Annotated in this window: 37 protein-coding genes; 14 read left to right on the top strand and 23 right to left on the bottom strand. The window is 65.0% G+C overall.

From position 1 onward, the window contains the following. Positions 1–36: 36 nt before the first annotated feature. The 8 genes from IC50_RS05280 to IC50_RS05315 form a co-directional block, all read right to left on the bottom strand. On the bottom strand, positions 37–504 hold the full coding sequence (locus tag IC50_RS05280) for a MarR family winged helix-turn-helix transcriptional regulator (protein WP_035701351.1): 468 nt from the start codon (positions 502–504) through the stop codon (positions 37–39). A gap of 14 nt (positions 505–518) precedes the next feature. Then, the gene (locus tag IC50_RS05285; protein ID WP_035701355.1) at positions 519–1,223 is read right to left on the bottom strand and encodes an ABC transporter ATP-binding protein; all 705 of its coding nucleotides are present in this window, start codon (positions 1,221–1,223) and stop codon (positions 519–521) included. Then, positions 1,220–2,011, bottom strand: coding sequence for an ABC transporter ATP-binding protein (locus tag IC50_RS05290; protein ID WP_035701357.1), 792 nt, complete (start codon positions 2,009–2,011; stop codon positions 1,220–1,222). Before IC50_RS05290 ends, IC50_RS05285 begins: the two co-directional genes overlap by 4 nt. Next, entirely contained in the window at positions 2,008–3,897 is a 1,890-nt protein-coding gene (locus IC50_RS05295; protein WP_035701359.1) for an ABC transporter permease, read from the bottom strand. The genes IC50_RS05290 and IC50_RS05295 overlap by 4 nt, the downstream gene beginning before the upstream one ends. A gap of 149 nt (positions 3,898–4,046) precedes the next feature. After that, complete coding sequence (locus tag IC50_RS05300) at positions 4,047–5,249, bottom strand: ABC transporter substrate-binding protein (protein WP_035701360.1); 1,203 nt, start codon at positions 5,247–5,249, stop codon at positions 4,047–4,049. A gap of 76 nt (positions 5,250–5,325) precedes the next feature. Continuing rightward, positions 5,326–5,910 (bottom strand): amino acid synthesis family protein, encoded by a 585-nt coding sequence (locus IC50_RS05305; RefSeq protein WP_035701362.1) that lies wholly within the window; start codon positions 5,908–5,910, stop codon positions 5,326–5,328. 26 nt (positions 5,911–5,936) lie between these two features. Next, positions 5,937–6,833, bottom strand: coding sequence for a UPF0280 family protein (locus tag IC50_RS05310; protein ID WP_035701363.1), 897 nt, complete (start codon positions 6,831–6,833; stop codon positions 5,937–5,939). After that, a complete protein-coding gene (locus IC50_RS05315; RefSeq protein WP_035701366.1) occupies positions 6,830–8,287 on the bottom strand; it encodes a hypothetical protein in 1,458 nt (485 codons plus the stop codon). The genes IC50_RS05310 and IC50_RS05315 overlap by 4 nt, the downstream gene beginning before the upstream one ends. Positions 8,288–8,526: 239 nt before the next feature. On the opposite strand from IC50_RS05315, the gene IC50_RS05320 reads away from it, so the two are divergent. Beyond that, positions 8,527–9,009, top strand: a complete 483-nt coding sequence (locus tag IC50_RS05320; RefSeq protein WP_035701369.1) for a (2Fe-2S)-binding protein — start codon at positions 8,527–8,529, stop codon at positions 9,007–9,009. Continuing rightward, positions 9,009–12,539 (top strand): molybdopterin cofactor-binding domain-containing protein, encoded by a 3,531-nt coding sequence (locus tag IC50_RS05325; protein ID WP_035701370.1) that lies wholly within the window; start codon positions 9,009–9,011, stop codon positions 12,537–12,539. Before IC50_RS05320 ends, IC50_RS05325 begins: the two co-directional genes overlap by 1 nt. Before the next feature lies 1 nt (position 12,540). Here IC50_RS05325 and IC50_RS05330 read toward each other — a convergent pair whose 3' ends face one another. Further along, a complete protein-coding gene (locus IC50_RS05330) occupies positions 12,541–13,509 on the bottom strand; it encodes a catechol 2,3-dioxygenase (RefSeq protein WP_035701373.1) in 969 nt (322 codons plus the stop codon). 426 nt (positions 13,510–13,935) lie between these two features. Between IC50_RS05330 and IC50_RS05335 the strand changes: the two genes are divergently transcribed. From IC50_RS05335 to IC50_RS05345, 3 genes are all read left to right on the top strand, one after another. After that, the gene (locus tag IC50_RS05335) at positions 13,936–15,675 is read left to right on the top strand and encodes an ATP-binding protein (RefSeq protein ID WP_035701417.1); all 1,740 of its coding nucleotides are present in this window, start codon (positions 13,936–13,938) and stop codon (positions 15,673–15,675) included. A gap of 225 nt (positions 15,676–15,900) precedes the next feature. Beyond that, the gene (locus IC50_RS05340; RefSeq protein WP_035701376.1) at positions 15,901–16,479 is read left to right on the top strand and encodes a peroxidase-related enzyme; all 579 of its coding nucleotides are present in this window, start codon (positions 15,901–15,903) and stop codon (positions 16,477–16,479) included. A gap of 10 nt (positions 16,480–16,489) precedes the next feature. Continuing rightward, complete coding sequence (locus IC50_RS05345) at positions 16,490–16,987, top strand: MgtC/SapB family protein (protein WP_035701378.1); 498 nt, start codon at positions 16,490–16,492, stop codon at positions 16,985–16,987. 72 nt (positions 16,988–17,059) lie between these two features. On the opposite strand, the gene IC50_RS42365 is transcribed toward IC50_RS05345, so the two are convergent. The 3 genes from IC50_RS42365 to IC50_RS05350 form a co-directional block, all read right to left on the bottom strand. Then, a complete protein-coding gene (locus tag IC50_RS42365) occupies positions 17,060–17,227 on the bottom strand; it encodes a hypothetical protein (protein WP_193374090.1) in 168 nt (55 codons plus the stop codon). Positions 17,228–17,377: 150 nt separating this feature from the next. Then, positions 17,378–17,521 (bottom strand): hypothetical protein, encoded by a 144-nt coding sequence (locus tag IC50_RS42370; RefSeq protein ID WP_193374091.1) that lies wholly within the window; start codon positions 17,519–17,521, stop codon positions 17,378–17,380. Positions 17,522–17,659: 138 nt separating this feature from the next. Beyond that, complete coding sequence (locus tag IC50_RS05350; RefSeq protein ID WP_035701380.1) at positions 17,660–18,283, bottom strand: ParB-like protein; 624 nt, start codon at positions 18,281–18,283, stop codon at positions 17,660–17,662. 321 nt (positions 18,284–18,604) lie between these two features. On the opposite strand from IC50_RS05350, the gene IC50_RS05355 reads away from it, so the two are divergent. The 6 genes from IC50_RS05355 (at position 18,605) to IC50_RS05380 (ending at position 23,393) form a co-directional block, all read left to right on the top strand. After that, complete coding sequence (locus IC50_RS05355) at positions 18,605–18,949, top strand: hypothetical protein (RefSeq protein WP_035701382.1); 345 nt, start codon at positions 18,605–18,607, stop codon at positions 18,947–18,949. Between the two features lie 233 nt (positions 18,950–19,182). Next, a complete protein-coding gene (locus tag IC50_RS05360) occupies positions 19,183–19,470 on the top strand; it encodes an acyl carrier protein (protein WP_007592476.1) in 288 nt (95 codons plus the stop codon). A 10-nt stretch (positions 19,471–19,480) separates the two neighbouring features. Then, a complete protein-coding gene (locus IC50_RS05365; protein WP_035701385.1) occupies positions 19,481–19,951 on the top strand; it encodes a 3-hydroxyacyl-ACP dehydratase FabZ family protein in 471 nt (156 codons plus the stop codon). After that, on the top strand, positions 19,948–21,153 hold the full coding sequence (locus tag IC50_RS05370) for a beta-ketoacyl-ACP synthase (RefSeq protein ID WP_035701387.1): 1,206 nt from the start codon (positions 19,948–19,950) through the stop codon (positions 21,151–21,153). The genes IC50_RS05365 and IC50_RS05370 overlap by 4 nt, the downstream gene beginning before the upstream one ends. A gap of 21 nt (positions 21,154–21,174) precedes the next feature. Continuing rightward, positions 21,175–22,452 carry a beta-ketoacyl-ACP synthase gene (locus IC50_RS05375; protein WP_035701390.1) on the top strand — a complete coding sequence of 426 codons (1,278 nt, stop codon included), beginning with the start codon at positions 21,175–21,177 and terminating at the stop codon, positions 22,450–22,452. Between the two features lie 8 nt (positions 22,453–22,460). Beyond that, positions 22,461–23,393 carry a lipid A biosynthesis lauroyl acyltransferase gene (locus tag IC50_RS05380; RefSeq protein WP_035701393.1) on the top strand — a complete coding sequence of 311 codons (933 nt, stop codon included), beginning with the start codon at positions 22,461–22,463 and terminating at the stop codon, positions 23,391–23,393. A 3-nt stretch (positions 23,394–23,396) separates the two neighbouring features. Here the strand turns inward: IC50_RS05380 and IC50_RS05385 are convergent, their stop codons facing one another. Further along, complete coding sequence (locus tag IC50_RS05385; protein WP_035701395.1) at positions 23,397–25,133, bottom strand: winged helix-turn-helix domain-containing protein; 1,737 nt, start codon at positions 25,131–25,133, stop codon at positions 23,397–23,399. 188 nt (positions 25,134–25,321) lie between these two features. On the opposite strand from IC50_RS05385, the gene IC50_RS38865 reads away from it, so the two are divergent. Further along, positions 25,322–29,554 (top strand): autotransporter outer membrane beta-barrel domain-containing protein, encoded by a 4,233-nt coding sequence (locus IC50_RS38865; RefSeq protein WP_157460890.1) that lies wholly within the window; start codon positions 25,322–25,324, stop codon positions 29,552–29,554. 323 nt (positions 29,555–29,877) lie between these two features. Here the strand turns inward: IC50_RS38865 and IC50_RS05395 are convergent, their stop codons facing one another. From IC50_RS05395 to IC50_RS05425, 7 genes are all read right to left on the bottom strand, one after another. Beyond that, the gene (locus IC50_RS05395; protein WP_035701398.1) at positions 29,878–31,002 is read right to left on the bottom strand and encodes a polyamine ABC transporter substrate-binding protein; all 1,125 of its coding nucleotides are present in this window, start codon (positions 31,000–31,002) and stop codon (positions 29,878–29,880) included. 7 nt (positions 31,003–31,009) lie between these two features. Then, positions 31,010–32,203: an aminotransferase gene (locus tag IC50_RS05400; protein ID WP_050990906.1), complete on the bottom strand. Its 1,194-nt coding sequence runs from the start codon at positions 32,201–32,203 to the stop codon at positions 31,010–31,012. An 8-nt stretch (positions 32,204–32,211) separates the two neighbouring features. Further along, entirely contained in the window at positions 32,212–32,538 is a 327-nt protein-coding gene (locus IC50_RS05405; protein ID WP_028178566.1) for a rhodanese-like domain-containing protein, read from the bottom strand. Between the two features lie 158 nt (positions 32,539–32,696). Beyond that, positions 32,697–34,625, bottom strand: coding sequence for a potassium transporter Kup (locus IC50_RS05410; RefSeq protein WP_035701400.1), 1,929 nt, complete (start codon positions 34,623–34,625; stop codon positions 32,697–32,699). 139 nt (positions 34,626–34,764) lie between these two features. Next, positions 34,765–36,666, bottom strand: coding sequence for a potassium transporter Kup (locus IC50_RS05415; protein WP_035701401.1), 1,902 nt, complete (start codon positions 36,664–36,666; stop codon positions 34,765–34,767). 229 nt (positions 36,667–36,895) lie between these two features. Continuing rightward, on the bottom strand, positions 36,896–37,726 hold the full coding sequence (locus IC50_RS05420; RefSeq protein WP_018320942.1) for an OmpA/MotB family protein: 831 nt from the start codon (positions 37,724–37,726) through the stop codon (positions 36,896–36,898). Positions 37,727–37,749: 23 nt separating this feature from the next. Then, on the bottom strand, positions 37,750–38,523 hold the full coding sequence (locus IC50_RS05425) for a motility protein A (RefSeq protein ID WP_035701404.1): 774 nt from the start codon (positions 38,521–38,523) through the stop codon (positions 37,750–37,752). 299 nt (positions 38,524–38,822) lie between these two features. On the opposite strand from IC50_RS05425, the gene plsY reads away from it, so the two are divergent. Both plsY and IC50_RS05435 read left to right on the top strand, forming a co-directional pair. Then, positions 38,823–39,503 carry a glycerol-3-phosphate 1-O-acyltransferase PlsY gene (plsY, locus tag IC50_RS05430; protein ID WP_035701406.1) on the top strand — a complete coding sequence of 227 codons (681 nt, stop codon included), beginning with the start codon at positions 38,823–38,825 and terminating at the stop codon, positions 39,501–39,503. A gap of 157 nt (positions 39,504–39,660) precedes the next feature. Further along, positions 39,661–39,954: a hypothetical protein gene (locus IC50_RS05435; RefSeq protein ID WP_035701408.1), complete on the top strand. Its 294-nt coding sequence runs from the start codon at positions 39,661–39,663 to the stop codon at positions 39,952–39,954. A 2-nt stretch (positions 39,955–39,956) separates the two neighbouring features. On the opposite strand, the gene IC50_RS05440 is transcribed toward IC50_RS05435, so the two are convergent. The 3 genes from IC50_RS05440 to IC50_RS05450 all read right to left on the bottom strand — a co-directional run. After that, positions 39,957–40,676, bottom strand: coding sequence for an RraA family protein (locus IC50_RS05440; protein WP_035701410.1), 720 nt, complete (start codon positions 40,674–40,676; stop codon positions 39,957–39,959). A 123-nt stretch (positions 40,677–40,799) separates the two neighbouring features. After that, a complete protein-coding gene (locus tag IC50_RS05445; RefSeq protein ID WP_035701412.1) occupies positions 40,800–41,681 on the bottom strand; it encodes a CDP-alcohol phosphatidyltransferase family protein in 882 nt (293 codons plus the stop codon). 79 nt (positions 41,682–41,760) lie between these two features. Further along, positions 41,761–42,382, bottom strand: a 622-nt coding sequence (locus tag IC50_RS05450; RefSeq protein WP_035701415.1) for a phosphatidylserine decarboxylase, incomplete at its 5' end; no start/stop codon positions are given.

The following is a 42,382-nucleotide window of genomic DNA, read 5'->3' on the forward strand; positions in this document are numbered from 1 at the left end:
GACTCAGTAAGACTAACCCACCCTACGAGACTGCCTTCACCTCAGCTTATTGAGAAGCGCCATCAGCAGCTCGCGCTCCTTCGGCTCGAGCGGCGCCAGCGTTTCACGGGTGATCGCCAGCGCGTTCGGCGCGAGCTTCTCGGCGAGCTGCTGACCGGCGCGGGTCAGGCTCACCAGCAGCCGCCGCCCGTCGTCGGGATCCTGGCTGGTCTCGGTCAGGCCGCGCGCAGTGAGACGATCGATCACGCCCTTGATGGTGGCGACGTCCATCGCCGTCAGCCGCCCGAGCTGGTTCTGCGAGCATGGCCCGGTCTCGGCCAGTTTCGACAATGCCGCCCATTGCGTCGGCGTCAGATTGGTGCCGATGTCGCGGGCGAAGATCGAACTGTGGCGCTGCCAGACCTGACGCAGGATGAAGCCGACCTGCTCGTCCAGCACGTAAGGCGACTTGGAAGGCGACTTGGCAGGCTTGACGCCCTTCTTCACCGCGACGCTTCTCGCCATCCCTTCCCCACCCCTCACAACGACAGATGCGCGTCGCGGATATCAGGACGCGCGTCGAGCTCGGCCATGGTGCCGCCGAAGCAGATGCGGCCGCGCTCGATGATGTAGGCGCGATCGGAGATCAATCGCGCGAAATGCAGATTCTGCTCGGAGACGACGATGCTGACGCCCTCCTTCTTCATGGTCAGGATGGCCTCCACCATCTGCTCCACGATCTTCGGTGACAGGCCCTCCGACGGTTCGTCCAGCAGCACCAGTGAGGGATTACCCATCAGCGTGCGCGCGATGGTGAGCATCTGCTGCTCGCCGCCACTCATGCGGCCGCCCGGCCGGTTCTTCATCTCACCCAGATTTGGGAACAGCGCGAACAGCTTTTCGCGCGTCCAGTGCGGCGCGTTCGGCCGCTTCGGCTGGCGGCCGACTTCGAGGTTTTCCTCGACGGTCAGGTCGGTGAAGATGCGCCGCTCCTCCGGAACGTAGCCGAGGCCCTCGCGCACGATCTCATGGGTCGGCCTCGCCGAGACATCCTTGCCCTCGAACATGATACGGCCGGAGCACTGCGCGACGAGGCCGACGATCGAGCGGAACGTCGTCGACTTGCCCGCGCCGTTGCGACCCAGCAGCGCCACCACCTCGCCCTCACCGACTTCGAACCCGATGTCGAACAGGATGTGGGCCGGACCGTAATGGCTGTTGAGGTCTTGCACCGTGAGCTTCATGCCGAGGTCCCCTCGCGGTGGCGGGCATCGTAGACGAGACCCTCGCCGAGATAGACCGCCTGCACCTGAGGATTGCCGCGCACCTCGGCCGGCGAGCCCTCGGCGATCAGCGCGCCGCGGTTGAGCACGATGATGCGGTCGGCATGCTCGAACACCACATCCATGTCGTGCTCGGTGAAGAGCACGCCGATCGATTTTTCCCGCGCGATGCCCGCCGTCAGCCGCATCAGATCGACGCGCTCGCGCGGCGCCATGCCGGCGGTCGGCTCGTCCATCAGGAGCAGCTTTGGCTGGTTGGCGAGCGCGACCGCAAGCTCGAGCCGCTTGAGGTCGCCATAGGCAAGCTCGCCGCAGGGCCGGTCCGCGTAGCCGCCCATGCCAACCAGTTCGAGCAGGCGGCCGGCCTCGCCGCGGTCGAACTTCGGCGCCGAGCCCCAGAGGTTGTAGAGCTGCCTCGCATGCGAAATCAGCGCGACCTGAACGTTCTCCCGCACGGTCATGGTGGCGAAGGTCGCGGTGATCTGGAACGTGCGCCCGACGCCGAGCCGCCAGACCTCACGCGGCTTCCTGCCCGTGATCTCTTCGCCGAGCAGGCGGACGTGCCCGGTATCAGGCTTGTTCTGGCCGTTGAGCATGTCGAAGCAGGTGCTCTTGCCGGCACCGTTCGGGCCGATCAGCGCCAGGATCTCGCCGGCGCGCAACGAGAACGAGACGCCGCGCACGGCGTGGATGCCGCCATAGGATTTGGTCAGGCCTTCGACCGCGAGAAGGGGGGGTGCGACGCTCATTCGGCGGACTCGATCGGCTTGGCAAGCAAGGGGGATCCCGGCGGCGAGGACTTCCTGCGGCGCTGCACCAGCATCTCCAGCATGCCGACGATGCCCTTGGGGAAGACGACGACGATCAGCACGATGAAGCCGCCGAGCACGAGCTTCGACAGATCGGTCTGGCTTACCAGCCAGATGTTCAGGGCCTTGTAGACGATAGCGCCGATCACCGCGCCCGAGACCGTCTCGACGCCGCCGAGCAGCACCATGACCAGCGCGTCGACCGACAGCGAGATACCGAGATTGTCCGGGAACACGCTGCCCTTGAGGTAGGCGAACAGCGCGCCGCCGATGCCGGCTGTCGTGCCGGCGATCACGAAAGCGGTCCACTGGATCCGCTTGGCATCGATGCCGATCGCCTCGCTGCGCAGAAGCGAGTCGCGCGTGGCGCGAAGCGCGTAGCCGAACGGCGAGAACACCATGGCCCGTAGCGCAATGGTCACCAGCGCCGCGACGCCGAGCGCAAGCCAGTAGAAATGCGACGGGCTCGCCGCCCAGCTCGACGGCCAGAGGCCCAGGATGCCGTTGTCGCCGCCGGTCACGCTCACCCACTGGAACGCAATCGACCATACGATTTGTGCAAAGGCGAGCGTCAGCATCGCGAAATAGACGCCGGAGAGCTGCACCGCGAAGAACCCGAATACAGCGGCGCCCATGCAGCCGAGCAGCGGGCCGAGCAACAGGCACACGATCATCGGCAGCCCGGCCATCTTGGCGAGGAAGGCGATGCCATAGGCGCCGAGACCGAAATAGGCGGCATGGCCGAACGACGCGAGCCCGCCGACCGACATCAGGAAGTGCAGGCTGACGGCGAAGATCACGAAGACCGCGATCTCGGAGCCGACCGTGAGGGCGTAGTTGCCGGCGAACAGCGGCAGCGTCGCCGCGACGACGAGCGCCGCAAGCGCTGCAAGACGCTCGTTCGACGTCAGCGGCCGCCAGGGATTGACGGTGAGGCCCGGGGTCTTGCGCGCGGCCGCCTCCGGCTTGCCGAACAGGCCCCAGGGCCGCACGATCAGCACCACCGCCATCACCAGGAAGACGAGAATGATTGAGATCTTCGGGAAGATCAGGATGCCGAAGGCGTTGAGCTCGGAGACCAGCACCGCCGCCACGAACGCACCGACGATGCTGCCGAGACCCCCGATCACGACCACGACGAAGACCTCGACGATAATGCGCAGATCCATGGCGTGATGCACGGCATCGCGCGGGATCTGGAGCGCACCACCGAGCGCGGCCAGGAAGACGCCGACCGCGAACACGCTCGTGAACAGCCATTTCTGATTGACGCCGAGCGCTGCGACCATGTCGCGGTCCTGCGTCGCCGCACGCACCAAGACGCCCCAGCGTGTGCGCTGGAACAGCAGCCAGAGAATGCCGAGCACGACAGGTCCGAGCACGATCAGGAACAGATCGTAGCTCGGGATGTTCTGACCGAAGAAATCGATGGCGCCCTTGAAGCCTGGCGCGCGACGGCCGACGAGATCATCGGGCCCCCAGATCAGCACGACAAGGTCCTCGACCATCAAGGTCAGGCCGAAGGTCGCGAGCAGTTGGAACAGTTCGGGTGCGTGATAGATGCGGCGCAGCAGTACCATCTCCACGATGACGCCGATCAGCGCCACTGCGAGCGCCGCCAGCACGATGCTGCCCCAGAAGCCGAACGCGCCCGAAAGCCGCTCGGTGAGCGTGAAGGCGATGTAGGCGCCGATCATGTAGAAGGCGCCATGCGCGAAATTCACGATCCGCGTGACGCCGAAGATGATCGACAGGCCCGAGGCCACCAGGAACAGCGACGCTGCGCTGGCGAGACCGGTCAGAAACTGTACGACGTAAAAGGCCATCGGCGGTCCGGGTTCAGTGTAATCGTAGGGTCGGTTAGCCCTGCAGATGCGCAGAGCGCATCTGCTCGGCGTAACCCACCACCTATTCTCGTGTGGCGCCGAAAGTGGTGGGTTACGCCTTCGGCTAACCCACCCTACGGCAGCGGCGACTAATCCTTCGGGCGCAGCTTCGCGACTTCGGCATCGCTGGGCAGATAGTCGGCGCCCTTCTTGTAGGACGAATCCACCATCACGCCCTTGCCATCCTTCAGCGCGGTCTTGCCGACGAAGGCGCCGAGCGTCGACTGGTGATCAATCTTGCGGAAGGTGATCTCGCCGAACGGCGACGGCATGGAGAGCCCTTCCGCCGCGGCAATCAGCTTCTCCGGATCGGTCGAACCGGCTTTGGCGAGGATCGCCGCCGCCGACTTGATGGTCTGATAGCCGACGATCGAGCCGAGGCGCGGATAGTCGTTATACTTGGCCTGATACGCCTTCAGGAACGCATCATGCTCGGGCGTCTTGATCGAGTACCAGGGATAGCCGGTGACAATCCAGCCCTCCGGCGTCTCGTCTTTGAGCGGATCGAGATATTCGGGCTCGCCCGTGAGGAACGAGACGACCTCGCGCCCCTTGAACAGGCCGCGGGTGTTGCCTTCGCGCACGAGCTTCACGAGGTCGGCGCCGAAGGTGACGTTGAGGATCGCCTCGGGATTGGCGGCGGCAACCGCCTGCACCACGGGACCTGCGTCGATCTTGCCCTGCGGCGGCCATTGCTCGTCGACCCACTGGATGTCCGGGCGCTTCGCCGACATCAGCTTCTTGAACACCGCGACAGCTGACTGGCCGTATTCATAGTTCGGCGCGATCGTCGCCCAGCGTTTCGCCGGCAGCTTGCTGGCTGCCTCGACCAGCATCGCCGCCTGCATGTAGTTGGAGGGGCGCAGGCGGAAGGTGTACTTGTTGCCCTTGGACCAGGTGATGGCGTCCGTCAGCGGCTCGGCCGCGAGGAAGAACACCTTCTTCTGGTTGGCGAAGTCGCTGACCGCGAGGCCGATGTTCGACAGGAAGGTGCCCGCGAGCATCGCGACGCCCTCGCTCGAGACGAGCTCGTTGGCCGCGGTCTGCGCGTCGGCCGGCTTGCCGCCGTCGTCCTTGGAGATGACGACCAGCTTCTTGCCGTTGATGCCACCGGCCGCGTTGATCTCCTCGACCGCGAGCTGCCAGCCCTTGCGATAGGGCTCGGTGAAGGCCGGCAGCAGCGAATAGCTGTTGATCTCGCCGATCTTGATGTCCTGCGCCAGGGCCGAATGAGCCATGCCGCCCGCCAGAAGCGCGAAGGCCGCGCCCACAAAATAGTTTCTCGCTCGCATCCCAACCTCCAGTTTTGAACTCTACGTCTTCAGCGTGTCTTGTCGGGGAAGCCGTGCCGCCTCCCCGGTTCAAACCCTATCTCAGACCGTCTTCGCCCTTGATCTCGGCGACCGTCAGCCCGCCGACGCGCGGCAATGGCCGGCCACTGTCGGTGACGGCGACCGCGACCATGATCTCGTTGGCGCGCGGCGCGTCGTTGATCTGCACTTCCATGCCGTCGAAATGACTGCGCACGAAGGCAGCGTCCTTGTGCCCGAGCGGAATGTCCAGCGTCGTGCCCGGACCGCTGCGCTTCTTCGAGGAGGGGATCAGAGCTGCGCCCTTGCCCAGCACCTTGCGCACCGGCGCGCCCATCTTGGGGTGGAGGATGGCGGCGGCATGCTCCAGCTCGCCGTTCTCGCCGACGGCGGCCGCCTTGCCGTAGCTCTGCGCCTTGGCGCCATCGATGCCGAGCGCGGCCACCGCGCGCTTCGACAACAGCTCGCCCAGCTCCTCGCCGATGACGATCAAGGGCGAAAGATCCTCGACGTATTTTCCGGCAAACGGATTCTCGATGACGGCGATCGCAGCCGCGCGCCGCGTCGGCGGCGAGACCTGCCGGCCCATCTCCATCTGCGTCTCTTCGACGACGGTAACGATCTTGCGGATGATCGCGCTCATGATTGTGTCCTCAAGCTCTTCCCCGTTCAGGCATGCACCGCATTCTCCAGCTGACGCGGGCGCGCTTCTTGCCGTTCAATATCTTTTGGTCCGATGACGAGCATATCACCACAAAGCTGCAACACAGCACCCTCGATCAGTCGACGATCGAATAAGCGCCGTGCACATTCCGCGCCAGATTCCAGCGCCGTGGCGATCTCATCGTGAGACAGCTCGCCGACATCGCGGGTAACGAGGCGCGCGCCCAGATCGCTGTCGGGCTGAAGCTCGTTCGCAGATTTGCGGATGATGGCTGGATGCCCGGACAGATCGACCGCGTTGGCGATCACGGTCGCGGCCGCATCGGCCTGCGAAGCGGTTGCCGCCAGCACTGTCACAGCATCGGCGATCCCGAGCGAGAAGCTGCGGCCATGGCGCCCGCTGGTCGCGACGCCCCGCACCGGGTCATCCGCATCGATCTTCATCGTCCGGATCACGCCATCGCGGTCGGGCCGGTCCATCAAGCCGACCGAAAAATGCTCGCCCGCGCCGAGATGAAGCGCGATGTCGCCACCATTGTTGACGTAAGCCCGATCGAGCGTCGCAACACGGAGCATCGCCCCCAGAATCTCCTCCGCCACGCTGCCGGCAACGGCCGCCATCGGCGTGATGAAGCAATCAGCGGCATAGGGCGCGACAGCAGCGTGCATGCGGCGCGCCACCACGCCCCTCAGTAACGTTCGCTCGTCGGCAGCCGCCCGCAGGTCCGGCAATTCCGCGCAGAGCTCGTCGAGCAGCCCCGTGAACCGCCGCGCGGCAGCCTCATAGGCCGCACGCACCTCGTCCGCCCGCCCCTTCGCCTCGACGATCAGATCAATCGGTCCATCCTGCAAATGCAGCCGCCGGCCATCAGACAGCAATGCGATCTGCGGGAGCCGCGTCATGTCCGGCGGCCCGGAATCGGATTGTGCCAGGGCAATTGGCGGACATCGTCGCCGTTCCGCACCTCGGAGAGCGGCTTCACATAATCCATGTGTCCGCCGAGTGCGGCATAGTCGGACAGCGTCATCGTGAACTCGATCGGCGCAACCAGCGCCGGCGTCGGCACATAACCGAACGCGCCTGACGGCATCTGCGTCACGTCGACCATGTAGGTGATGCCGCCGCCGGGCCAGACATAGACCGGCGCGCCGCCGCTGGTGACGCGCGTCAGCGCATCCTTCACCGAGCGCGTCAGTCGCACCGGATTGTCGGTGACTCCCGCGCGCAGCGAACCGCCCGCGCCCGCCATGAAGAGCACCGTGCACAGCGCCGGCTCGCAATTTTCCTGGATTCGCTCGACCGAGAATCTGAGATCGGCGGGCATCTCGGTCTCGATCGGCTTCAAGGCTTCGTCGAGCACGTAATACGACGAATGCTCGCCCGTGGTGGAGACCATCAGCATGGTCAGACCGGGCTTCGCTTCCTTGGCATCGAACGGCCCGAGGATCGACAAGGGATCGGAAATGTTGGTGCCGCCCCAGCCCGTGCCGGGATCGGCGACCTGGAAATAGCGGCCGGGCGTCGAGCGCCGTCCCTTCATCTTGATGCCGGTGTCGGCGATGTCGAGAAGCTTGCCGGCCTGATGCTCCGAGAGCACGCCGGTGATGTGGTCGTCGACCACGACGACCTCGTCGACCTTGCCGTGCCATTGCTTGGCGAACATGCCGATCGTCGCCGAGCCGCAGCCGACCCGCATCCGCTCTTCCCTGGAGCCGTTGACGATCGGCGGCTGTCCGGCCTGCACCACCACCGTGGCGCCCCCGTCGATGGTGAGCTCGACCGCCCTGCAATTGGCGAGATCCATCAGCGTGTCGCAGGTGACCCGCCCCTCCTTCTTGGAGCCGCCGGTCAGATGATGGACGCCGCCGAGCGACAGCATCTGCGAGCCGTATTCGCTCGTCGTGACGTGACCGACCGCCTCGCCTTGCGCGCGGACGGTCGCGGTTTCCGGGCCGAGATAGCGGTCGGTGTCGATCTTCACCTTGACGCCGCAATAGGAGAAGATGCCCTCGGTGACCACAGTCACCATGTCGACGCCGTCGACCTCGGCGGAGACGATGAACGGCGCCGGCTTGTAGTCGGGATAGGTCGTGCCCGCGCCGATCGCGGTGACGAAGGTTGAAGGCTCGTGGACGATCTTGCCGTCCCAGTCTTCGGTGCGACTGAACGGAACGAGCTTGCCGCCGTGCGAGACGGTGCGCTCCAGGATCACATGTGGATCGACGCGGACGAGCTTGCCGTCGTGATTGGCGTAGCGGTCGCAGGCTCCCGCCGCGCCCGGCTTGATGTAGCACATCACCGGACAAGCATCGCAGCGGATCTTGTCAATGACGGCGCTCGTCGTTTCAGTCACCATGTCGGGGCCGGCAACGTTGCGGTTATCATTCGTATACGAACGATGTTGCGCGCGGTCCCCCGCGGCTGTCAAGCGGCGGTGCGGCGCAAAAGATGCGACTGCCGCATAAAACCTCATCTGCCTATCGGCTCTGTCCACAAAGAAGGCGATCGCGCTGCAGTGCGGCATGCACGGCTTGCACGTTTGTGTACAAACGGTATCGTCGCGGCGTAGAGTTTTACGCGGGCTTGGGAACGAGGATGACGCAGACACCGATCCGCCTCACCGTGAACGGCAGGATCCACGAAGTCACGGCAGAACGCCAGACGCCGCTGCTCTATGTGCTGCGCAACGATCTCGCGCTCAACGGTCCGAAATATGGTTGCGGCCTCGGCGAATGCGGCACCTGTACTGTCCTGATCGACGGAGCCGCGGCGCGCTCCTGCGTCATTCCGGTGAGCGGCTGCGCCGGCCGCGACATCGTGACGCTCGAAGGCCTCGGCACCCGCGACAAGCCCGACGTCGTGCAACAGGCCTTCATCGACGAGCAGGCCGCTCAGTGCGGCTACTGTCTCAACGGCATGGTCATGACCACCAAGGCGCTGCTCGCGATCAATCCGCGGCCGACCGAACAGGAGGCGCTGGCGGCTTTGCGGTACAATCTCTGCCGCTGCGGCACGCATGTCGAAATCCTGCGCGCGGTGATGCGCGCATCCGGCCAGCTCACTGAGGCGGCTGATTGATGGCCTCCCCTGTTTCGAACGGAGCTGAGCAGCCATCGGGTTCGCTCGTCGTCGTCCGCTCGGTCGACGAGGTCACGTCCGAGACCTTCGTCCGCATCACCGCGGATGGCTCGGTCACGGCCTATAACGGCCATGTCGATCTCGGCACCGGCATCCGCACCGCCCTCGGCCAGATCGTCGCCGAAGAGCTCGATGTCTCCTTTGCGCGCGTCGTGGTCGTGCTCGGCGACACGTCGGTGGTGCCGAACCAGGGCGCGACGATCGCCAGCGAGACCATCCAGATCACCGCCGTGCCCTTGCGGAAGGCCGCGGCGCAGGCGCGACACTTCCTGATCGCGCGCGCGGCCGAGCGGCTGGAGCTGCCGGTCTCCGAGCTGCGGATCGAGGACGGCCTCATGCGCGGGCACGACAACCGCAGCGTCAGCTATGGCGAGCTGATCGGCGGCGAGACGATTCGTCTCGAGCTTGCCGATGACGTCGCAGTGAAGCCTGTCGGCGACTATACGATCGTCGGCCAATCCGTGCCGCGCGTCGATCTGCCGGCCAAGGCCACGGGCGAGCTGACCTTCGTGCACGACATCCGGGTATCCGGCATGCTGCACGGCCGCGTGGTGCGGCCACCCTATGCCGGCGTCGATGCCGGACCGTTCGTCGGCACCAGCCTGCTCGCGGTCGATGAATCCTCGGTGCGCGACATTCCCGGCTTGATCGCGGTGGTGCGCATCGGCGATTTCGTCGGCGTTGTCGCCGAGCGCGAGGAGAATGCGATCCGCGCGGCGGAGCAGCTCAAGGTGAGCTGGAAGCCGACACCCACCCTGACCGACCTTGCCGATGTCGAGACGGCACTGCGCGCCAATCCGTCGACGCCGCGCACGCTGATCGACAAGGGCGAGGTCGACAAGGCGATATCAGGCGCGGCCAGGCCGATGCAGCGCACTTACGTGTGGCCGTATCAGATGCACGCCTCGATCGGCCCGTCCTGTGCGGTCGCCGATTATCAGGACGGCAACATCCGGGTCTGGTCAGGCACGCAGAATCCGCACGTGCTGCGCAGCGACCTTGCGCTTCTGATCGAACGTTTCGAGAGCGAGATCGAGGTGATCCGGCTCGAAGCAGCAGGCTGCTACGGCCGCAACTGCGCCGACGACGTCACCGCCGACGCGCTGCTGTTGTCGCGCGCGGTCGGCCGGCCCGTCCGCGTGCAATTGACGCGCGAGCAGGAGCACGCCTGGGAACCCAAGGGCACCGCTCAGCTCATCGACGTCAATGGCGGGCTCGATGCCGACGGCGGCATTGCCGGTTACGATCTCGCCACGCGCTACCCCTCGAACGCCGCCCCGACGCTGGCACTCCTGCTGACCGGCCGCATCTCGCCCGAGCCCGCAGTGCTTCAGATGGGCGACCGCACCGCGATCCCGCCCTACGACTACGACCACATGCGCGTCGTCGCCCACGATATGCCCCCGATCGTGCGCGCCTCATGGTTCCGCGGCGTCTCTGCACTGCCGAACACCTTCGCGCATGAATCCTACATCGACGAGGCCGCGACGGAGGCCGGCGTTGACCCGATCGAATATCGCCTGCGCTATCTCAAAGACCAGCGCGCGATCGATCTCGTCAATGCGGTGGCCGAACGCGCGGGCTGGCGGCCTCGGCCGGTCCGCGAGGAGAAAGACGGCGAAGTCGTGCACGGGCGGGGCTTTGCCTACGCGCTTTATGTCCACAGCAAGTTTCCCGGCTATGGCGCGGCGTGGTCGGCCTGGGTCGCCGATGTCGCGGTGAACAAGACGACCGGCGACGTCAGCGTCACGCGCGTCGTCGCGGGCCAGGATTCCGGATTGATGATCAACCCGGACGGCGTGCGCCATCAGATCCATGGCAACGTCATCCAGTCCACCAGCCGCGCGCTGATGGAGGAGGTCTCGTTCGAGCGCGGCGCGGTGGCGGCGCGCGAATGGGGCGCCTATCCGATCATCCCCTTCCCCGACGTGCCCAAGATCGACGTCCTGATGCTGCCGCGCCAGGACCAGCCGCCGCTCGGCGTCGGCGAATCCGCCTCGGTGCCGAGCGCGGCAGCGATCGCGAATGCGATCTTCGATGCCACCGGGGTGCGCTTTCGCGAGCCACCGTTCACGCCTGAGCGAATCCTGAAAGGGCTGCACGGCGATGCGGCGGCCACGCCGCAGGCCCTGCCAGCGCCCGCCGCCCCGACGCCGTCCCCCATCTGGCGGAGCCCGTTCGTCAAACGCGCCGGCATCTTCGCGACATTCGCGGCCGCCTGCACCGCCGCAATCGGCGTCGGCGCAGCGCTGCTCCCGGCGCGCGCGATCGCACCCATCGCGCGACCCGACGCATCGGTCTATTCCGCAGCAACGATCGCCCGCGGCCAGCAACTGGCGGCGCTCGGCAATTGCGCGGAATGCCACACCTCGATCGGCGGCGCGCTCAATGCGGGCGGCCGTGCGCTGCAAACGCCGTTCGGCACGATCTACTCGACCAACATCACCCCCGATGTCGAGACCGGCATCGGCGCCTGGTCCTACCCCGCCTTCGAGCGCGCGATGCGCGATGGGCTGCATCGCGACGGACGGCAGCTCTATCCCGCCTTCCCCTACACGCATTTTTCAAAGACCAGCGAGGCCGACCTGCAGGCGCTCTATGCCTACTTGATGGCACAGCCTGCAGTGCGCCCGGCACAGCCCGCCAACACGCTCGCCTTCCCGTTCAATCTGCGCCCGCTGCTCGCCGGATGGAACGCGCTGTTCCACCAGACGCGCGAGTTCAAGCCCGATCCCGGCAAGCCCGAGCTTTGGAATCGCGGCGCTTATCTGGTCGAGGGTCTCGGCCATTGCAGTGCCTGCCATTCGCCGCGCAATGCGCTCGGGGCCGAGCCGCGTGAGGCCTATCTCGCCGGCGGCTTTGCCGAGGGCTGGGAGGCGCCCGCGCTGACGTCGCGGTCCCGCGCGCCGATCCCATGGAGCGAGGACGAACTCTTTGCCTACTTGCGCACCGGCCATTCGCGCTATCACGGCGTCGCGGCCGGCCCGATGGCACCTGTAGTCAGGGACCTCAAAGCTCTGCCGGATCAGGACATCCGCGCGATGGCGGTCTATCTCAACTCCTTCAACGACGCCGCGCCCGACTGGCAGGCGCAGGATGCGCTCGCCACCAGGCTCGAGAACGCGACCCAGGTCACCGTCGCCTCATCCACCGGCGCCCGGCTCTACCAGGGCGCCTGCGCCGTCTGCCACGAGGTCGGCGGCCTGCCGCTGTTCGGCACACGCCCCTCTCTCGCGCTGAACAGCAACCTGCACAGCGCAACGGCGGACAATCTCGTGCAAATCATCCTGCACGGCATCGCCGAGCCCGTCTCCAGTGACCTCGGCTATATGCCCGCGTTCAGGAACAGCATGAGCGATGCGCAGGTCGAGGAGCTCGTCACGTTCCTGCGCAGGCAGTTCGCACCCGACAAGCCCGCTTGGACCAACGTGAGCGAGACCATCGCACGCGTGCGGTCGTCGACGCAGTAGATCAAGCGTGCTTCTTGATCTCCACCGGCGGCGTGCCGTGGGTGTGAAACGACTCGATCGTCTTCAGGCCCCAGGCCTGGCCCTTCTTGCGCTCCTCCTCGGTCCACACGATCGGCTTCCAGTCGGGCGCGAGGATGAGGCGCGCGCCGGCATTGGCGACTTCGACGCGGTTGCCGCCGGGCTCGTAGACGTAGAGGAAGAAAGTCTGCTGGATCGCGTGCTTGTGCGGGCCGGTCTCGATGTGGACGCCGTTCTCCAGGAAGATGTCGGCGGCGCGCAGAATCTCCTCGCGGCTGTCGAGCGCATAGGTGACGTGGTGGAAGCGGCCGCGCACGCCTGAATGGTCGAGCGAATAGGCGAAGTCGTAGCTCTTGTTCGACATGGTCAGCCACATCGCGGCCTCGCGGCCGTCATTGAGCACGATCTGCTCGGTCAGGCGGCAACCGAGATAGGTCTCGAAGAATTCGCGGTTGGCCTTGATGTCGACGGCAAGACAGTTGAGATGGTCGAGCCGGCGGACGTTGACGCCGCGGGCCGGAAAGCGCTGCGCCTGGTTCTTCAGCGCGGGCTTGAGCTCGGGCGGCGCCTGATACCATTCGGTCTCGTAATAGAGCTCGACGATGTGGCCATCGGGATCACGGCAGCGGAAGGTCGGCCCCTGCCCCATGTCGCCGTCGATCCAGCCGATGTCGAAACCGGAGCCCTTCAGCGCCGCGACCCGACGCTCCAGCGCCTGCTGGCTGCGCGCGCGCAGCGCCATGTGCTCCATGCCCGAGGTCTTCGACGCCGTGAGCTTGAGCGAATAGCGCTCGTAATCGTCCCAGCCGCGCAAATAGACCGACTCGCCCTTCTGTCCGCTGACGGTCATGCCCATGACGTCGACGAAGAATTTCAGGCTCTCGTCGGGCTTCGGCGTCAGCAACTCCATATGGCCGAGATGAGCGAGATCGAGGATTGGTTCGGGGTGCATGTTTTCCTCCAGGGACGTCGCTGCGATCCGCTAGACCGAGGGGGCCATTGGGCACAACAACGCGCGCCCTGAGCGGCAGTAATGATTACAATTTCATTTGTACTAATGTACAAATGATTAGGTCCCGTCAACAAATCAACCGCCGCGCCGTCGCAAATGGCTCGCCCGGCCGCTCGCGTCGGTCCTCCGGGGCGTCGTCAGCCTGCCCGGATGGTAAAATCTTCCTTAAGAGGGCCTCTGCCCCCACGGCCTCGAAATGCAGCATTTTCCCGGCGTTTCGCGCTCCAAATTCGCATTTGCGACAAAGCTCCCGACCGAATTACCGCGGATTTAACGGAGCGGGCGCGCCCGGCGTTTAACCCTTTGTCCAGCGACGGCCGCGCATAGTCCGGAGCAAATCCCTTGCTCTTGCCGGGTTCATTGATCGTGACATCCTTTGGACGCGTGATTTCGGTACGCGGGTCGCTCGCCCGGGTCGGGCTTCTGGCGACCAGCCAGATGCCGATCTCGGAAGTTCGGGCGACCGTCGGCCGCTTCGTCAGCATTCGCTGCGCCAGCTCGGTCATCGTTGCGATGATCACCGAGGTCTCCTGCGAGAATCTGTCGAGTCCCGACAACTACATCGCCATCGCCTCGGTCGACCTGCTCGGCGAAATCCTCAATGCCGCGGACAAGGCCAAATTCCAGCGCGGCGTCACCAATTATCCGACCATCGGCGATGCCGTCGACCTGATCACCAGTCAGGAGCTGCGCACGATCTACGCGCCGACCGGGTCGGACCAGATCAATGTCGGCTTCCTCCAGCAGGACCGCTCGGTCGTCGCCTATGTCGACGTCGAGGAAATGCTGTCCAAGCACTTCGCAGTGCTGGGATCGACCGGCGTCGGCAAATCGACCGGCGTCTCGCTCCTGCTCAACGAGATCCTGAAGGCGCGGCCGAACCTTCGCATCTTCCTGCTCGACGTCCACAACGAATATGGCCGCTGCTTCGGCGACCGCGCGCTGGTGCTCAACCCGCGTAACCTGAAGCTGCCGTTCTGGCTGTTCAACTTCGAGGAAATCGTCGACGTGCTGTTCGGGGGCCGCGCCGGCGTGCCCGAGGAGCTCGACATCCTGGCCGAGGTGATCCCGCTGGCCAAGGGCGCCTATACCCAGTACCAGAACGCCGACCGCATCGGCCTCAAGCGCATCGATCCCAAGCAGATCGGCTACACCGTCGACACGCCGGTGCCCTATCGCCTGGTCGACCTGCTGTCGCTGATCGACGAGCGCATGGGCAAGCTCGAGAACCGTTCCTCGCGCATCATCTATCACAAGCTGATCTCGCGCATCGAGGCCGTGCGCAACGACCCGCGCTACACCTTCATGTTCGACAACGCCAATGTCGGTGGCGACACCATGGCCGAGGTGATCAGCCATCTGTTCCGCCTGCCGGCGAACGGCAAGCCGATGACGGTGATGCAACTCGCCGGCTTCCCGGCCGAAGTCATCGATTCCGTCGTCTCGGTGCTCTGCCGCATGGCCTTCGATTTCGGCCTGTGGAGCGACGGCGTCTCGCCGCTGCTGTTCGTCTGCGAGGAGGCGCATCGCTATGCCTCCGCCGACCGCAACATCGGCTTCGGGCCGACCCGCAAGGCAGTGTCGCGCATCGCCAAGGAAGGGCGCAAATACGGCGTCTATCTCGGCCTCATCACCCAGCGTCCGGCCGAACTCGACGCCACCATCATCTCCCAGTGCAACACGCTGTTCACGATGCGTCTCGCCAACGACCGCGACCAGGCGCTGCTGCGCGCCGCGGTGTCGGACGCGGCCGCGAACCTGCTCTCCTTCGTGCCGTCGCTCGGCACGCGCGAAGTGCTGGCCTTCGGCGAAGGCGTCGCACTGCCGACGCGCCTGCGCTTCAAGGAGGTGCCGCCGCACCAATTGCCTCGCGGCGAGGCCACCATCTCCAGCGTGCCGTCCGTCACCTCCGGCCACGACATGCATTTCGTCAGCGCCGTGCTCGAGCGCTGGCGCGGCGCCACCTCGCAGCGCGACGTGCCGAACGACCCCGTGTTCTCGGCACCGCCGGCGAAGATGATGTCCAGCGTCGAAGCCCCGATGCTGCAACCATCGATGGGACTTGATCCGGACCGCTTCTCGCTGTTGAAGAAGCCGCTGCGGTAAGGGACGGACACCGCCTCCTCGAATTCCGCTGTCATGCCCCGGCTTGACCGGGGCATCCAGTACGCTGCAGCTCCTCGGCTCAATCACTAACGCCTCTGGAATACTGTCATCGCCCGATTAAATCGGGCGATGACAGCAAGTGTGTGGCACGCGCCTCCATCGTCTCACGTTGAGGCCGCCACCCGCATCGACTATGGTTGCCGGCCTCAAGCCGGAACCATGCCCATGACAAAAGCCGCGCAACGCTTCCCCGCACCCGCCCTCGACACGCTGCCCGACGACATCCGCACGCGGCTTCTCGCAGTGCAGGAGAAGAGCGGCTTCGTGCCGAACGTGTTCCTGACGCTGGCCTATCGTCCCGACGAGTTCCGCGCCTTCTTCGCCTATCACGACGCGCTGATGGAGAAGGACGGCGGCCTCACCAAGGCCGAGCGCGAGATGATCGTGGTGGCGACGTCGGCGGCGAACCAGTGCCAATATTGCGTGATCGCCCACGGCGCGATCCTGCGCATCCGCGCCAAGAATCCGCTGATTGCCGATCAGGTCGCCGTGAACTACCGCAAGGCCGACATCACGCCACGGCAGAAGGCGATGCTCGACTTCGCGATGAAGGTCTCGACTGACGCGCAGCGGATTTCCGAGGACGATTTCGGTGCGCTCCAACCGTACGGCTTCAGCGACGACGACATCTGGGACATCGCCGCGATCGCCGCCTTCTTCGCACTGTCGAACCGGCTGGCGAATTTCACCGGCATGCGCCCGAACGAAGAGTTCTACCTGATGGGACGACTGCCGAAGAGGTGATGGGCAAGACATGACCGAGCTGGACTGGCCCGAAATCCTGCTTCGCCTCGGCGCAGCGACGCTCGCCGGCGGCGCGATCGGCCTGAACCGCGACCTGCACGGCAAGCCGATCGGGCTGAAGACGCTCGGCATCGTCGGGCTCTCCACCGCAACCGTCGTGCTGCTCGCAGTCCAGTTCGCCGAGCCCGACAAGATGACCGACGCGGCGAGCCGTGTGATCCAGGGCATCCTGACCGGCATCGGCTTTCTCGGTGCCGGAGTCATCGTCCACGAGAGCGACCGCTTTCGCGTACGGGGCCTGACCAGCGCGGCCTGCACCTTTCTCGCCGCCTGTCTCGGCATTGCCTGCGGCGCCGGACAATGGAAGATCGTCCTGGTCGCACTGGCCTTCGCCTTCGTTCTGCTCACGATCGGCCGCCGCGTCGAGCGCTGGCTGCATCGCGCACTCGGCGGCAGAGAGGATCCGCACCGGCCGGGGGCCCCGCCGCCTGCGGGTTCCCCGAGGTAGCGGCTGGAACCGAAGCCGCCGGCCCCAAAGCGGCCTCAGCAGTGCGAGCGCCGTGAGCACCGCGCTGAGCGCTCACGTCTTCCGCCGCAGGCTCCAGAGACTTCCAATGCCCAGGATAGCGGTCACGAGCAGGATCGCAACGAAGGTCTGGATGATCGTGAAGTTCAGGGCATCGCGCGCAACAAACAGCGCGGTGACTGCGCCGGCGATGATGAAGAGAATGCGAAAGATAAGGCTCATGACAATGTCTCCAGGTCCGCATGACATGGAGCCGACCTGACCTCTCGGGACCGGGCGCGATACTGGTTCGGCGATCATGCAACCGGACCATAGCCGCCGGCTGCCGCCGCGAACTTGCGGAAGATCAAGCGTGTCCGGGCCGCCAAGCCGCTAGCGCTTCGCCATCAACTCGAGCGCCGGAGCAAAGCGCTCGGCAAATGTCAACGTCCTGGCGTGGTGAACCGCGGCAAACGATGCCGAGATCCCTGCTGAGACGACGGCGAGCAAGGCAACGACAAAAACCAGACGGCGCATTCCGGCCTCCTGTGTAAGCTCGATACCCCAAGAAATGGGGTGGCCCTGTTTCAGGACCGCTTCATGGAGATAGGAAAGTGACTTCGCTCAAGCGACCGTGATGTGGTCCGGTTGGTGGTGCCGCAGGCGCCACGGCCCCTAATCGTCGTCCGCCGGACCGCACCAGCCGGGCAGATAGATGGCATTCTTGCTTCTGGCCGCGGCCATCGCCTTCTCGAGCGCCTCATCGAAGTCGGCCTCCACCGCCTTGCGCGAGACCTGTCGACGCAGGAAGTCGGCCCACAGAAATTCGGAGAACGGAGTGATATCCTTGGCGAATCCGCCCATGCGGCGCAATTCGCCGGCAAGACTGCGGAACGGGTCATCCTTGAGGTCGGCGACCGATTTCGGCAGGTCGCGGAACGACCGCCGCTCGCCCTTGGCGTCGTAAGGATAGACCCAGCGCTTGTTGTCCATCACGCCCCAGAAGGCCTCGCGCTCGACCATCCTGAGGTCGCCGACGATGGTCACCAGCACCTCCTTGACGCCTTCATCGTGCAGCGCGCGGCCGAGATGATGATGGTCGATCACGTAATAGCGCGAGTCAGGACCGTAGACGACGGGGATCATATGCTTGCCGAGCAGATCAGCCTGCTTCTTCTTGTCGTGCTCGCGCCAGCGCTTGCGCTTCTCCCTGACCTCACGCATGCCGACCGTCATCTGCGTCGGCCGGAGCGACAGGATCGGGACAGGATGCACTCGCGGCTCGCGCGTATTGGTCATGATCGAAAGGTCCTCACATGGTTGCAACTGATGGTCCGGGTTCCCGCGACTATGCCATGGGCCCTGGGGTGACAAAATGCGTTCGGAAAGGACGCGGTGATCACAACTCGATATCGACGGGAACGAAGCGGCGAACTCCGCGGTGTTGCTATGCCCGTCGTTGCTGCTGCTCGACCCGCGCACCACCGCTACGACGGCTCCACACCGCCCCATGCACAAATAGTGCAAACGCACAAATGCACGCGAGCATTGAGAAGATTTTCTGCAACGTGGTCGTCGCGTATGCTATCTAGATCGCTGCTTCGGAGTGATCCCCGCCCCATGAACAACCAGCGGCCCATAAGCTCTGATGACGAGCATCGGGTGCTCCAGTTCAGGCCGCGTACCTCGCCGCCTTCCCCGGCGGTCCAGCGCGGCAGCGGCACCGTGCGGCCGTTGCACGAGGCGCCCGAACGGCTGGACCTGTCGCGCTATGAGCAGACCCGCTCCGAACCCGACAATTTCCGCCAGCGCATGCTTGCCAACATCGCGGCGCTGGCCTTCACCATCGCGCTGACCGCGATCGGTATCTGGCTCGCGGTCAACATCGCCGACCTGCGCCGGACCCAGGATTGCGTGCTGATGGGCCGCCGCGACTGCGTCAAGATCACGACGCCGCACATTTAGGACCGGCCCGGCGCTGGCCCCTCGGCGGAAGAGTCCCAGCCTGCATCCCCAACCCTGTCCGTTACTGTCCCCTTGGCCTGCCCGGCTCCATTGAACTCAGGGCGGCGCTCCGATATACGGGCTTTCGACCCGGCCAGAGGGGGGTTTGAGGGCGTCATTCGGGGCGCGATGCCCACCCACCATGCCACTCTGGACAATCTGACAGATACCCGCAATATATCAAAGGCTTAGTGATGTCTTCCACATTCGATCAGGTCGCCACGATCATCGCTGAAACCTGCGACATCCCGCGCGACACGATCACGCCGGATAGCCATGCCATCGATGACCTCGGCATCGACAGCCTCGATTTTCTGGACATCGCGTTCGCGATCGACAAGCAGTTCGGCATCAAGCTGCCGCTGGAGAAGTGGACTCAAGAGGTCAACGACGGCAAAGCGACCACCGAGCAGTATTTCGTGCTGAAGAACCTGTGCGCCCGCATCGACGAACTGGTTGCGGCCAAGGGCGCGAGCGCCTAAGGGCGCAGTCATGCAACTCGAATACTTCCACATGATCGATCGCATCGTCGACCTCAAGGTCGACGAGAAGACGATCGTCGTCGAAGCGCAAGTCCCGAAGGAAAGCACCATCTTCGAGGGGCATTTCCCGGGCTATCCCTTGATGCCCGGCGTGCTCCTGATCGAATCGATGGCGCAGGCCTCGGGCTGGCTTCAGCTTGGCGTGTTCAAGTTCGAACGCATGCCGATCCTGGCCGCCGTGAAGGAGGCCAAGGTCCGCGGCTCGGTCTTCCCCGGCGATCTCATGAGCATCGAGGCGCGCCTCACCCATGAAGGCTCGGGCTATGCAATGACCGAAGCCAAGATCAGAGTCGGCGGCAAGCTGCGCGCGAATTCGGCGCTCACCTTCACGCTGATTCCCTTCCCCAATGCGGACATGCGCTCCCACATGGACGCGATCGCCAAGCGCGTCGGTTTTCCGCAACAGGCCGTATCGCCATGATTGACACTCCTGCTTCGAAGCCGGGCCAGACGGAAGTCTGGATCACCGGCATTGGGTTGGCCACCTCGCTCGGCGAGGGCCTGGACGCCAACTGGGCCGCGCTTCAGGAGAAGCGCATCAATGTCGACGAGAAGGGCTTTGCGCCCTACATCGTGCATCCGCTGATGCCTGTCAGCTTCGACAGCCAGATCCCGAAGAAGGGCGACCAGCGCCAGATGGAAGCCTGGCAGCGCATCGGCACCTATGCCGCCGGTCTCGCGCTCGATTCCGCCGGGATCAAGGGCAACAAGGACATCCTGTCGAAGATCGACATGGTGGTCGCCGCCGGCGGCGGAGAGCGCGATCTCAACGTCGACAGCGGCGTGCTGACGGCCGAGGCCAAGGGCGCCAACGCTCCCGGCTTCCTCAACGAGCGGTTGATGAGCGATCTCAGGCCGACGCTGTTCCTGGCCCAGCTCTCCAACCTGCTCGCCGGCAACATCGCCATCGTGCACGGCCTGGGGGGCACTTCGCGCACCTTCATGGGCGAAGAGGTCGCCGGCGCCGATGCCGCCCGCATTGCGCTTGCGCGCATCGCCTCGGGCGAGAGCGACATCGCGCTGGTCGGCGGCTCGCACAATGGCGAGCGCAAGGACTTGCTGGTCCTCTATGAATTCGGCGACTTCAACCTCAAGAACAAGTTCGCTCCCGTGTGGGCGCGCAAGGATCACGCCGGCTTCGCGCTCGGCTCCGCCGGCGCCTTCCTGGTGCTGGAATCGAAGGCGCATGCGGAAGCGCGCGGCGCGAAGCCGTTCGCAAAATTGTCGAGCGTCGTCGCAGACCTCGCCAAACGCAAGCGGCCCGGCGACATGGCCGCGACGCTGGAGAAGCTGTGGGCCAAACTGCCGAAGCGCGAGGGCAAGGGCGCCATCATCACCGGAGCGACCGGTGCGGAGCCCGCGACCTCGGAAGAGCGCGGCTTCCTGAAGAGCCATGCCGACTTTCCGGTGCGCTCGACCGGCACGGTGTTCGGCCACGCCATGGAGACGCAATTCCCGCTCGGAATTGCGCTCGCTGCGCTGTCGATCTCGCGTGGTGCGCTGTTCCCGCCGAACGATTCGACCGGGACCGAGATTGAAATGGAGGGGGCGCCCACCCAGATTGTGGTGGTGGGAGCTGGACACTGGCGCGGCGAAGGCATGGCGCTGGTCGAGGCAGTTTAGTTAGCTCAAGCGGGGATCGACATGACTGCAGCACGCGACAAATTCGGGCGTCCCGTCGTTGTCGTCACCGGCATGGGCATCTTGACGTCGCTCGGTGCCGGCAAGACCGACAATTGGGCGAAGCTCGTCGCCGGCGAATCCGGCATCCGCACCATCACGCGTTTTCCGATCGACGGCCTGAGGACCACGATGGCTGGCACGGTCGATTTCGTCCGCGTCGATCCGTTCTCCTCCACCGCGCTGTCCGAACGGATGGCCGAGATCGCGACGGAGGAAGCGCTGGAGCAGGCCGGCATCGGCGCCAAGGCCGATTTCCCGGGTCCGCTTTTCCTTGCCGTTGCGCCAGTCGAGGTCGAATGGCCGCAGCGTCGCGAACTGGGTCGCGCCGTCGGCCAGCTCGACATTACCTATGACGATTTGCTGCGCATTTCCGGCGGCGGCAGGTACAGCGCCTACCATCATCGCTTCATGTTCGGCTCGGTCGCCGCATCTCTCGCCGAGACATTCGGCACCAAGGGTTCGCCGATTTCGCTGTCCACGGCCTGCGCCTCGGGCGCGACCTCGATCCAGCTCGGCGTCGAGGCGATCCGCCGCGGCGAGACTGATGCCGCGCTGTGCGTCGCGACCGACGGCACCGTGAACCCGGAAGCGCTGGTGCGCTTCTCGCTGCTTTCGGCGCTGTCGACCCAGAACGATCCGCCGCAGGCGGCCTCCCGCCCCTTCTCCAAGAACCGCGATGGTTTTGTGATGGCCGAAGGCGCCGGTGCGCTGGTGCTCGAAAGCTACGAGGCGGCGACCGCGCGCGGCGCAAAGATCCTCGGCGTGATCGCCGGCTGCGGCGAGCTCACTGATTCCTTCCATCGCACCCGTTCCTCGCCCGACGGCAAGCCGATCATCGGCTGCATGAACAAGACGCTGGCCGATGCCGGCATGACGCCGGACCAGATCGACCACATCAACGCGCACGGCACCTCGACGCCCGAAAACGACAAGATGGAGTTCAACACGACATCGGCCGTGTTCGGCGAGCTCGCGCAGAAGATTCCGGTCACCTCCAACAAGTCGATGGTCGGCCACACCATCTCGGCCGCCGGCGCGGTCGAGGCGATCTTCTCGCTGCTGACGCTCGAGCATCAGCGCATTCCGCCGACGATCAACTACGACAATCCTGATCCCACGATCCTGTTCAACGTCGTCGGCAACAAGGCGCGCGACGCCCGCGTGAGCGCGGTGATGTCGAATTCGTTCGGCTTCGGCGGCCAGAACGCCTCGCTGATCCTGACCCGCGAACCGGCCTGACCGGACGCATGGCGCTGCTGACTGCGAGCATGAAGGCCCGCGCGCGGGAGGCTGCCAAATCGCTCGGTGGAAGCCTGATCGGCGCAGCGACGGTCGCGATGCTGCGCACCACGCGCTATTTCGATCCGGCCAAGACCTCGGACTTTTTCGCGCGCGCCGTCAAGCTGATCGGCCCGCGCCTGCGCGAGCACCGCATCGGCCGCGCCAATCTGACCGCCGCCTTTCCGGAGAAATCGCCGGAGGAGATCGAACGGATCCTGATGGGCGTCTGGGAGAATCTCGGCCGCGTCGGCGCCGAGTTCGCCCATATGGACCAGGTCTGGGACTACGATCGCGACCATCCGGAGAAGAGCCGGATCGAGATTCCTGCACGCAGCATCGAGCTGTTCGACCAGATCCGCGATGACGGCAAGCCGGCGCTGATCTTCGCCGCGCATCTGGCCAATTGGGAATTGCCGGCACTCGCCGCGGTCGCGCATGGACTGGAGACCGCGATCCTCTATCGCCGGCCGAACATCGCCTCGGCCGATCGCATCATCCAGGAGATGCGCCAGGTCAACATGGGCACACTGATCCCGGCGGGCCGCGACGCGCCGCTGCGGCTCGCGCAGGCGCTCAAGGACGGCAAGCACGTCGCCATGCTGATCGACCAGTATCTCACCGCCGGCGTCGAGATCACCTTCTTCGGCCGCAAGACCCGCGCCAATCCGATGCTGGCGCGCCTGCTCCGCCAGGTCGAATGCCCGATCCATGGCGTGCGCGTCATCCGCCTGCCCGGCGGCCGCTTTCGCGGCGAGCTGACCGAAGAGATCAAGCCGGTGCGCGACGCCGACGGCAAGATCGACATCCAGGGCACGACGCAGGCGATCACGAGCGTCGTGGAAGGCTGGGTGCGCGAGCATCCCGAGCAGTGGCTCTGGCTGCACAGAAGGTGGCGGTAAGGCTTACTGCTCCGGCAATCCGGCGTCGACCTCGGCCTGAACGACGCGATCCCAGGCAGCGACACAGATCGGACTTGCGTTCTTCATCGGCGGCGAGACGTTGCGCCTGGTCGTGCCGGGCCGCAGTTTCAGTCCCTCTGCCATCGCCGCGCTCGCCTCCTCGTGCCGACCCAATCGCTGATAGGCAGCGGCGAGCAAGAAGTGCGAGCGGCCGGTCCCCGGCGTGATCGCGATCGAGCGTTGCAGCCACGGCACCGCCTCCTCATAGCGCTCCATCAGGACATACGCCAAACCTGCGCCGAGCAGCCAGGTCCAGCGCGAGGCCTGGGGCGTGTCGTAACGATCCGCCTGCTGGAACGTCGCCAGCGCATCGTCGAAGCGGCCGAGATAGATCTGCCCAAGGCCGATCAGGTAGAGCGCCGACCCGTTCCATGGATCGAAACTCAACGCCTTGGCGCAGGTGACGAGACTTTCCACGAAATGATTAGTGGCGCTGAGAAAGCGGCAAGTGGCCTCCAGCACCGGAATGGAATTCGGCTTCGACTGCAACGCCTGCTCGAGCGTCGCATTGGTCTTCGCTTCGACAGTCACGGCCTCCTCCGGGCTGAACCAGACCATCTGGATGCCGCGCATCTGCAGCGAGGCGAGCGCCACGGCGAGATCGACATTGTCGGGATCGTCAGTGAGAGCCTTCTGCAGCATCGCCTGCGCCGCGCCAAAGCGCTCGCGCGTGGTCTGGTTGATCGAGGCGAGCGCCTGCTCGACGGCCACCTTGTCGCCGCCGGCCGACGCCCCGGCGGCCTGGGCGCGCGGCGCACGCGACTCCAGAATCTCGTTGAGACGGCGGGCAAGCCCATGACCGACGCCGGCAACGAGCCGAGATTGCGCGAGCTGCGCGTTCGACTCGTCCGCGGCGACCGAAGCTGCGACGACCGACTGAACCTCGCCGGTCGCGGCCTTGATGATGCGCGCACGCAGCGTCCAGGACTGATCGGTACGCTCCAGTTCGCCGCGCAGCTCGTAATCGAATGATGCGGCGGACGCAGCGGTGCTGTCGCCGCCCTTGGCCGCCAATCGTGGCGCAACCACGCTGATGTTCTGGATCCTGGCAAAACCATCCGTGAGGCGGGCGGTGACCTCGGCGGCCATCGCCGCACCGCGTGCGTCCTTGCTGTCGTCAACGATCGGCATCACCGCGAGCTGCGGCGGCGTTCGCTTGAACAGAAGATCCGGCTTCAGCACGGGCGCAGCAACCGCAAGCCCCATGACGACCACACAGAGCCCGGCCACGGCGGCGACCGCGGCCTGCCGGCTCAGACCGAACCAGGCGCGCTGTGGCCCCGCGGACACCGCAGCGACCCCGGCTGATGGCAGAGGCGCGACCTCGACGGTCGGGTCCGGCCGGGTCTCCTCGGCCGGCACCGGGCCGGCTTCGCTCGCCGCCACGACCTCCGTCGCCAGCAGATAGCCGCCGCCGGAGGCGAGCTTGATCAGCTGCCGCCGGTCGTCGCCGAGCGCGGTGCGCAGCTCTCGAATACATTGGAACAGGCTGTCCTCGCCGACATGCACGTTCGGCCAGACCGCCTCCATCAGCTCCTGCTTGCTCAGCACCCGGCCGCCGCTGGTCGCGAACAGCCGGAGCATCTCGAAGGTCTTGGGTCGGAGCTTGATCGGCGTCCCGTCAGGCCCGCGCAGCTCCGCGCGCGGCAGGTCCAGCTCGAAGCCGGCGAAACGAAGCAAGCGGTCCCCCAACACGTCTCTCAGGCCGGCTCTTATAATGGAAGTCTGGCGAAAATACCCGAAAATCGGGCCTGAAACGAAAATATCAGAAACTTTCAGAAACTGGCCAACCCCTTATCAGGACACCCCTCCCCACCCGATGCGAAGAATCCCTTTGTGGACTCGGGACCTGCGTGTTGGGGGAAGTGGTGAAGACGGGGAAACATTATTTCAAGGCGACCCGCCACCTGCGGGCCGCGCTGCTGACGTCGTCGGCACTGGCCCTGGCCTGGACCCTGCCGGCCGGGCCGGCGCGCGCCGCGTCGAATGGCACCTGGCTCGCCTCGCCCGGCAGCAACGACTATGGCACCGGAGCCAACTGGGACGGCGGCTTCGTGCCGGTCGGCACGGCCTCCTTCGGTACCTCCAATACCACCAGCCTGACGATTTCAAGCGCCAGCGTCGGCGGCTGGACCTTCAACGCCGGCGCCTCGAACTACACGTTTGACGTCAACAACACGCTGAACTTCACGGGAGCCGGCATCAGCGTCAACGGCGGCAGCGCCACCATCAACAACAACAGTGGGTTAGTCTTCTATGGTTCAAGCACCGCCGGCAACGCCACCATCAACAACTATAGCGACCTCCAGTTCGTGGACAACAGCACGGCCGGCAATGCCACCATCAACAACAGCAACATTGGCAGCATACTAACCTTCTACAATTCAAGCTCGGCCGGCAGCGCCACCATCACCAACAGTTACATCGTCCAGTTCCGCGACAACAGCACGGCCGGCAATGCCGCCATCGTCAACAATGGCGGCGGCTCGGTCGACTTCTCCCTCACCTCGGGATTGAACGGCGACCAAAAGATCAGCGCCGGCTCGATCGCAGGGGCTGGCTCCTACAACCTCGGAGCCAACGAACTGACGGTCGGCAGCAACAATTCCACGACCGAGGTCAGCGGCGTCATCTCCGGCAGCGGCTCGCTGGTCAAGACCGGCACGGGCGTCTTGTACCTGACCGGTTTTAACACCTATGCCGGCGGCACCACCGTCAATGGCGGCGAACTATGGCTTGGCAACAACAGCGGCGCGGTCGGCTCCATTGTGGGGGCGGTCACCGTCAGTGGTCAAAGCGTGTTCAGGATCCTCAACGCCGATACAAGCGGTATCACGACGATCACGAACAATTCCGACACGATGTTCTACAACACCAGCACGGCGGGTACCGCCACCATTACCAACAACGGCCACCTGTCGTTCTTTCGCACCAGCACGGCGGGCAGCGCCACCATCACCAACAACAACCTTCTGGAATTCTATGGAGCCACGGCGGGCCACGCCGCCATCACCAACAACGGCACGATGTCTTTCTACTCAAGCACGGCGGGCAATGCCGCCATCGCAAACAACTCTACCCTGACTTTCTACTTCACCGCCACGGCCGGCAGCGCCACCATTACCAGCAGCAACGCCTCCAACCCCATCTTCATGTATTTCTACGACAGCAGCACGGCTGGCAGCGCCACCATCACCAACGGCAATAATTCTTATCTGAACTTTTTCGGCAACAGCACGGCGGGGAGCGCCAGCTTCACCAACAATTCCTATATGTACTTCAAGGACTCCAGCACCGCCGACAACGCCACCATCGATAACACCAACGGCACGACGTTTTTCTACAACAACAGCACGGGCGGCAACGCAACGATCACCAACAATGCCGGCGGCAAGACCTTTTTCTACGAGAACTCTACCGCCGGCAACGCGCAGTTGATCAACAACGCGGCAAACGCGGTCTTCGACTTCTCCTACGGCGCCGGCCCGAATGGCGACAACAAGCTCTCGGCCGGCTCGATCGCCGGCAACGGCACGTTCTCGCTCGGCGCCAACGCGCTGACGGTCGGCTCCAACAACCTGTCGACCACGGTCAGCGGCGTGATCGCCGACGGCGGCGCCCATGGCGGCACCGGCGCCTCGCTGGTCAAGACCGGCACCGGCACGCTGACGCTGTCAGGCGCTAACACCTATACCGGCGGCACCACCTTCGCCGGCGGAACGGTCAGTGTCTCCTCGGAGGCCAATCTCGGCGACCTCGCGGGCGGCCTGACCTTCAACGGCGGCACCCTGCAGATATCAGGCACCGCTTTCAACGCCACCATGCGCAGTATCTCCCTCGATGCCGGCGGCGGCACGCTGGAGATTGCAGCGGCAGCCAACAATTTCGTCATCAGCCAGAATCTCAGCGGCGGCGCGCTGACCAAGTCCGGCGCCGGCACGCTGACCTTGACCGGCGCGGACAATTTGTCCGCCCTGACGATCTCTGCCGGCACGCTGGTGTTCAGCGGCAATGCCACGGCCGGCGGTACTCAAATCACCAACAACGCGCAGCTGACCTTCGATACCAACGCCACGGCCGGGAGCGCCGCCATTACCAACAACGGCAACGTGCTGTTCGACGGCAACGCCACGGCCGGCAGCGCACAGCTCATCAACGGCACGCCCAGCGCCGTCTTCGACTTCTCGATGAGCACCGGCCCGAACAGCGACAACAAGCTCAGCGCCGGCTCGCTCGCCGGTGGCGGCACCTTCGACCTCGGCGGCAAGGAGCTGACGGTCGGCAGCAACAACCTGTCGACCAATGTCACTGGCTTGCTTGCCGATGGCGGATCCGGCGGCGGCACCGGCGCCTCGCTGGTGAAGGTCGGCACCGGCAGGCTAACCCTGTCGGGCGTCAACGCCTACACAGGCGCGACCCAGATCGACGGCGGCACGCTGGCGGTGAACGGCTCGATCGCGTCCTCCAGCAGCCTCACCGTCAACAGCGGCGGCACGCTCGGTGGCACCGGCATCGTCGGCAACACGACGATCGCGAGCGGCGGCACGCTGGCGCCGGGCAATTCCGTCGGCACCATCACCGTCAGCGGCAACCTGACCTTCAACGCCGGCAGCTTCTACACCGTCGAGGTCTCGCCGAGCGCCGCCGACCGCACCAATGTCTCGGGCACCGCGACGCTCACCGGCGCCACCGTGCAGGCGGTCGCCTTGCCCGGCAGCTTTCGGCAGCAGACCTACACCATCCTGAACGCCAGCGGCGGCTTCGGTGGAACACATTTCGCCGGCCTCACCGGCAGCAGCTTCGCGCCCGGCGCGCGCAATCCGCATCTCACCTACGATCTGAACAACGTCTATCTCGTGCTCGATCCCGGCACGATCGTGCTGCCGCCAGGCACCGGCGCCAACCAGAGCAACGTCGCCGACGCCATCAACAAAGCCGTCGCGGGCGGCGGGACGCCGCCGGCCGGCTTCGATGCGCTGCTCAACATGGGCCAGCCTCAGCTCAACCACGGGCTCAGCCAGGTCTCCGGCCAAGCCGGCGCCGCCGGCACGCAAGCCGCGTTCAATGCCACGCAGCAGTTCGTGGGCATGCTTGATCCGCTTGGCGGCGGCGGCTCGGGCGGCGAGCGCGGCGGCACGGCCGGCGACGGCGGAACGCTGGGCTATGCTTCCACCGCACCAAACGACGCAAAACTGCGCGAGGCCTACGCCGCGGTGACACCGCGCGATGCAAGCGACGATGTCGTCGACCGGCGCTGGGGCGTCTGGGCCTCCGGTTATGGCGGCGCCAGCACGTTGAACGGCAACACTGCGGCCGGGTCGAGCACCACCACCAGCCGCATCTACGGCACCGTGGTCGGCGCCGACTATCGCGTTTCGCCGAACACGCTGGTCGGCTTCGCGCTCGGCGGCGCCGGCTACAATTTTGCGCTGTCCGACAGTCTCGGCAGCGGCCGCGCCGATCTCTTCCAGGCCGGCTTCTACGGCCGCCACACATTCGGGCCGGCGTATATCTCCGCCGCCCTTGCCTATGGCTGGCAGGACGTCACCACCGATCGCACCGTAACGGTGTCAGGCACCGACAAGCTCACCGCGAACTTCAAGGCCAGCACCTTCTCAGGCCGCCTCGAAGCTGGCTGGCGCTTCGTGCCCATCCCCGCCTCCAGCTTCGGCGTGACGCCCTACGCGGCCGCACAAGTCACGACCTTCCACCTCCCTGGCTACGGCGAGACCGCGATCATCGGCAGCAACCAGTTCGCGCTCTCCTACACCGCGCAGGACACCACCAATGTCCGCACCGAGCTCGGCGCCCGCACCGACCAGCGCTTCCTTGTCAGCGACGGCGTGCTCACGCTGCGCGGCCGGCTCGCCTGGGCGCACGATTCCAATACCAACCGCCTCGTGAACGCCGCCTTCCAGACGCTGCCGGGCGCGGCGTTCACCGTCAACGGCGCGCAACCGGCGGCCGACTCTGCACTCGTCGGCGGGCGCGCGGAGATGAAATGGAAGAGCGGTCTCTCGCTCGCGGGCACGGTCGAGGGCGAGTTCTCGCAGAGCACGCAGACTTATACGGGCAAGGGCACGGTGCGTTATGAGTGGTGAGGTTCGCGCCCACGTCAGAGTTAGTTGTCATCGCCCGGCTTGACCGGGCGATCCAGTACGCCGAGACAGTTGCCGTTGAACCGAGAGGCCGCGGCGTACTGGATGCCCGCCTTCGCGGGGCATGACGGAGGAATTTAGGGCCACAGCACAGGCCAACCGCATCATGCCATTCTGCCGCTGTTTTGCCCGACGCCGCAATCGAACATTTCGTATTTCCAGAAATCAAAAAAGCCCAATGATTTCCGTCCGGTCTCTACTGTGCATGGGGTTGTTTTTCAAAAAAATGATCTGCCGGGGTCGATCCCGGCACGACCGCGGCCGATCTACCGCCCCGTCTTCACTCTGGTCCACAGCCGGTTGATGATCCGCTGGGTCGCCGGCTCGCGCGCCGTGATGACGAACAGCTTTGCCAGCGTCGCCTCGTCCGGATAGATGTTCTTGTCGTTCAGGATCTTCGGATCGACCAGCTTCTGGCTGGCGAGGTTGCCGTTGGCGTAGGACAGGAAGTCCGAGTTCTTGGCGGCGACATCAGGACGGTAGAGATAGTTGATCAGCTCGTAGGCTTCCCTGACGTTCTTGGCGTCCGCAGGGATCGCGAGATTGTCGAAGAACATCTGCGCGCCCTCTTTCGGGATCGTGTAGCCGATCTCGACGCCGCTGCTGTTGTCTTTCTTGGCCTCCGCGGCGCGGGCGCGGGCCTGCATGATGTCGCCGGACCAGCCGACCACGAAGCAGATCTCGCCGGTGGCGAGCGCGCTCAGATATTCGGACGAGTGAAACTTGCGCACGGACGGGCGGACTTTTGCCACGACGTCCGCGGCTTTCTCGAGGTCGGCCTGCTTGGTCGAGTTCGGATCGAGCCCGAGCCAGTTCAGCGCCGCCGGAAAGATATCGTCGGCGGAATCGAGCATGTGCACGCCGCAGTCTTTGAACTTGGCGAGGTTCTCTGGCTTGAAGACGATGTCCCAGCTGTCGATCTTGGCGTCGGGGCCGAGGATCTGCTTCACCTTGGCGACGTTGTAGCCGATGCCCGTGGTGCCCCACATGTAGTTGGCGGCGTAGACATTGCCGGGATCGTAGGTCGCCAGGTGCTTGGTCACCATCGGCCAGGCATTTGCCAGGTTCGGCAGCTTCGATTTGTCCAGCTTCTGGAAGATGTTGGCCTTGATCTGGCGTTGCAGGAAATAGGCGGTGGGCACCACGACGTCATAGCCGGACTTGCCGGCCATCAGGCGCGTCTCCAGCGTCTCGTTGGCATCGAAAGTGTCGTAGACCACCTTGATGCCGGTCTCCTTGGTGAAGGCCTCAAGGACGTCAGGCGCCATGTAGTTGGACCAGTTGTAGAAGTTGACGACGCGCTCCCCGGCCCCTGCGGGAGGCGAAAGCAACGTCAGCACCGTGGCGATTGCAAGTCCGAGGCGAAACCCGGAGCGGCCGACGCTCGTCATCTCGATTCTACCTCTTGCGCCCGCGCACCGCGTCCGACAGCCGCTCCAGCGCGGTGTCGAGCGTCTCGTCCTTCTTGGCGAAGCAGAAGCGCACCACTGATGTCACGGGGTCCTGCTCGTAGAAGGCGGAGACCGGGATCGCCGCCACCTTGTAGTCCTTCACGATGCGCCAGCAGAACTCGGTGTCGCTCTCGTTGAGTCCGAGTGGCGACAGGTCGACGGTGAGGAAGTAGGTGCCTTGCGACTTCAGCACGGGGAAGCCGAGGCTTTCGAGGCCCTTGGTCAGGCGGTCCCTGCTCCGCGTCAAATCCTTGCGCATCGACAGGAAGTAGTCGTCGGACTTGCCGAGGCCGTAGGCGACGGCGGCCTGCAGGTTCGGCGCGGTGGTGAAGGTCAGGAACTGGTGCACCTTGGCGGCGACGCGCAGCAACGGCGGTGCGGCGCAGACGAAGCCGATCTTCCAGCCGGTCAGCGAGAAGATCTTGCCGGCCGAGCCGACCTTGATGGTGCGCTCGCGCATGCCGGGAATGGTGATCAGCGGGATGTGCTTGTGCTCGTCGAAGGTGACGTGCTCCCAGACCTCGTCGCAGATCGCGATGACGTCGAACTCCTGGCAGTAGCGCGCCAGCAGCTCGAGGTCCTCGCGCGGATAGACTACCGCCGAGGGATTCAGAGGATTGTTGAACAGCACCGCCTTGGTCTTTGAATTGAACACGCTTTTCAGCATGTCTTCATTCAGCCGCCAGTGCGGCGGCTCGAGACGGACCAGGCGCGGAATGCCGCCGGCCTGGCGGATGATGGGCAAATAGGAATCATAGACCGGCTGGAAGCAGACGACCTCGTCGCCGGGCTGAACCACCGCGAGGATCGCCGAGGTCAGCGCCTCGGTGCCGCCGGAGGTCACCATGACCTCGCTCATCGGGTCGAGCCTGAGGCCGTGCCAATGGCCGTAATGGGTCGCGATCGCCTGGCGCAGCTCCGGCAGGCCCATCATCGACGGGTACTGGTTGTAGCCGTTCAGCGAGGCCTCGGCCGCGGCGCGGCGGATGTCCTCGGGGCCGGGATCGTCGGGGAACCCCTGGCCGAGATTGATGGCATTGTTGTCGCGCGCGGCCTGCGACATCGCCTCGAAGATGGTGACGGGAAGGTCGGCAAAGACCTTGTTCAGGGACGAACTCTTGTTCAGGGAAGAATTGGACATCGAGCCGATCAGCCACCGACCTTGCTGGGGAGCCCGGCCGCCTTCCAGCCCAGCATGCCGCCGGCCAGATGCTTGTTGTATGGCAGGCCCGCCGCCTGCGCCGCCAGCGAGGCCGTCACGGAGCGCTTTCCCGAGCGGCAGGCGAACACGACTTCCTTGCCGGCGGGATCGGGAATCGCTTTGGGATCGAAGGTCGAGAGCGGCACCACGACGCCGTAGGGATAGGCTTCGGCCTGAACCTCGTTCGGCTCGCGAACGTCGACGAGCAGATAGCGCCCTTCCGCGACACCCTTGGAGACCTCGTCCGGGGTCAGATCCTGTACTTGATTTGCCACATCATCCTCCAACGTCGCAGGGCGCGCACCGGGGCGATCCCGGCCGGCGGCAACCTCGCCTCTCGGCAGGCGAAAATCAAGCGCTACAAAGGCTTGAGCCGCGCCGCGCAAGTTAAGGCTAAATCGCAGCGGCTTGAAGTCCGCATCAAGTTTCGGCCCTAAATGGCCACCTGCGTTCCGACCTCGACCACGCGGCCGCTCGGGATCTGGAAATAGTCGGTGGCGTCGTTGGCGGAGCGGCTGAGCGCGATGAACAGCCGGTCCTGCCAACGCGGCATGCCGGAATGGGCGGCGGGCTTCAGCGCCCGGCGCGACAGGAAGAACGAGGTCGACATGATGTCGAACTGCCAGCCCAGCTTGCGGGCGATCGCCAGCGCCTTCGGCACGTTGGGCGATTCCATGAAGCCGAACTTCAGCGTCACCTTGGAGAAGGTCGGGCTGATCTGCTCCAGCCTCACGCGGTCCGCCGGATCGATCCGCGGAGTCTGCGCGGTCTCGATGGTGAGAATGACGTTCTTCTCGTGCAGCACTTTGTAGTGTTTCAGACTGTGCATCAGCGCGGTCGGCGCGCTGAGCGGGTCCGAAGTCAGGAACACCGCGGTGCCGGGCACGCGCTGCGGGGGCCGCTTCTCCAGCATCGCCACGAGGTCAGCGAGCGGGAATTCGAGCTTGCGCGACTTCTCGAACAGGAGGCGGCTGCCGCGCCGCCACGTGTACATCAGGATGATCATGAGCGCGCCGAGCGCCAGCGGCACCCAGCCGCCCTCGAACACCTTCAAGAGGTTCGCGGTCAGGAAGGTCAAATCGAGGAACAGGAACGGCGCAATCAGCGCGCCGGCGGCGAGCGGCGACCATCGCCACCCCTTCCAGATCACGACGAAACCCATCGTCGCCGTGACCACCATGGTTCCCGTGACCGAGATGCCGTAGGCCGAGGCCAGGGCACTGGAGGAGCGGAACATGAGCACCAGCAGCACCACCGCGACCAGCAGCAGCTGGTTGATGCGCGGGATGAAGATCTGGCCGGAATGGGCTTCGGAGGTATGGCGAATTTCGAACCGGGGCAGCAGTCCGAGCTGGATCGCCTGTCGCGTCAGCGAATAGGCGCCGGTGATGACGGCCTGGCTCGCGATGACCGTGGCCGCAGTGGCCAGCACCACCATGCTGCCGCGGACAAGACCTTGCGGGAAGAGCTGGAAGAACGGGCTGACGATCGCGCCGGGATCGCTAAGGACGAGCGCCCCCTGCCCCAGATAATTCAGTGCCAGCGAGGGCAGCACGATAGAGAGCCAGGCGAACTGGATCGGCCGCTTGCCGAAATGGCCGAGATCGGCATAGAGCGCCTCGGCGCCGGTGACGGCCAGGAACACCGCGCCCAGCGTCACGAAACCGATGATGCCATGGTGCAGCATGAAGGACACGGCGTAAAGCGGGTTCAGCGCGAGCAGCACCTGCGGCTGCTGGATGATGGGATGGATTGCCGCCGCCGCGAGGACTGCGAACCAGACGCACATGACCGGACCGAAGAAGGTGGCAACGCGTGCCGTGCCGCGTGACTGCACCGCGAACAGACACACCAGGATCAGGACGGTCAGCGGAACGATGTAAGGCTCGAACGTCAAGGTGACGTCCTTCATGCCCTCGATCGCCGACAGCACCGAGAGCGCCGGGGTGATCACGGCATCACCGTAAAACAGGGCTCCGGAAATGATGCCGAGCAGGACGATGGCCGACCCACCGGTGCCAACGGCCCGCTGGGCCAGCGCCATCAGCGCCAGCGTGCCGCCCTCGCCGTTGTTGTCGGCGCGGAGCAGGATCACGACGTATTTGAGCGTCACCACGACGACGAGCGCCCACAGGATCAGCGAGAGCACGCCGAGAACGGCGGCCGGCGTCGGCAACCCCTCCGCGCCCGAGGCCGCCATGACCGCCTCGCGGAACGCGTAGAGCGGGCTGGTGCCGATATCGCCATAGACGACACCGATGCTGCCGAGCGTCAGCGCGCCGAAACCGGCCGTGGTATGGGCCTCGCCATGCCCGGTGGCCGCCGCCGTCTCCGGGGCGGGAACTGCTACGTCACTGGTCATGGAAGAGCCCAATGGCCTCTACAATGCTTCACGGCACAACGGCGGAGGAGCGCGCGGCTTATAGGCCTGCGCTGCCAGCATAGCCTAGGCCGATTCCGGACCATAGCCATGCAAATTTTGCATAGGCTGCCGGTTGCGTTCAAATAGTGACTTGGGTTCCGACTTCAACCACCCGCCCTGTCGGAATCTGGAAATAGTCGGTGGCATCGTTGGCCGACCGGCTCAGCGCGATGAACAAATGGTCCTGCCACAGCGGCATGCCCGATTGTGCCGAGGCCTTCAGCGATCTTCGCGACACGAAGAACGAGGTCGACATGATGTCGAACTGCCAGCCCTGCTTGCGCGCGATCGCGAGCGCCTTGGGCACGTTCGGCTGCTCCATGAAGCCAAAGCGCAAGCGAACCTTGGAGAATTTGTCGCTGATCTTCTCCATCCTGAACCGCTCCGAAAGATCAACCCGCGGGGTTTGCGCGGTCTCGATGGTCAGGATCACGTTGTGCTCGTGCAGCACCTTGTTGTGCTTGAGATTGTGCAAGAGCGCGGTCGGCACGAAGGCGGGATCGCTGGTCAGGAATACGGCCGTGCCCTTGACGATGTGTGGCGGCCGCTTCTCCAGGCTCCGGATCAGATCGTCCAGCGGCACCTCGATCCGTCGCGTCTTCTGGATCAGAATTCCGGAGCCCTTGCGCCAGGTCCAGATCGTCCCCGCCATGAGGATGCCGAACAGCAGCGGCACCCAGGCGCCTTCAAGCAGCTTGAGCAGGTTGGCGCTGAAGAAGCTCAAATCGACGATGACGAAGGGAACGATCACGGCAGCAGCCGTCGCCGCACGCCAGTTCCACAACTTCCAGATCACGACGAAGCCCATGATGCCGTCGGCGACCATGGTGGTCGACACTGCAATGCCGTAGGCCGAGGCCAGATTGCTGGGGGTGTGGAACAGCAGCACCAGCAGCATCACGCCTATCAGCAGCAGGCGGTTGACGCGCGGCAGATAGATCTGGCCGGCATGGGATTCGGAGGTGTAGCGCACCTCGAAACGCGGCAACAGCCCGAGCTGCACGGCCTGATAGACCAGCGAATAGGCGCCCGTGATCACCGCCTGGCTCGCGATCACGGTTGCGGCAGTCGCAAGTCCGACCAGCGGCAGCACCAGACCCTCAGGTACCATGCGATAGAAGGAGTGTTCGATCGCGCCGGGATCGGACAGCACCAGCGCACCCTGCCCGAAATAGTTGATCAGGAGCGCGGGCAGCACGAAGAACATCCAGGCCGACTGGATCGGCTTGCGGCCGAAATGGCCGAGATCGGCATAAAGCGCCTCGCCCCCCGTCACCGCCAGGAACACGGCACCGAGTGTCACGAGGCCGATCGTGCCGTGCGACAGCACGAACTGCACTGCGTAGTAGGGATTGATAGCCGCCAGCACGGAGGGGTCGTCGGCAATGTGGACGGCCCCCATCGCGGCGATGACGGTGAACCAAACCACCATCACCGGCCCGAAGGCCGAGGCGACCAATGCGGTTCCCTTGCTCTGGACCGCGAACAGCAGCACCAGAATGAGGACGGTGAGGGGCACGACGTAGTGCTCGAGCGCGGGGGTGGCGAGCTTCAGGCCTTCGACCGCCGAGAGCACCGAGATCGCCGGCGTGATCATGGAATCGCCGATGAACATCGAGGCGCCGACCACACCGAGCGCGAGCAGGAACCAGCTCCGCCGCCCGAGCGCGCGCTGGCCGAGCGCCATCAGCGAGAGCGTGCCGCCCTCGCCGTTATTGTCGGCGCGCAGCAGCAGCAGGACGTATTTGGCAGTCACAACGATCAGGAGCGCCCACAGGATCAGCGAGAGCACGCCGAGCACGATGACCCGCGAGACCGGCTCGCCATGGGCCGCGCCCCTGACCGCCTCGTGGAATGCGTAGAGCGGCGAGGTGCCGATATCGCCGAAGACGACGCCGATGCTCCCGAGCGTAAGGGCCCAAAAGCCTGATGTGACCGGTTGCCCATCCTGGGTCTCGGTCGATGTGATGCTCGCCGTCATGAGGGTGGAAAACGCTTCGTCCCTTGAATTGATCCGGCGCCTTTTGACGCTCCCGCCGCGTCTGTCAATCGGTCCTTCACCATAGCAGGGACCAAGACAGATGTTGTGACGGCGCCGCCACGTTCATCGCCGGCGTGACCACATGCCTCAGGTAAGATGGTAGCGCAAGAGGCCAATTATCCGAGCATGATCTCGTCGGAAAACCGGTGCCCACTTTTCCGGATCATGCTCACGGCTTCAGATTCGGGGGCAGCGGCGGATCTTCGCGCATCAGGGTGATGGTCACCCGCCGGTTGGCCGCGAGCGAGGGATCGTCCGGAAACAGCGGCTGGGTATCCGCCTTGCCGGAAACGGCGAAGATGTGCGACGGCGGCAGGCCCTCGCGTTCGAGGATCTGGCGCACGGCATTGGCGCGATCGGCCGACAGATCGAAGGCACCGTAGTCGCTGCGGGTCGGGACAAATCCTGCCGCGGTGTGGCCGGCGATGGAAACGCGCAGCGGCGTCGCCTTGAGCGGAATCGCGAGCTTCTCGACCAGGCGGCGGGTGCGGTCATAGGGCACCTTGGAGCCGTCGGCGAACATCGAGCGGCCGTCCTGGTCGACGATCTCGAGGTTGAGGCCCTGCTTGGTCTCCTCGAACATGATGTGCTTGGACATCTCGGTCAGTTCCGGCATGTCCTGCAACGCCTGGCGCAACGAGGCCGCGGCCAGCGCGAAATTGCGGTCGACCTTGATCTTCGCCCCCGAGGTGCGGTCGCGATCCTCCTGATCCGGCGTCGGCGTGTTGGAGGCATCCTCGGGTTGGATGTGGTCGACGTTCTTCAGCCGCGGGCGGGTCGGCAGGCCGTCGGACTCGACGATGCCAGCGTACCGCGCCTCGCTCTGCACGCCGAAGGCGTCGCGCATGGATCCCGCGACGATCTTCAGCTTGTTGGCGTCCTGCGTCGAGAACGCGACGAGCATCACGAAGAAGCTCATCATCAATCCCATGAGGTCGGCGAAGGTCACGAACCAGCCGTGACCACCGCCGTGAGCATCGCCGCGCTTCTTCTTGGCCATGGCCTAAATCCGGATGCGCGCGATCAGGCCGGCACCGGCTCGCCCTCGCCGTGGCGATGCTTCTCCGGCAGATAGGCCAGCAGCATTTCGCGCACCAGGGTCGGGCTCTTGGAGTCGCGGATCATCAGGATGCCGTCGATGATCAGGGTGCGGTTGGTCTCCTCGTCGAGCAGCTTGCCGTGCAGCTTGTCGGCGATCGGCAGGCAGAACAGGTTGGCGACGAGCGCGCCGTAAAGGGTGGCGAGCAGCGCGGTTGCCATGAACGGGCCGAGCTTGGAGGGGTCGGTCATGTTGGCGAACATCTGCACCATGCCGATCAGGGTGCCGATCATGCCGAAGGCCGGGGCGCAGTCGCCGATGGCGCGGTAGATCTTGCTGCCCTCGTCCAGGTGCATCAGGAAGTTGTCGCGGTCGCGCTCGAGATTGTCGCGGATGAAGTCGAGGTCGTAGCCGTCGGCGACGTAGCGGATGCCCTTGGCGAGGAAGGGTTCGTCGGTCTCGACCTTTTCGAGACCCACCGGGCCCTGCTTGCGGGCGATCTCCGCGATGCGGGCGAGCTCGTCGACGAGGTCGTGAGCCGACAGGCGGCTCATGGTGAAGGCGAACTTGGCACCGAGCGGAAGGCCGTGCAGGAGCGCCGAGAGCGGGAAGCGGATCATGGTGGCGGAGATCGAGCCGCCGAAGATGATGATCATGGCATGTTCGGAGATGAACATGTGGAGATCGCCACCCATGAAGATCATCGCGGTGATGACGATGATGCCCGCCGTGAGCCCAACGCCCGTCATGATATCCATGGGAGACTCCAACGCGTACGCAGCAACGGCCATCCTGGCCGCTGGCGCGGCCCAACCCCGAACCGCATCGGAAACCCTAGAGCGCCGCCCTTAAAGCCGCGTAAAGGATAAGTTGAGCGGGCGCGCCGGGCTGACGCAGTGCGCTCCGCGGAGGCCGGCTTTGCCGACTGTCGACAGGAATCTCAACGCTTTGCTAACCATGATTGGGGCGACGGTGCGATGATGTCTTCGAGGCCCAGCCCGCAGGCTCATGAGCGCGCAGCCATATTGGCTGATACAATAGCGTCGAGGTGTCTCCCATGATTTTCTGGCTAGCGAACGCGACGGGATTGGCCATCGCCTATCTCTTAGGTTCTGTACCCACCGGCTATCTGGCAGGGAAACTGCTGAGTGGTATCGATATTCGAGAGCACGGCTCCAGATCGACCGGTGCAACAAATGTGTTGCGCACCCTTGGAAGATGGCCTGCGCTGGTTGTGCTTCTGGTCGATGTGCTCAAGGGTGCCGCTGCAATCGCCTGCGCCCGCTGGTTCTTTGGTTGGGTCTTCACGTTGCCATCAGGCACCCCACCGGCCGCACTCGATGCGCAAAGCTGGATAGACTGGGCCGTGTGTCTTTCTGGACTTGCCGCTTTGCTGGGACACGCCCTTTCGATTTGGCTGAACTTCACGGGCGGCAAATCCGCTGCGACTGGGCTCGGCGTCCTGCTGGCGATGTCGTGGCCAGTCGGCCTCGGGGCTGCCATCGCTTTTGCTGTCGCATTGGCTGTCTCACGCATTGTCTCGCTGGGCTCGATATTGGCCGCGCTGACGGCGATCGCCCTCGTCTGCATCCTCGAGCAACCGTTGCCTTACCGATTGCTGGTGATTGCAGGTGGCATCTATGTGATCGTGCGCCATCGCGCCAACATTCAGCGGCTGCTGGCCGGGACAGAGCCAAGTTTCGGACAATTCAGTCCGGAACCGAGGGCGGAAGCGTAAGGGGGGCTACTCGCTCGTCGTCGAAGCTGAGCTCCCGGAGTTGGAGAGCCTTGACCGCCAGTCGGCGGTCGGCTGCGGCCCTGCGCCACATCCGCGGCGAGAGATGGTGGAGTATTCTTCAGCCCTGCGGCATGTTCGATCGCGGGAGCGATTTGCAATGTTGACGCTGTTCAGTCTTTTCACCGCGTTACCGGCGGTGCTGGCGCTCCATCTGCTCGAGCCGGAGCTCGTCCTGCCGGCGTTCAGTGCCCTGCTCTTCGTCGAGGCCGCCTTCGCCGTGATCGCTGCGCGATTGATTCACAGCCCCGACCGCACAGATGACATTACCCTGTGGGATCTTGCCGGCGGCTTCACCCTGATCGGATGCGCCGCCGCAGTGTTTGGAGAACCGGATCAGGCTGCCCTGTTCCTGACCGAACAAGGCAGCGCGCGACCGGCGTCATCGCCATAAGCTCAGTGGATCTCCGCCGAGCGCTTCAGCGCAGCCTTCAGCTTCTCCAGGGAGAAGTCGGGGCTGCGGGCGATCTCGAGGATCGGCGTCTCGCGGCGGCCGCAGAGCTCCGCGGCCTCCGGGAGTTTTGCGGCAAGGTCGAGCGGGATCACGATGGCGCCGTGCTGGTCGGCATGGATCAGATCGTCGGACTTCACGGTCATGCCGGCGACGCGCACCTCGCCGCCAAAGCTCTCCGCATGCACCCAGGCATGCGACGGGCCGATCGAGCCCGCCAGCGCCTGGAAGCCAGGTGCCCATTGCGGGATGTCGCGGATCGAGCCGTCGGTGATGACGCCGAGACAGCCAAGCGCCTTGTGCACGTTGCTCTGCACCTCGCCCCAGAACGCGCCATAGCCGACGTCCGGCCCGTCGATGTCCTGGATCACAGAAATGCGCGGGCCGTGGCCGGTGCCGACATATTCGTAATATTCGATGCGGCGCTTCGACTGCTCCTCGGCGGGAAGCGAGGACTTCAGCACCGAGCGGATCGTGACCGTGCGGGCATAGCCGACGATCGGCGGCAGGTCGGGGAACGGGCAGACCAGTTGCTTGGTGGTGTAGCCGATCAGTCGCCGCTCGGGCGCCACGATCTCCATGGCATTGCAGATCGTCGGCGTGTCGTAGCGGCCCAGCGCCTCGAGGACGGAAACGGGCAGCGGCCCGGTCGTGGAATTGGTCACGGCGTTCTCTCCCAGATTGGCGGCGGTTGATTGCGCGATGCCGCCGGCACCGGGGCGATATAGCCGAGATCGGGCCTCTACCCAACTCAGGCAGGCCTCATGGCAGATATCCGTGAAAGGCGCTCAGTGCAGACGACCGGGCCGGTCGTCATCGCGCGGCGGCTCCGACAAATTCGCCAGCGTCGGCGCCGAAGGCGGTGACGAGACCTCGCCTCCCGCCGGCGCGGCGGCTTCCATCGCGCGCGCCTGGTCGCGATAGGATTTGTAGCCGAGCGGCAGGCAGAGCAGATAAAGCGCCGTACCGATCGACAGCACGTGCCACGGATAGGCGATCAGGAGCGCGATGAAGACGATCACGGCGACGAACGCCGGCAGCACCAGCTCCGGCGGCACGCGCATGCGCTTGGTCTTGCCGGAGAACACCGGCAGGCGCGACACCATCAGAAAGGCGATCAGAAGCGTATAGGCCGCCGTCACTGCCGCGGGAGTGCGGCCGAGATCGAGAAACGCGATGTAGATCGGCAGCAGCACCGTGATGGCGCCGGCGGGCGCCGGCACGCCGGTGAAGAAGTTGGCCGCGAAGGCCGGCTTGTTCGGATCATCCATGGTGGCGTTGAAGCGCGCGAGCCGCAGGCCACCGGAGATCGCGAACACCATCGCGGCGATCCAGCCGGCATTGCCGAGCTCGTGAAGCTGCCAGAAATACAGCATCAGGCCGGGCGCCACTCCGAAATTGACGAAATCGGCGAGGCTATCGAGCTCGGCGCCGAACTTGGACTGGCCCTTGATCATGCGCGCAATGCGACCGTCGATGCCGTCGAGTGCGGCCGCGAACACGATGGCGTAGACGGCCAGCGACATCCGCCCCTCGATCGACAGACGGATCGAGGTCAGGCCGGCACAGATCGCCAGCAGCGTGATGACGTTGGGCACCAGCATCCGCACCGGGATCGGTCGGAACCGCCGGCGCCGCGCATCGGTATCTTTGAAGTCATAGGGCGTCATTGCTCACCTCAAGGCGAGATATAGCAAGCCGAGCCCCCCTCCGCCATTGCGGCGGAAGGCCTACAAGCTCGACTATTGGTCAATTGGCGCGGTAGGCGCGGCTCGGGTCGTCGCCGGCAAGGTCGGCCAGGATCGTCTCTCCGGCGATCGCGGTCTGCCCTTCGGAGACCAGTGCCTTGGTGCCCACGGGCAAATAGACGTCGAGGCGGGAGCCGAAGCGGATCAGGCCGAAGCGCTCGCCGGCGCCGATCGACTGCCCTTCCTTGACGAAGCAGACGATGCGCTTGGCGACGAGGCCGGCGATCTGGACCACGCCGATCCGCGCCGTCGGCGTCGTGATGACCAGCGAGTTGCGCTCATTGTCCTCGCTCGCCTTGTCGAGCTCGGCGTTGATGAAGAGGCCGGGCCGATAGGCGATGCGATCCACCCTGCCCGCTACCGGCGCGCGGTTCACGTGGCAGTTGAACACGCTCATGAACACCGAGATGCGCGGCAGCGGCCGGTCGCCGAGCCCGAGTTCGGCCGGGGGCAGCGCCATGGTGATCATCGAGACGCGGCCGTCGGCCGGCGACACAACCAGCCCCTCGCGCACGGGTGTCACGCGGACGGGGTCGCGGAAGAACAGCGCACACCAGACGGTCAGGATCGTGCCGATCCACCCCAACGGCGACCACAGCCAGAACAGGATCAGGCTTTTTTTC

The organism is Bradyrhizobium genomosp. I (2014), assembly GCF_000261685.1.
Lineage (GTDB): Bacteria > Pseudomonadota > Alphaproteobacteria > Rhizobiales > Xanthobacteraceae > Bradyrhizobium.

Excerpts from the sequence above, each read along its gene's own strand:
- IC50_RS05280 (WP_035701351.1), bottom strand. The coding sequence starts at position 504 with ATGGCGAGAAGCGTCGCGGTGAAGAAGGGCGTCAAGCCTGCCAAGTCG.
- IC50_RS05285 (WP_035701355.1), bottom strand. The coding sequence starts at position 1,223 with ATGAAGCTCACGGTGCAAGACCTCAACAGCCATTACGGTCCGGCCCAC.
- IC50_RS05290 (WP_035701357.1), bottom strand. The coding sequence starts at position 2,011 with ATGAGCGTCGCACCCCCCCTTCTCGCGGTCGAAGGCCTGACCAAATCC.
- IC50_RS05295 (WP_035701359.1), bottom strand. The coding sequence starts at position 3,897 with ATGGCCTTTTACGTCGTACAGTTTCTGACCGGTCTCGCCAGCGCAGCG.
- IC50_RS05300 (WP_035701360.1), bottom strand. The coding sequence starts at position 5,249 with ATGCGAGCGAGAAACTATTTTGTGGGCGCGGCCTTCGCGCTTCTGGCG.
- IC50_RS05305 (WP_035701362.1), bottom strand. The coding sequence starts at position 5,910 with ATGAGCGCGATCATCCGCAAGATCGTTACCGTCGTCGAAGAGACGCAG.
- IC50_RS05310 (WP_035701363.1), bottom strand. The coding sequence starts at position 6,833 with ATGACGCGGCTCCCGCAGATCGCATTGCTGTCTGATGGCCGGCGGCTG.
- IC50_RS05315 (WP_035701366.1), bottom strand. The coding sequence starts at position 8,287 with ATGGTGACTGAAACGACGAGCGCCGTCATTGACAAGATCCGCTGCGAT.
- IC50_RS05320 (WP_035701369.1), top strand. The coding sequence starts at position 8,527 with ATGACGCAGACACCGATCCGCCTCACCGTGAACGGCAGGATCCACGAA.
- IC50_RS05325 (WP_035701370.1), top strand. The coding sequence starts at position 9,009 with ATGGCCTCCCCTGTTTCGAACGGAGCTGAGCAGCCATCGGGTTCGCTC.
- IC50_RS05330 (WP_035701373.1), bottom strand. The coding sequence starts at position 13,509 with ATGCACCCCGAACCAATCCTCGATCTCGCTCATCTCGGCCATATGGAG.
- IC50_RS05340 (WP_035701376.1), top strand. The coding sequence starts at position 15,901 with ATGACAAAAGCCGCGCAACGCTTCCCCGCACCCGCCCTCGACACGCTG.
- IC50_RS05345 (WP_035701378.1), top strand. The coding sequence starts at position 16,490 with ATGACCGAGCTGGACTGGCCCGAAATCCTGCTTCGCCTCGGCGCAGCG.
- IC50_RS42365 (WP_193374090.1), bottom strand. The coding sequence starts at position 17,227 with ATGAGCCTTATCTTTCGCATTCTCTTCATCATCGCCGGCGCAGTCACC.
- IC50_RS42370 (WP_193374091.1), bottom strand. The coding sequence starts at position 17,521 with ATGCGCCGTCTGGTTTTTGTCGTTGCCTTGCTCGCCGTCGTCTCAGCA.
- IC50_RS05350 (WP_035701380.1), bottom strand. The coding sequence starts at position 18,283 with ATGACCAATACGCGCGAGCCGCGAGTGCATCCTGTCCCGATCCTGTCG.
- IC50_RS05355 (WP_035701382.1), top strand. The coding sequence starts at position 18,605 with ATGAACAACCAGCGGCCCATAAGCTCTGATGACGAGCATCGGGTGCTC.
- IC50_RS05360 (WP_007592476.1), top strand. The coding sequence starts at position 19,183 with ATGTCTTCCACATTCGATCAGGTCGCCACGATCATCGCTGAAACCTGC.
- IC50_RS05365 (WP_035701385.1), top strand. The coding sequence starts at position 19,481 with ATGCAACTCGAATACTTCCACATGATCGATCGCATCGTCGACCTCAAG.
- IC50_RS05370 (WP_035701387.1), top strand. The coding sequence starts at position 19,948 with ATGATTGACACTCCTGCTTCGAAGCCGGGCCAGACGGAAGTCTGGATC.
- IC50_RS05375 (WP_035701390.1), top strand. The coding sequence starts at position 21,175 with ATGACTGCAGCACGCGACAAATTCGGGCGTCCCGTCGTTGTCGTCACC.
- IC50_RS05380 (WP_035701393.1), top strand. The coding sequence starts at position 22,461 with ATGGCGCTGCTGACTGCGAGCATGAAGGCCCGCGCGCGGGAGGCTGCC.
- IC50_RS05395 (WP_035701398.1), bottom strand. The coding sequence starts at position 31,002 with ATGACGAGCGTCGGCCGCTCCGGGTTTCGCCTCGGACTTGCAATCGCC.
- IC50_RS05400 (WP_050990906.1), bottom strand. The coding sequence starts at position 32,203 with ATGTCCAATTCTTCCCTGAACAAGAGTTCGTCCCTGAACAAGGTCTTT.
- IC50_RS05410 (WP_035701400.1), bottom strand. The coding sequence starts at position 34,625 with ATGACCAGTGACGTAGCAGTTCCCGCCCCGGAGACGGCGGCGGCCACC.
- IC50_RS05415 (WP_035701401.1), bottom strand. The coding sequence starts at position 36,666 with ATGACGGCGAGCATCACATCGACCGAGACCCAGGATGGGCAACCGGTC.
- IC50_RS05420 (WP_018320942.1), bottom strand. The coding sequence starts at position 37,726 with ATGGCCAAGAAGAAGCGCGGCGATGCTCACGGCGGTGGTCACGGCTGG.
- IC50_RS05425 (WP_035701404.1), bottom strand. The coding sequence starts at position 38,523 with ATGGATATCATGACGGGCGTTGGGCTCACGGCGGGCATCATCGTCATC.
- plsY (WP_035701406.1), top strand. The coding sequence starts at position 38,823 with ATGATTTTCTGGCTAGCGAACGCGACGGGATTGGCCATCGCCTATCTC.
- IC50_RS05435 (WP_035701408.1), top strand. The coding sequence starts at position 39,661 with ATGTTGACGCTGTTCAGTCTTTTCACCGCGTTACCGGCGGTGCTGGCG.
- IC50_RS05445 (WP_035701412.1), bottom strand. The coding sequence starts at position 41,681 with ATGACGCCCTATGACTTCAAAGATACCGATGCGCGGCGCCGGCGGTTC.